Genomic DNA, 54,991 nt, shown 5'->3' on the forward strand with positions numbered 1-54,991 from the left:
CAGTTCGTCCATCGGCCCCGGCGCCACGAACATGGTCACCGGCGCCGCGCTGGCGACGATCAACCGCATCCCGGTGCTGCTGCTGCCCAGCGACTACTTCGCCACCCGCGCCGCCGACCCGGTGCTGCAGCAGCTGGAGGACCCCCGCTCGCAGGACACCTCGGTCAACGACGCCTTCCGCCCGGTCTCCCGCTACTGGGACCGGATCCACCGTCCCGAGCAGCTGATCCCCTCGGCGCTCGCGGCGATGCGGGTGCTCACCGATCCGGTCGAGACCGGGGCGGTGACCCTGTGCCTGCCGCAGGACGTCCAGGCCGAGGCGTACGACTGGCCGGTCGACTTCTTCCGGCGCCGGGTCTGGTACGTGGGCCGCCCGGCGCCCGAGCCCGCGGCTCTGCACCGAGCCGTCGAGGCGCTGCGCGGCGCCCGTCGACCGCTGATCGTGGCAGGCGGCGGCGTCATCTACGCCGAGGCCACCGAGGAACTGCGCCGCTTCGCCGAGGCGACCGGCATCCCGGTCGCCGAGACCCAGGCCGGCAAGGGCTCGCTGCGCTGGGATCACCCCTGCGCGGTCGGCGGCCTCGGCGCCACCGGCACCCTGAGCGCCAACACCCTGGCCCGGGAGGCGGACGTGGTGCTGGGCATCGGCACCCGCTACTCCGACTTCACCACGGCCAGCCACACCGTCTTCGCCGACCCCGAGGTGACGTTCGTCAACCTCAACGTCACTCCGCTGGACGCGGTCAAGCACTCGGCCACCGCCCTGGTCGCCGACGCCCGCGCCGGGCTGGCTGCGCTGACCGGCGCGCTGGAGGGCTGGCGGGTGGCGCCGGAGTACCGGGAGCGCACCCAGGAGCTGGCCGCCGAGTGGGCCAGGATCACCGACCAGTGCTACCACAGCGAGCACGGCCCGCTGCCCGCCCAGACCGCGATCCTCGGCGCGCTCAACGAGCTCATCGGCGAGCGCGACGTGGTGATCAACGCAGCCGGCAGCATGCCCGGTGACCTGCAGATGCTGTGGCGCTCCACGGACCCCAAGCAGTACCACGTCGAGTACGGCTACTCCTGCATGGGCTACGAGATCGCCGGCGGTCTCGGCGTGAAGCTGGCCGATCCCAGCCGCGAGGTCTTCGTCCTGGTGGGCGACGGCTCATATCTGATGATGGCTCAGGAGATCGCCACCATGGTCTCCGAGGGCATCAAGGTGATCATCATCCTGGTGCAGAACCACGGCTTCGCCTCCATCGGCGCCCTGTCGGAGTCGCTCGGCTCGCAGCGTTTCGGCACCAAGTACCGCTTCCGCCAGGAGAACAGCGGGCTGCTGGACGGCGACGTGCTGCCGGTCGACCTGGCCGCCAACGCCGCCAGCCTCGGCGCCCTGGTGATCAGGGCCACCGGCGTGGACGGCTTCCGGGCCGCCGTCGAGCAGGCCAAGGCCGCCCGGGTGACCACCGTCGTGCACATCGAGACCGACCTGCTCTCGCCCAACCCGCCCGCCCAGGCCTGGTGGGACGTACCGGTCAGCGAGGTCTCCGAACTGGACAGCACCCGCAAGGCCCGCGCCGAGTACGCCGCCGCCAAGCGCGCCCAACGCCACTACCTCTGACCGAACCAGCTGTCAGGAGACACCCGTGAGAACCATCGAACACTGGATCGGCGGAAGCACCACCTCCGCAGGCTCGACCCGCACCGCCCCGGTGTGGGACCCGGCCACCGGGGAGCAGCAGGCACAGGTGCTGCTCGCCGAACCCTCCGACGTGGACACCGCGGTCGCCGCCGCGAGCAAGGCGTTCGAGTCCTGGGGAGACGTCTCGCTGAGCCGCCGCACCCGGGTCATGTTCAGGATGCGCGAACTGCTGGAGCGTCACGAGGGCGAGCTCGCCCGGATCGTCGCCTCCGAGCACGGCAAGGTGGTCGCCGACGCCCGGGGCGAGATCATCCGGGGCCGCGAGGTCGTCGAGTACGCCTGCGGGATCTCCAGCGCGCTCAAGGGCGGCTACTCCGACCAGGTCTCCACCGACGTCGACGCCTACACCTTCCGCCAGCCGCTGGGCGTCTGCGCCGGCATCACCCCGTTCAACTTCCCGGTGATGGTGCCGCTGTGGATGCACCCGCTGGCCATCGCCTGCGGCAACACCTTCGTGCTCAAGCCCAGCGAGCGCGACCCCTCCGCCTCCCTGTTCGTGGCCCAGCTCTATGCCGACGCGGGGCTGCCGGACGGCGTCTTCAACGTCGTGAACGGCGACAAGGCCGCGGTGGACACCGTCCTGGACCACCCCGGGATCGCGGCGGTGTCGTTCGTGGGCTCGACGCCCATCGCCCGGTACGTCCACGACCGCGCCGCCGCCTCCGGCAAGCGGGTGCAGGCGCTCGGCGGCGCCAAGAACCACGCCGTGGTGCTGCCCGACGCCGACCTGGACTACGCGGCCGACCACCTGACCGCCGCCGCCTTCGGCTCGGCCGGCCAGCGCTGCATGGCGATCTCGGTCGCGGTGGCGGTCGGCGCCGCCGGGGACGCGCTGGTGCCGCTGCTCGCCGAGAAGGCGCGGGCGGTCCGGGTCGGCCCAGGCCAGGACCCGGGCAGCGAGATGGGCCCGCTGGTCACCCCGCAGGCCAAGGCACGGGTCACCGAGGCCGTCGCGAGCGGCGACGCCCAGGGTGCGGTGGTCGTCGTCGACGGCCGCGACCTGGAGGTGGCCGGTCACCCGGGCGGCTTCTTCGTCGGGCCGAGCCTGCTGGACCGGGTCACCGACCGGATGGACGTGTACCGGGAGGAGGTCTTCGGTCCGGTCCTGGTGGTCGTCCGGGTCGATTCCCTGGACGAGGCGCTGCGGCTGATCAACGCGAACCCGTACGGCAACGGCACGGCAATCTTCACCTCCGACGGCGAGTCCGCCCGGCGTTTCCAGCGCCAGGTGAGGGTCGGCATGATCGGCATCAACGTGCCGATCCCGGTGCCGATGGCGCACTTCTCCTTCGGCGGCTGGAAGGACTCGCTCTTCGGCGACACCCACGTCCATGGTCCTGAGGGCGTCGTCTTCTACACCCAGGGCAAGGTCGTCACCAGCCGCTGGCCGCACGTGCAGCGCCCGGTGGAGGCCGCGTTCAACTTCCCCACCGCCCACTGACCCCTACTACCCACTGCCCCGACCGCTCACAAAGGAGTGACCGGCGATGACGAGCACACCCAACAAGCTCATCCTGGGCTCGGCCCCCGACTCCTGGGGGGTGTGGTTCCCCGAGGACGAGCACCAGTTGCCGTACCGGCGCTTCCTGGACGAGCTCGTCGAGGCCGGCTACGACTGGCTGGAGCTCGGCCCGTACGGCTACCTGCCGACCGACCCCGAGCAGCTCGCCGACGAGGTCGGCAGCCGGGGGCTGCGGGTCTCCGGCGGCACGGTCTTCGGCGCCCTGCACCGGCCTGACCAGTGGGACGAGATGCTCGCCACCACCCGCAGGGTCGCCGAGCTGACCGCCGCGGCCGGCGCGCACCACCTGGTCTTCATCCCGCCGCTGTTCCGCGCCGAGAAGGGCGGCGCCTTCCTGGAGCCGCCCGTGCTCGGCGACGACAGCTGGACCGCGCTCACCCGGGCTGCCGACGCACTGGGCCGGATCATCAGCGAGGAGTACGACGTCCGGCTCTGCCTGCACCCGCACGCCGACAGCCACATCCAGACCCAGCCGGAGATCGAGCGCTTCCTGGAGGGCACCGACCCGCTGTACGTCTCGCTCTGCCTGGACACCGGGCACGTCGCATACGGAGGCGGCGACAACCTGGACCTGATCCGCAGGTACCCGGAGCGGATCGGCTACGTGCACATCAAGCAGATGGAGCCGGACGTGCTGGCCGCCGTCGTGGCCGAGGACCTCTCCTTCGGCGAGGCGGTCAAACGCGGAGTCTGCGTCGAACCCCCCGCCGGGGTACCGGAGATCGGCCCGGTCACCGAGGCGCTGGCCGGCCTGGACGCCCCGCTGTTCGTCATCGTCGAGCAGGACCTCTACCCCTGCGCCCCGGACGTGCCGCTGCCGATCGCGGTCCGCACCAGGAAGTTCCTGGGCAGTTGCGGGCTCGGCGCGGCCGGCACCCGGATCGGCTGACCCGCTCCCCTGACCCGCTCCCCCACCCACCGAACCACCACAGATCCCTTTCTCGCACAGTGAGGTGCACAGAAATGAACCGTTCGCAGAGATCCACCCGCGGGACCGTCCTCGTCGCCGCAGCAGCGGCAACTGCCCTGCTGGCCGCCGGGTGCAGCAGCACCGGCGGCGCCAAGGCCACGTCGAACTCGACCGGCATCTCCGCCGGCAAGGCCACCACCGCCCACATGACCTTCGCGATGGTCACCCACGCCGCGCCCGGCGACACGTTCTGGGACATCGTGCGCAAGGGCGCCGAGGCCGCCGCCGCCAAGGACAACGTCACCCTCCTGTACTCCAACGACCAGGTCGCCTCCAAGCAGGCCGCCCTGATCAGCAACGCCATCGCCTCCAAGGTCGACGGCATCGCGCTGACCCTCTCCACGCCCGACGCCATCATCCCGGTGGCCAAGCAGGCCGAGGCCGCCGGGATCCCGGTGGACGCCTTCAACCAGGGCGAGAACTACTGGCAGCAGGCGGGCGCGATCGGCTATTTCGGCTCGGACGAGAAGGTCGCCGGCGCCGCCCTGGGCGACCGGCTCAACACCCTGTCCGCCAAGCACGACCTCTGCGTCATCCAGCAGCAGGGCTCTGTCGCCCTGGAGGACCGCTGCGCGGGCGTGAAGTCCACCTTCAAGGGCACCACCGACACCATCTACGTCAACGGCGCGGACATGTCCTCGGTGCTGTCGACCCTGGAGGCCAAGCTCCGCCAGGACACCAGCATCGACCAGGTCACCGCGCTGGGCGCGCCCATCGCCCTGACCGCGCTGCAGGCGATCAGCGCCGCGAGCAGCAGCGCCAAGGTCAACACCTTCGACCTGAGCAAGGACGCGGCGGCCGACATCAAGTCCGGGAAGATCGAGTTCTCGGTCGACCAGCAGCCGTACCTGGAGGGCTACCTCGCCGTCGACGCGCTGTGGCTCGACAAGGTCAACGGCAACACCATCGGCGGCGGCAAGGCCACGCTGACCGGCCCGGCGTTCGTCGACTCCACGAACATCGCCGCAGTCTACCAGTACGCGCAGAACGGTACGAGGTGATCGCACCATGACTGCCCCCGTCACCACGCCGAGCCCACCCCCGGCCGCCGCGCCGCGGGGACTGGCCAAGCGCGACTCCCAGCGCTCGCTGCTGCACCGGTTCCTGGCGCGCCCGGAGGTCGGCGCCCTGGTCGGCGCGATCGCCGTCTACGCCTTCTTCTGGGCGGTCGCCCCCTCCTTCCGGCCCGCGGGCTCGCTCTCGCTGGTGCTCTACCAGGCCTCCACCCTGGGCCTGATGGCGCTGCCGGTGGGACTGCTGATGATCGGCGGAGAGTTCGACCTCTCCGCCGGCGTCGCGGTCACCACCTCGTCGCTGGCCGCGAGCATGTTCAGCTACCAGCTGACCACCAACGTCTGGGTCGGCGTCAGCCTGGCGCTGGTGCTGTCCCTGGCGATCGGGCTCTTCAACGGCATCATGCTGGTCAAGACGAAACTCCCGAGCTTCCTGGTCACCCTGGGCACCTTCCTGATGCTCCAGGGCCTGAACATCGCGATCACCAAGCTGATCACCGGCAACGTGGCCACCAACGACATCTCCGACATGGCCGGCTTCAAGACGGCGCACGCCGTCTTCGCCGCCGACATCCACATCGGCGGCGTCGCGGTCAAGGTCACCGTCTTCTGGTGGCTCGGGTTCGTCGCCCTGGGCAGCTGGATGCTGCTGCGCACCAAGTTCGGCAACTGGGTCTTCGCCGTCGGCGGCCAGAAGGACAGCGCGCGGGCGGTCGGCGTCCCGGTGGCCCGCACCAAGATCATCCTCTTTATGCTGGTCGGCCTGGGTGCCTGGTTCGTCGGCATGCACAACCTCTTCCAGTTCAACTCCATCCAGTCCGGCACCGGCATCGGCAACGAGCTGCTCTACATCGTCGCCGCGGTGATCGGAGGCTGCCTGCTCACCGGCGGGTTCGGCTCCGTGGTCGGCCCCGCCATCGGCGCCTTCATCTTCGGCATGGTGTCGCAGGGCATCGTCTTCGCCGGCTGGGACGCCAACTGGTTCCAGTTCTTCCTCGGCCTGATGCTGCTGGGCGCGATGCTGCTCAACACCTGGGTCCAACGCCAAGCAGCCCGAAGGTAGGTGACCACAGTGCCGAACAACTCCCAGCCCACGGCCGGGCAGCGCGAGGATGGACAGCCCATCGTCGAACTGCACGGCGTGGGGAAGCTCTACGGCAACATCCGCGCGCTGCGCGGGATCGACCTCACCGTCACCCCCGGCAAGGTGACCTGCGTCCTGGGCGACAACGGCGCCGGGAAGTCCACCCTGATCAAGGTCGTCTCCGGTCTGCACCGGCACGACGAGGGCGAGTACCTGATCGACGGCAAGGCGGTGCACCTCGACTCGCCGCGCGAGGCCCTGGACCGCGGCATCGGCACCGTCTACCAGGACCTGGCCGTCGTCCCGCTGATGCCGGTGTGGCGGAACTTCTTCCTCGGCTCCGAGATGACGCGGCAGCGCTGGCCGGTGCGCCGGCTGGACATCGAGAGGATGAAGAAGATCGCCGACGAGGAGCTGTGCGCGATGGGCATCGAGCTCAACGACCTCGACCAGCCCATCGGCACCCTCTCGGGCGGCCAGCGACAGTGCGTGGCGATCGCGCGCGCGGTCTACTTCGGCGCCCGGGTGCTGATCCTGGACGAGCCCACCGCGGCTCTCGGCGTCAAGCAGTCCGGCGTCGTGCTGAAGTACATCGCGGCGGCCCGCGACCGAGGTCTCGGCGTCATCTTCATCACCCACAACCCGCACCACGCCTACATGGTCGGCGACCGCTTCACCGTGCTCCGTCTCGGCGCCCTGGAACTGGACGCCGACCGCAGCGAGGTCAGCCTCGAAGAACTCACCAACCACATGGCGGGCGGCGCCGAACTGGCCGCGCTCAAGCACGAGCTGGCCCAGGTCCGCGGCGTCGAGACCGAGGAGCTCCCGGAGGCGTCAGAGCTCTCGGCGCCGCTCCCGCAGCTGGAGAAGGGCAGTCACGCATGACTGTGAGGATCGGTGTCATCGGCACCGGCAACATCGGCTCCGACCACATCCGCAGGCTGACCCGGGTGTGCACCGGCGCCCGGGTCACCGCGGTCACCGACATCGACGCCGTGCGCGCCGCCGAGGTCGCCGCCGAGTACGGCGCGCACGCCCTGGCCACCGGCCTGGAGGTGGTCCGGCACGGCGAGGTCGACGCCGTGCTGGTCGCCTCCTGGGGCCCCACCCACGCCGAGTACGTGCTCGACGCCATCGCCGCGGGCAAGCCGGTCTTCTGCGAGAAGCCGCTGGCCACCACCGCCGAGGACTGCCTGCGCATCGTCGAGGCCGAGATCGGGTACGGCACCCGTCTGGTCCAGGTCGGGTTCATGCGCCGCTACGACGCCGGCTACCGGGCCCTGCGCCGGGCCCTGACCGCCGGCGCCGTCGGCACCCCGCTGATGGCGCACTGCGTGCACCGCAACCCCACCGTGCCCGGGAACTACACCTCGGACATGGCGATCCAGGACACCGGCGTGCACGAGATCGACGTGCTGCGCTGGCTGCTGGACGACGAGATCACCTCCGCGCAGGTGCTCACCCCGCGGCGCACCCGGCACGCACGCCCGGAGCTGCAGGACCCGCAGATCCTGCTCCTGGAGACCGCGGGCGGCGTCCGGATCGACGTCGAGATCTTCGTCAACTGCCGCTACGGCTACGACATCCAGTGCCAGATCGTCGGCGAGGACGGCACCGCCTCGCTGCCCGACCCGGCCCAGCCGGTGCTGCGCACCGAGGGACAGCTGCGCTCCGGCATCCTCCAGGACTGGCGGGATCGCTTCGTGAACGCCTACGACATCGAGATCCAGGAGTGGGTGGACTCGGTGGCCGCGGGAAGGGTGTCGGGACCCACCTCCTGGGACGGTTACGCGGCGTCGGTGATCACCGACGCCGGGGTCGAGGCGCTGCACTCCGGCCGGATCGTGCCGGTCTCCATCAAGGACCGTCCCGCGTTCTACGCCTGAGCCCAGCGAGTGAACGTTCAGCAGACCCAACCGAAAGGCACTATGATGCATCGTCAGCTTCGGACCGCGCTGGTCGGTCTGGGCCGCATGGGCCGCATCCACGCCGGGAACCTGGCCGGCCGCTGCCCCTCGGCGCAACTGGCCTGCGTGGTCGACGCCTCGCCCGAGGCCGCCCGCCGGGTCGCCGAGGAGCTGGGCGTCCGCTGGACCACCTCCTACGAGGACGTGCTCGCCGACGGCGCCGTCGACGCGGTCGCGATCGCCACCCCCACCGGCAGCCATGCCGAGTTGAGCGTGCAGGCCGCCAAGGCCGGCAAGCACGTCTTCTGCGAGAAGCCCCTCTCCCTGGACCGCCAGGCCGCCGTCGACACCATCGAAGCGGTGCGCGCCACCGGAGTGGCCTTCCAGGTCGGCTTCCACCGCCGGTTCGACCCGGACTGGGCGGCCGCCGCGGCGCGGATGCACGCCGGCGAGCTTGGCCAGGTCCATCTGTTCCGCACCTCGCTCCGGGACATGACGCCACCGAAGGCCGAGTTCCTCGGCGGCTCCGGCGGCTTCTTCGTCGACATGACCATCCACGACCTGGACACCGCCCGCTGGATGGTCGGCGAGATCGTCGAGGTGACCGCGCAGGGCGCCGTGCTGACCGATCCCGCCATCGCCGAGATCGGCGATCTGGACACGGCGGTGGTGCTGCTGCGCTTCGAGAACGGCGCCCTGGGCGTCATCGACAACAGCCGCGCCGCCGGGTACGGCTACGAGTGCTCCACCGAGGTGATGGGCAGCAGGGCCACCGTCCGCATCGACAACCCGCACCACCGCAACTACGAGTGGCGCACCCCCGGATGGAGCTCCCGCGACCTGGTGCGCGACTTCGAGCAGCGCTACCCCTACGCCTACGCCGAGGAGTTGGAGGCATTCGCACGCTGTGCCCTGCAGGGCACGCCGCCGGCGGTCGGCGGGGAGGACGCCCTGGCCGCCTTCGACCTGGCCCGGGCCGCCGACCTCTCCTGGCGCGAGGGTCGTACGGTACGGCTCACCCCGCTCCGCACCGCCGACGGCGTCCGTTACGAAACAGCCGTTCCTGACGGAAGATGAACACATGAAACCCTTGGCCGTCCACCATGTATCGGTCACTGTCACGGACCTGGACGCAGCGGTCGCCTTCTACACCGAGGTCCTCGGGCTGACGGTCCGTCCGGACCGGCCGGCGTCCCTCGGCGACGGAGCCTGGCTCGACGCGGGGGGCCAGCAGGTCCACCTCATCGTGGGAACGCCCCCGCCCGCCCACGGACAGCACTTCGCCCTGCTGGTCGACGACCTGGAAGCGGCGCTCGCGCAGGTACGCGGCGCGGGTTTCGCGGTCAGCGAGCCGGTGGCGATCGGCGCCGCCTTCCAGGCTTTCCTCGCCGACCCCTCCGGCAATGCCGTCGAGCTGCACGGGCTGCGCCGGAACCGCACCTGACCCACCGCGGAGCTCTCAGTCGAGGACCGGCACGGTCACGGCATCCGGTGGCATGTTGAACGGCGTGACCACCTGGATCGCCGAGGGCAGCGAGGGGCCGTCGTCGGGCAGCGCCTGGTGGGCGCGCATGATGATCTGGCAGGCCCGACGCATGTCCTGGCGCAGATCGTGGTGGAGGACTGCGGAGAGGCGCCGTTCGCGCAGCAGGCGGGTGTTGTCGTGGTCGAGGTCGTGGGCGATGAACACCGAGCACTCCCGCCCGAGCGCCTCGAAGGCGTCGAGGGTCGCGAGATTGCCCCCGCCCACCGAGTAGACGGCGACGATGTCCTGGTCGCGTTTGAGTGCCTCAAGGACGAGGTCGTACTGGGTGGCGTCCAGGCCGTCGCTGTCGGTGACCTCCGCCAGGAAGCGTCGTGGCTCGGCGAGCCGCATGGCGCTGCGGAAACCCATCTCGCGCTCCTCCTCACCCCGGAAGGAGCCGCGGCTGACCGTGGTGAGCACATTGCCGGGTCGATCGCCGAGCCACCGCCCGATGAGGTAGGCGGCGGTGGCGCCCGCCGCGCGGTTGTCGATGCCGACATACGCCAGCCGCGCGCTGTGGGGCAGGTCGGTCACCAGGGTGACGACGGGGACGCCGGCCGCGACGAGGCGTCCGACGGCGGCCGTGATCTGCGGTTCGTCCGGAGCCTTGAGGATCACGCCCTGCGAACCACGCTTGGCGATCCCGTCCAGGGCGCCGACCAGCTCATGCGGAGGGCAGGTCTCACGGAAGTGGAAGCGCGAGCGCACCAGAGCGGGGTGCAGGGAGGGCAGTTCGGCCTCGAGCGCGTCCCGCACCGCGCTGGAGAACCGCTCCGGGGTCTGCATCACGATATCGATCATGAAGGTGCGGCCCCCCAGCCGGACCTGGCTCTGCTGGCGGTCCAGGTCCTTGATGGCCTCGTGCACCTCCCTGACGGTGCTCTCCGTGACATTGCCCCGCTGATTGAGGGCGCGGTCGACCGTGGCCGTGCTCAGTCCGGCCTGACGGGCGATTTCCTTGATCGTGTAGCGGTGTCGCATGACTGATTCCCAATACCGATGATGGGTTTTTGATGTGGTGACAGGCATTGAATGATGGGTTCAAGTTCTCAAGACTGGCAGAAATCCTCGGACTACGAAAGGGAACCGAATGTCTCCCATAACCGCGGGAGCGCGAACGTGGCTGACCGAGGCGGACTGCGATCTCGACGTTTTCCACTCACTCGTGGAACAGAGCACGGACCCCGCCGACCACCCCTCGGCCGAGCGCGTCGAACAGAATGTCCCGCTCTACGACAGCGATCGGCTCCGCTCGCTGACGACCACCCCGGAGGGCCGCCGGAGCGTGCAGGACGAGCTGGTCCGGGCTCTGCTGGACGGGCCCGGCATCGTGGTCCTCAAGCGCGCCTTCACCGACGCCGCCGTCGTGGACGCGGCCTCCGAGGCCTTCCGCGCGCTGATCGAGGAGGAGCGCGCCACCGGGGCGGCCCGCGGTGACCACTTCGCCCAGCCCGGCGCGAACGACCGCGTCTGGAACGCCCTGGACAAGGTGGCCGTACGGGTGCCCGAGGTGTTCGCCGACTACTACGCCAACGACGTCCTGGAGCTCGTCGCGGAGGCCTGGCTCGGCCCCGCCTACCAGGTGACCTCCCAGATCAACGTGGTCAACCCGGGCGGCGCGGCGCAGAACGTCCACCGCGACTACCATCTCGGCTTCCTCTCCCAGGAGCGCGCTGCCGCCTACCCGGCGCAGGTCCACCGCCTGTCGCCGCTGCTCACCCTGCAGGGCGCGGTGGCCCACTGCGACATGCCCGTCGAGTCCGGCCCGACCCTGTACCTGCCGCACTCGCAGAAGTACGAGCCCGGGTACCTGGCCTGGCGGCTGCCGCGGTTCGTCGAGTACTTCGGCACGCACCACGTCCAGCTTCCGCTGGACAAGGGCGACGCGGTCTTCTTCAACCCGGCGCTCTTCCACGCCGCCGGCCACAACCGCTCGGCCGACATCAGGCGGATGGCCAATCTGCTGCAGATCTCCTCCGCCTTCGGCCGCGCGATGGAGACGGTGGACCGCGAGGCGATGGCGAACGCGCTGTTCCCGGTGCTGCTGCGGCGCAGGTCCGAGGGCGCCTCGGAGGACTGGCTGCGCCGCGTGATCGCGGCCACCGCCGAGGGCTACCCCTTTCCCACCGACCTCGACCTGGACCCGCCGATCGAGGGCCTGGCCCCACCCTCCCAGGCGGACACCGTCCGGCAGGCCGTCGCCGAGGGCTGGGACCCCGAGCGGCTGCGCCGGGAGCTGCGGGCGGCCGCCGATCGCCGTCGGCGCTGAAAGGGCCACGGCACTCATGGGACTGCTTGAGACCCCGCTGCAGCCCATGGGCAGGCTCGGGCAGGTCGACGAGATCGCCGACTTCGTCGTCCTCCTGCTCTCCGACCGCAGCGGCGTGGTGACCGGCTCGGTCATCGACTGGGACCAGAACGTGTTCGGCAGCCTGGACTGAATCGCCCTCGGGCAGAAGGAGCAGAATTCTCATGCGTATAGGCATCATGGGGCTGGGCCGCATCGGCGCCTTCCACGCCCGGACCCTCGCCGGGCTGGACGTGGTGGACTCCCTGGTGGTCACCGACCCGGTGGCCGCGGCCGTCGCCGCGGCCACCGAACGCTTCGGGGCCACCGCCGTCGACTCTCCCGAGGCCCTGCTCGCCGCCGGCGTCGACGGTGTCGTGATCGCCGCGGCGACCGACGCGCACCCCCGGCTCATCCTCGCCGCCCTGGACGCGGGCATTCCCGTCTTCTGCGAGAAGCCCGTGGCGCGCGGGGTCGAGGAGAGCCTGGAGGTCCTGCGCGCGGTGGAGGGCAGTGGCGTCGAGGTGCACATCGGCTACAACAGGCGCTTCGACGCCGGCTGTGTGGCCGCGCGCCGGGCCGTGCTGAGCGGTGAGCTCGGCGACCTGCACACCGTACGGTCAACCACCCTCGACCCCGCCCCACCACCGCCCGCCTACGTGGCCGTCTCCGGCGGCATCTTCCGCGACTGCAGCGTGCACGACTTCGACATCGTGCGCTGGGTGACCGGCCGCGAGGTGGTCGAGGTCTACGCGACCGGCGGCAACCGGGGTGCGGAGTACATCCGCGAGGCGGGTGACGTCGACACGGCCTCCGCCCTGCTCACCCTTGACGACGGCACCATCGCCGTCATCTCCAACTCCCGCCACAACGCCCGTGGTTACGACGTTCGCCTGGAACTGCACGGTATGAAGGACAGCATCGCGGTCGGCCTGGAGGACAGGCTGCCGCTGCGCTCCGTCGAACCGGGTGTCACCTTCCCGGCCGGGACCCCGCACTCCTTCTTCATGGACCGCTTCGCCGACGCCTACCGCGCCGAACTCACCGCGTTCACCGAGGTCGTCGCCGGCGCCCGCCCCTCCCCCTGCACGGTCGCGGACGCCATCGAGGCGAGCTGGATCGCCGAGGCGTGCACCCTGTCGCTCCGTGAGCACCGGCCGGTTCGACTCGACGAGGTGCGTAAGGGATGACGGACGAGCCTTTGCGGATCGGGGTCCTGGGCGCTGCCCGGATCGCCGAGCTGTCGATCGTGGGGCCGGCCCGTGCGGGCGGCCACCGCCTGGTCGCGGTCGCCGCCCGCGACCGCGACCGGGCCAAGGCCTTCGCCGCCGCGCACGGCGTGGAGCGTGTGGCGGACTCCTACGCCGACCTGGTCGCCGACCCGGAGATCGAGGTGGTCTACAACCCGTTGGCCAACGGCCTGCACGGGCCGTGGAACCTGGCCGCCCTGCGGGCCGGCAAGCACGTCCTCACCGAGAAGCCGTCCGCGAGCAACGCGGCGGAGGCGGCCGAGGTCCACCAGGCCGCCGCCCGGGCGGGCACGGTGTTCATGGAGGGCTTCCACTACCTGTTCCACCCGGTCACCCGGCGCCTGCACGAGCTGCTGGGCAGCGGGGAACTGGGCGAGCTCCGGCACGTCGAGACCATGGTCGCCATGCCCGCGCCACCGGACGGCGATCTGCGCTGGTCGCTGCCGCTGGCGGGCGGCGCGCTGATGGACCTCGGCTGCTACAGCCTGCACGCCCAGCGCGTGCTCGCGCCCTGGGCAGGCGGCGCACCCCGGTTGGTCGCCGCGCGCGGCGGTGGGAAGGCGGGGGCTGCCGGAGTCGACGAGTGGCTGGACGCGGATCTGGAGTTCCCTGGCGGCGCCACCGGTACCGCCCGCTGCCACATGGCCCACCACACCTGGCAGATGAGCTGCCGTGTCGTGGGCTCGCGCGGCGAAGCCACGGCGGTGAACTTCGTCCAGCCGCACCTGGACGACCGGGTGGTGGTACGGACGGCGGCCGGTGAGCGCACCGAGGAACTCGGCCGTCGGTCCTCGTACACCTACCAACTCGAAGCGTTCGCAGCCCACCTGCGGCACGGTGCGCAGCTGGCGCTCGACGCCGACGACGCGCTGACCACCATGCGGCTCATCGACGACACCTACCGGGCGGCCGGGTTCCCGCTCCGGCCGCGTACGGTCCTTCCGGCCGCGGTATGAGCCGGGCTCCGGTTCCCCGGATTCAGCCGGCTGTGGTCGTGGTGCCGCGGACGACCAGGTGCGGGGCGATGACGGTCTCACCCTCGGGGTCCGGTTCGCCCTCCAGTCGGGCGACAGCCCGGCCGACCGCGATCCCGGCGAGGCGTGGGATGTCCTGGCCGACGGTCGTGAGGTCGATGTGGGCGAGGCGGGCCAAGCGGCTGTCGTCGAAGCCGACCACGGAGATCTCGGCGGGGACGCGGACGCCGCAGCGCAGCAGGGTGTCCAGGACGCCGATGGCGCAGCGGTCGTTGAAGGCCAGTACGGCGGTGGGCCGGAGCCCGGTGGTGAGCAGGGTGCGGGCGGCTGCGGCGCCCTCGTCCTCGGTCAGTCCGCCGGGCAGGACGCGGACGTGCCCGGCCAGGCCGTGGCGGGTCATGGCGGTGCGGTAGCCCCGGCGCCGGTCGGCGGCGCCGGGGGCTCTGCCGCCGTCGATATGGGCGATGTCGCGGTGGCCGAGCGCGACGAGGTGGTCGACGGCCTGGCGGGCGCCCTCGTCGTCGGCGGTGCGGACGACAGCCACCTGCCCGGAGGGCGGTCGCAGCCGGCGCGCGACCGAGACCACCGGCAGCTGGCCGGCCAACTCGGCCAGTCGCGCTGCGGGGGCCTGCGGGCCGAGCAGGATCAGCGCCTCGCAGCGATCCGCCAGCAGGCTTTCCACCGCGTGCTGTTCGCTGCGGCTGGGGGCGACGGCGCTCAGGGCGATCTGGTAGCCGGCGGCTTCGGCCGCGGTGTAGAGGCACTCCACCAGGTCGGTGTGGAAGGGGTGTTGCAGGCCGAACTGGACGCCGAGCAGACGTGAGCGGTGACTGCGCAGCAGGCGGGCACGGGCGTCGGGCCGGTAGCCGATCTCTTTCGCGGCCTGCAGAATCCGCTCGCGGGTGGCGGCGCTGGCTCCCTTGGTGTCGCGCATCACGGTCGAGACCAGCGCCGTGGACACGCCCGCGCGCGCGGCGACATCGGCGAGGGTGGGCCGCTTCCCGCTCGCGGCCGTGGGGCTCGGTGGCACTGCTGACCTCCGCGGTCGATGTCTTGTCCGGGTCAGATGATCCTAGCCGGAACTATAACGTTCTATAGGCGCTGGCGACGACCTCTTGACAGCGGATCCCGCCGACTGGCGTACTGCAACCCTGACGTCTAGAACGTTCTAGAAGGAGAGGGTGAGTCGCGATGTACACATTGGCGGTCTGCGCCGAGATGGTCTTCCGGAACCTGCCGATCGAGGAGCGGGCCGAACGCATCCACGAGGCGGGCTTCCAGGTGGAGATCTGGGACTGGACCCGGCACGACCTGGATGCCCTCGCCCGCACCCCGGCCCGTTACTCGTCCATGACCGGCTACATCCGCGGCACCCTGACCGACGAGGACGGCGCGGCCGAGCTGCTGCGCACCGCCGAGGAGTCGGTCAAGGCCGCCGAACAGCTGGGCTGCCCCCGGCTGAACCTGCACGGGACCGGCCTGGACGACAAGGGCCTGCCCGTCGTGCCGGTGACCGGCGAGGCCGACGGCCCGATGTGGATCGCCGCCCACCGCACCCTCACCCGGATCGCCGAGCTGGGCGAGAGCGCGGGGGTCGTCTTCACGCTGGAGAACCTCAACACCGCCGTCGACCACCCCGGCGTGCCGTTCGCCAGGGCCGCCGACACTCTGGCCCTGGTCGCGGCCGTGGACCGGCCGGGCCTGCGGATGAACCTGGACCTGTACCACGCCCAGATCGGCGAGGGGAATCTCATCGAGCTGGTGCGCAGGGCGCACGGGCTGGGCCTGATCGGCGAGATCCAGGTCGCGGACGTACCCGGCCGCTGCGAGCCCGGCACCGGGGAGATCTCCTTCCCGGCCGTCGCCCGCGCCCTCACGGAGCTGGGCTACGACGGCACGGTCGCCATGGAGGCCTGGGCTTCCGGCGACGACGACCTCGCCCTGGACCGCTTCCGCTCCGCCTTCACCCTCTGACAACTTCACCCTCTGACAACGACGTACGGAGAACCCTCATGACCGCCACCACGCAGCAGCCCCTTGCCGTCGGCCTCGTCGGCGCCGGACGGATGGGCTCCTTCCACGCCGAGTCCCTGGCCCGGCGCATCCCCGGCGCCCGGCTCGCCGCCGTCGCCGACCCGGCCCCGGGCGCAGCGCAGGGCCTCGCGGACCGGCTGGACTGCCCCAGGGCGCTGACCGACATCGGCGCACTGTTCGCCGACCCGGAGATCGACGCCGTGGTCATCGCCACCCCGGCCCGCACCCACGCCGATCTCGTCGAGGCGGCGGCGCGGGCGGGCAAGGCCGTCTACTGCGAGAAGCCCATGGCCGTCACCCTCGCCGAGGCCGACCGCGCCATCACCGCCGCCGAGGAGGCGGGGGTCGCGCTCCAGGTGGGCTTCAACCGGCGCTACGACGCCGGGTTCCGCGCCGCCCACGACAAGGTCGCGGCCGGTGGCATCGGCACCCCGCAGCTGCTGCGCTCCCTCACCCGAGACCCCCGGCTGGTCGACCCGGCGCCCATCCCGCCGTGGACGATCTTCCTGGAGACCCTCATCCACGACTTCGACACCCTGCGCTACCTCAACCCCGGCGCCGAGCCCGTCGAGGTCTTCGCCATGGCCGACGCCCTGGTCCGTCCCGACTTCCGGGACCGCGGCCTGCTCGACACCGCGGTGGCCACCATCCGCTTCGACAACGGTGCCATGGCCACCGCGGAGGCCAACTTCCAGGCCGTGTACGGCTACGACGTGCGCGGCGAGGTCTTCGGCTCGGCCGGCATGCTCACCATGGGCGACATCCGCCGCACCCACCTGACCTGCTACGGCGCGGACGGCGTCAGGGCCGACTGCGTCAGCTACGACCAGGACCTCTTCCACGACGCGTACGTCGCCGAACTCGCCGACTTCACCGCCTGCGTGCGCACCGGGACCACCCCCGCCGTCACCGGCCAGGACGCCCGCGCAGCGCTGTCCATCGCCCTGGCCGCCATCCAGTCGGTCACCACCAACAGCCCGGTCCTGATCGACGGCATCAAGGAGTACTGAGCCCACTTCCCGCGGCACTCACGCCAACAGCGTCGGCGGCGGTCCGGTACGCCGCTGCGGCGGCCTCCCGCACCGGCAGCACCCGGTGTGCGTCGGAGAGGATCTCCACGCCCCAGGGGCCGCGCCAGCCGGTCTTTCGGAGCGCGCCGATGATCCCGGGAAGGTCGAAAGAGCCCTCTCCGCACAGACGCCGCCGCCGGACGGTGTCCTCGAACAGAGTCCCGACGACCTGGCTGTCGGCGTCGTTGAGCTCCACGCCCACGATCCGCGACCCGGGCACGTCCGCCAGGTCGGCAGGCGGGGTGCGGGCGCGCTCGGTGTGCCAGACGTCGATGATCAGGCCACCCGCAGGGTGCCCGGCCGCCTCGACGAGCCGGAGTCCGTCGTGCACGGTCTTCAGATTGGTCCAGGGCAGGAACTCGATCCCGAGCCGGGCACCCACGCCGTCGGCCTGCGCTGCCAGCGCGGCGAACTCCTTGGCCCAGACGTCGAGGTCCCACGGCTCGTCCGCCACGTCGGGGCCGATCTTGAGGGTGCGCGCGCCCAGTGCCTCTGCGGCCCGCAGGAGTCCGCCGCGAGCGGCATCCGACGCGGTCCGCCGGGGGCCGTCGTCCCACCAGTGGGTCAGCAGCTCCAACTCGATGTGGCTGAGTCCGTTGTCCGCGAAGAGGGACCGTATGCCGGCGAGCCCGTACTCGCGCTCGGCCTCCACCAGGTCCGCGTACAGCAGCCCGAAGCCCGTGAACCCGGCGTCGCCGGCCGCTTCCGCCCGCTCCCGCAGGCTCAGCGGACTGCGCTGGTCCTCCTGATCGGGGGAGGTGTCGCCCGCGGTGGTCCAACAAGTGGCCAGAAACTCGTCAGAGGTCATTTCTCTTTCCTGGATTCCTCGTGTGCAGCGAATAGAAATTCCAAGAACAGCCAGCAATCATCCCCGGTATTCTTTGATGTCCTACAGCTCCGGTCAATGCCTCAGAAGACATCAAAGACGCATCAGGCCGTGGGAGCTCGCCGCGCAGGACAGGTGTTCGCGCGAGGCCGGGCCGCGGGGCAGCACTGGCAGGCGGGCACCGAGAACTGAGCAGCGATCGGAGCGGCCGTGCACGGCCCGGTCGCCCGCATGCGCGCCGGCTGCGCACCGCCGGTCGCACCGAACCGCAGGTGACCGGCCGTCATGGCGGCGCGGCACCGGCGCCCTCCCCTGCCGCCACGCCTGCTGAAGTGGCCTCAATACCGGGGAGTTGGATAAATCCGGCAAATCGGACTTAGTGGCTTCCAGGCCGCCGACAAGTGACCGCCGTCACTGTCACAGGGGCGAAAACCGGGGCTACAGGGGCCGTTTGAGACTCAGGTCACGTTCAAACTGTGGCGTGTCGCACTTTCCGCCGATAAATCTTGCTCCTTGTGTGAAGGCCGTGTGACCGTGCACGAGGCAGGCGAACAGAGAGTCCTGCCGGGAGCCAGGCGAACGGCGCACGGAGCGCCGGACCATCGCCGCTGAACGGCTCCCTCGCTCGGTCGGGCCAGTCCCGAAGCCGCCGGGCGGCCCACCCCCGCGTCGCGACGCCGCCAGGCGAGCGCGTGGACCGGTGCGCCCTCGGCCACGGGCAATCCCGTCGACATCGGAGTTCCATGCGTCACCGCATCCAGCCTTCCCTTGCCCGTTTCCGCCGGCGCATCGTCGCCGTGCACCCGAACAAGCGGCTTATCGCGGGCATCGCCGCCGCCCTGCTCGTCACCGGTGGTGCCACCGGTACTGCCGTCGCCGTCGCGGGCGGCAGCTCGGGCACGACCCACACGACAGCAGCGGCGAGCAGCACTCAGGCCGCCGCACGACCGTCCAGCGACGCCGCGAACCGCTCCGAGCAGCGCACCACGCTCAAGGTTCCGTCCGCCGCCGCATCGCAGTCCGCCGCCGCAGCTGCCGCCAAGGCCAAGGCCGACGCCGCAGCCCAGGCAGCCGCAAAGGCCAAGGCGCAGGCCGCGGCCCAGGCGGCCGCCAAGGCCAAGGCCCAGGCCGCGGCTGCGGCAGCCGCCAAGGCGAAGGCCCAGGCCGCAGCCCAGGCGCAGGCACAAGCCGCAGCTCAGGCGAAGGCCCAGGCGGCCGCGCAGGCCGCCGCTGCGGCGAAGGCCGCTGCTACGCCGACCTACGCCAACAACCTGTCCGGATGGATCGCGGAGGCGCAGAGCATCCTGGCCGCCAACGGCGACCACGTGCCCTCTGCCGCCGCCATCACCGCCCGGGCGATGACCGAGTCCTCGGGCAACCCCAGCGCCGTCAACAACTGGGACTCCAACGCGGCCGCGGGCACCCCCTCCGAGGGCCTGATGCAGATGATCCAGCCGACCTTCAACAGCTACGCGCTGTCGGGCCACACGGACATCATGAACCCGGTCGACAACATCGTCGCCGCGGTCCGCTACGCGAACGCCACCTACGGTGCGTTCGAGAACATCGCCTACGGCACCAGCGGCTACTGACCCGGCCACCGGCACACACCAAGGGCGCACACCGGCCAACGACGACGGCGTCGTGGGCCGGTGTGCGCCTGTCAGTCGGCAGGGGTGTCCAGCCGCTCCTGGCTCTATGCGCCGACCGGCTGCTCTGCACCGGCCTGCTGGTTCGTCGTGCTCTGCGGCGGGATCCGAAGCAGCCGCGCCAGAGCGTCCGGCAGCCACCAGTTCCAGCGGCCCATGATCGCCACGAGCGCCGGGACCAGCAGCGTCCGCACGACCACGGCGTCGATGAAGATGCCGACGCCGAGGCCGGTAGCGATCATCTCGACCACCACGTCCGGGGCGCTGCTGAGCGAGGCAAAGGAGATCGCCAGAATCACGGCCGCGCAGGTGACCAGGCGTCCGGTGCGGGCCAGGGCGCTGACGACGGCCACTCGCGTCGATCCGCTCCGGTCGTACTCCTCGCGCATCCGCGCCAGGATGAAGACCTCGTAGTCCATCGAGAGCCCGAACAGGAACGCGAAGGACACGATGGGGATCCAGTTGCGGATCGAGCCGGTGGCCGGGACGCCATAGACCAGGTTCGATCCGAAGCCGTGCTGCCAGAACAGCACGAGGAAACCGAACGATGCGCCGAGCGAGACAAGATTGACCAGTACAGCCTTGAGAGCGAGAACGACCGAGCGGAACGCCCTGACCAACAGCAGGAAGGTGAGGAGCGAGATCGCCGCGAGCATGAGCGGGAAGTTGCCGTACACCTGCTTGTTGAAGTCGACGTTCTGCGCGGTGTTGCCACCGACCTCGACGCCTCCTGGAACGCCCGCGAGCGCCGTTCGGAGTCGGGCGACTGTCGCCGTACCCGCTGAGGAGTTGCCCTCGTCGGTCGGGATCACGCTGATCAATGAGTCGGAGCCCTGGCGGAACGACAGCGTCGCGGGAGCCAGTACGGTGTAGACGCCCGGTGTCGCCTGGGCGATCGCCCTGGCCTGGTCGGCGGCGGCCGTCCCGCCATGGGTGAGCACCTGGATCGGGAAGACGACCGCGCTCGGAACTCCACCGCTCTCCAGGGCGTGCAACGTCAGCGCGGGCCGGCCGTTCCCCCCGAGCGAGTTCGCCCTCGGCTGCCCCGTGTTCATCGACAGCGCCGGAAGGGCGAGTCCGACGACGATGGCAAGCCCGACTGTGCCCGCGATCCACCGGTGGCGAACAATGTGGCCGGCCCACCGCTGCCACCCGCGGCTGAATGTCGTGGAGCCCTTGCGCATTCGATGCTTGTCCAGGGCCGGCCCCCACGCGGCAAGGATCGCCGGCAGCAGTGTGACGGCCGAAGCGATTGCGACGAGCGGGATCAGCATTCCGCCCAGCCCGATGCTGCGCAGGAACGGCACCGGCAGAATGACCAGTGACAGCAGCCCGACCGCAACCGTCAGCCCGCTGAGGACCACCGCGCGACCGGCGGTCGGACTCGCGGCGAGGATCGCCTCCTCGTTGGACCGTCCGGCCTCGCGTTCCTCCCGCCAGCGCGTGACGAGCAGGAGTGAGTAGTCGACTGCGATGCCCAGGCCCATCACGGCCACGAGGTACTGGACCAGGAAGCTGACATCGGTGATGTGCGTCAGTCCGAGGACGAGCAGGAGGCTGGCGAGGATCGAGGGGACGGCGATGAGCAGCGGCACGATCGCGATCGCCGACCCGTAGACGAACAGCAGGACGGCCAACGCGCCAACCCCTCCGATCAGCGTCTCGACCAGCACGCCTGGCCCGCCTGCGCCTGCGCTGCCGCCGACCGACTGGATCTGTTCGAAACCGGTGACCTGGACCGAGACTCCGGCCGGCGCCGCAGACTTCAGCGCGGGCTCGATGGCCCCCATCACCCCGGCCCCGGAGGGGATGTCGGGATTGGGCATGTCGAACACGGCCCAGGTGGTGCGGCCGTCGGGGGAAACCAGCTTTGGGTCGCGCGTGTTCGCGTAGTCGGCGACCGCCAGGTGCCCGGCCCGGTCGGCGGCGTCGAAGGTCTTGGCCGCGATGTCCTGACCGGCCTTCGTGTTCATGCTCTCGTCGGCAGGCAGGGTCAGTACCGCGATCGTGGGCTGTTCGTTGCCGTCGATCCCGAAGCGCTGCAAGAGGTGGAGGTTGGCGTCATGGCCGGCCGTGCCGGGCGTTGCGAAGGTATGCGTCAGCCGGTTCACGGTCGACGACGCCGTCGCCGCGCCGGCCACGGCCAGGATCAGCCAGAGGAGCGCGACGAGACGTCGATGGCGCAAGCAGATGCGGGTGATGGCAGTCATGGCCGGGAGTATGGACGCCGGTTCCTTGCCGGAACCTTTCAGCCGTCCTCGTCACGGGACGGCCGGGGTGCCAGGGGTGACGGGCGCAAGGGTGTGCGGCGCTGAATGCCATGTCGCTCGTGCCGACCCCTGCGGAGCCGAAAACGCCCGATCCGGCGCACCAGGTGCCGAACACGCCCTCGAACACTTCCTGACGGCCCGTTGGGCCATGCACAACGCCTTCTTCGGTCAGCCGCTGTACCTGCCGAACAGCCACCCGCGCTGGTCGCTGCACCGGGCCGAACTTCTCCGCTGTGAGGATAAGTTGATCGCCGCCGCGGGGCTGCCGTCGCCGGTCGGGCCACCGGTGAGCGTGCTGTACTCCCCCGGCGTGCCGGTCCGCTTCGGCCGCCCCGCCCGCCCGGGCGGGCTGCCCACCCCCTGAGCTCGCGCACCCGGACGGGTCCCTGAAGGGTGGTCAGGTCAGCGGGCGGCCAGGAGTTCGAGCGTGTCGATGACGCGGTTCGAGAATCCCCACTCGTTGTCGTACCAGGCGACCACCTTGATGTGGCGTCCGTCGACGCGGGTCAGCGCTGAGTCGAAGATCGACGAGGCCGGGTTGCCGGTGATGTCCGAGGAGACCAGCGGGTCCTCGGAGTACTCCAGAACGCCGGCGAGAGGTCCCTCCGCCGCGGCGCGGTAGGCCGCCAGCACGTCTTCGCGGGTGACGTCGCGGGTGACGGTGGTGTTGAGCTCGACGATCGAGCCCACCGGAACCGGCACCCGGATCGAGTCGCCGGACAGTCTGCCGGCGAGGTTCGGCAGCACCAGCCCGATGGCCTTGGCGGCGCCGGTGGTCGTGGGCACGATGTTGACGGCGGCGGCACGCGCCCGGCGGGCATCGCGGTGCGGTCCGTCCTGGAGGTTCTGCTCCTGTGTGTAGGCGTGCACGGTGGTCATGAAACCGTGCTCGATGCCCGCGAGGTCGTCGAGCACCGAGGCCAGCGGGGCGAGCGCATTGGTCGTGCAGGAGGCGTTGGAGACGACGGTGTGCAGGGCCGGGTCGTAGGCGCCGGTGTTCACGCCGAAGGCGAGGGTGACGTCCGCGCCGTCCGAGGGTGCGCTGACCAGCACCTTCCTGGCGCCCGCGTCGAGGTGGGCGCGGGCGGCCGTGGCCGAGGTGAAGCGGCCGGTGGCCTCCAGCACGATGTCGACGCCGAGCTCGCGCCACGGCAGCCGCGCCGGCTCCCGCTCGGCGAGCACGGTGATCCGGTGGCCGTCGACGACCAGGGTGTCCCCGTCCACGGTCACCGGGCGTCCGAGCCTGCCGGCGGTGGTGTCGTAGGCGAGCAGCCGCGCGAGGGTCGCGGGCTCGGTGAGGTCGTTGACGGCCACGACCTCCAGCTTGCTGTCCCTTTCCAGCAGGGCGCGTAGTGAGTTGCGTCCGATGCGGCCGAATCCGTTGACGGCGATACGAGTCATGAGTGGTGTCCCTTCCAGTCACCTCCAGGCTCGCGCGCGGCGTCGGTCTGTGGCAGGGGCGTGAGTGCCATGGTTCGAAAGGATCTCGCCATCCTGACCTGGCCGAGCTACTCGCCGCGCGCGAAGGTGCGCCGGTACTCGGTCGGCGTGGTGCCGAGAATCCGCTGGAAGTGCAGCCGCAGGTTGGTGCCGGTGCCCAGTCCGACGTCGACGGCGATCTGCTCGACGCTCCGCTCCGAGCGTTCGAGCAGTTCACGGGCGACGTCGAGGCGGGCGCGCATGACCCACTGCATCGGGGTGTAGCCGGTGTCCTCGACGAAGCGGCGGGAGAAGGTACGCGGCGACACCGCCGCATGCCGGGCGAGTATCTCCAGGGTCAGCGGTTCGCCGATGCGGTGCAGCGCCCACTCCCGGGTGGCGGCGAACCGCTCCCCGAGCGGCTCGGGCACACTGCGCGGCACGTACTGCGCCTGACCGCCGCTGCGGTAGGGGGCCGCGACCAGGCGCCGGGCCGCATGGTTCGACGCCGCCACGCCGAGGTCGCCGCGGATGATGTGCAGGCACAGGTCGATGCCCGACGCGGCACCGGCCGAGGTCAGCACACTGCCCTCGTCGACGAAGAGGACGTTCTCGTCGACGCGGACCAGGGGGTATCCCGCGGCCAGCGCCCGGGTGTAGTGCCAGTGCGTCGTGGCCCGCCTGCCGTTCAGCAGGCCGGTGGCAGCCAGCGCGAACGCGCCCGTCGAGATGGCGGCGAGCCGCGCACCGCGCTCATGGGCGGCTGCCAGTGCGTCGACGACGGCTGGTGGCGGTGCGTCGCGGTCGGGCAACCGGTAGCCGGGGACGAGCACGAGCTCCGCCCATGCGAGCGCCTCGAGCCCGTGGGCGACGTGATAGGACAGGCCGTCACCACCGGCCACCAGACCGGGAGACGCTCCGCAGACCCGCACCTCGTAGGGCATGCTCGCGCGGGTCGAGAAGACCTGCGCGGGGATCCCGACATCGAGCGGCTTGGCGCCGTCGAGCACCAGAACGGCGACACGGCGCAGGGGCGAGGCGGACACGGGGACAGGCTAACCGCGAGAGGAAGCGCAACAGGGCAGGACACTACCGGTCCAGGGTGCGGGGCAGACCGAAGTGCGGAGCGGTGGTCGTGTCGAAACGGGTGATCTCGCGGACCCGGTCACCGGCCGGCGCGACCACCTCGATGCCGGTGAGGTGCAGCCGACCGGTGGTCGGGTCGCGCCGGTACTCGCCCCAGGCCGGCTGCCGGTTCGCCCGTACCGGCACCATCCGCGCGATCCCGCGGCGATGTGCGACCAGGGCGGTGAAGAAGCGGTGGATCGCCTCGGGGCCGCGGTACTCGAACGGCAACGGTGGCATCCGCACCCACGCGTCGTCGGTCATCAACGCGACGAGCGCGTCGACGTCGCTGTCGACGAACGCCTCGACGAAGCGGTCCAGCAGCTCACGCTCAGCGGCGCTGCCCGGCGCCGGCGCCGGCGGTCCAGCCGCGTGTGCGCGGTCCAGGCTGGACCGCGCCCGTTTGAGGGCGTTGGTCACCGTGTCCTCGGTGACCCCGAGCAGGTCGGCGGCCTCCCGGGCGCGGTAGCCGAGCACATCGCGCAGCAGCAGAGCGGCACGCTGGTTCGGCGGCAGCAGCTGGACGGCGGTCACAAACGCCAGGGAGATCGCCTCCCGCGACTCGTAACGCGCCTCAGGACCGGGATCGTGGTCCGGCAGTTCGTCGAGCAGCAGGTCCGGGTAGGGCTGCAGCCACAGCACCTCGCCCAGACCGTAGGGCTCGGGCGGCGCGACGGGCAACGGCTCGGCGGCCGGTCGGCGCCGGCTCGTCGCGCGCAGCACGTTGAGGCACCGGTTGGTGGCGATGCGGTACAGCCAGGTCCGCACCGACGAGCGCCCCTCGAACCCGCCGAGGCCCACCCACGCGGCGAGCAGCGTCTCCTGGAACGCATCCTCGGCGTCCTGCAGCGAGCCGAGCATGCGGTAGCAGTGCACGTGCAGCTCACGGCGGTGCGGCCGCACCAGTTCGGCGAAGGCGTCGCGGTCGCCCGCGCACGCCCGCGCCAGCAGCTCGATCGGGGCTGACATCCGCACCTCCGTTGTCGTCTGTCGTCATCGTCCCGTCCGGTACTGACACCGGCGGTCCGCGGAACTGGTCGCCGCCGGGTGACCAGAAACGAGAACCGGGTGTGTCTGCCCCTTCGACAACCGATTGACCCGACAGCGGAGGAAACCATGTCCACCCTGCCCACCCTGACCGACCGCACGGTTCTGATCACCGGCGCCAATCGCGGCATCGGCCGCGCCCTGCTCGACGAGGCCCTGGCGCGCGGCGCACGGCGCGTCTACGCGGCGACCCGGACACCCTTCAGCCACGACGACGAGCGGGTCACTCCCCTGCTGCTCGACGTCACCGACGCCGCGCAGATCCAGGCGGCCGCCGAACAGGTTGGCGCGCTCGACGTCCTCATCAACAACGCCGGCCTGGCCCGTTCCGACGACCTGGCCGACCGGGGCGTGATCGAGGAGCACCTGGCCGTCAACCTGTTCGGACCGCTCGCCGTGACGCAGGCGTTCCGGCCCCTGCTCGCACGTTCGGGCGGGTCGGTGGTCAACGTGCTCTCCGTGGCCGCGCTCGCGTCGCTGCCGTTCATCCCGGCGTACTCCGTATCGAAGGCCGCAGCGCTGTCGATGACTCAGTCGCTGCGGGCGATGCTCGCCCCACAGGGCATCCGAGTGCACGCCGTCCTGACCGGACCGGTCGACACGGAGATGTCGCGCGACCTGGACGTGCCCAAGGCGGACCCGGCGGCGGTCGCGGCAGCGATCCTCGACGGCGTCGCCGCGGACCAGGACGAGATCTTCCCCGACCCGATGTCCGCCGGCCTCGCCCCGCACTGGGACCAGGACACCGTCAAGACCCTGGAACGCGCCGCCGCCCCGCTGCTCGACGCCATCGCCTGAACGTCACGATCGATGGCGACCGCACCGCAGCGGGCATGAACCCGGGGCGCCACCAGCGGTGGCGCCCCGGGTGTCGCCGTCCTCCGCTCCCAGACCCCGCGTCGCGCCACCGGGCTCAGGCGGACTCAGCAAAGCACACGCTCGAGAACCTTGCCAGACATCGGGGAGACTATGATTCTCGCCCGCGGGAAACGCTCCCCCGGATCGCAGTAGTCCCCTGATGGTCGTTCAGGATCCGGGTGAGCTGCTGGACCAGACCGTCGCGCTCGTCGGCGGACCAGGCGGACAGCAACTGGTCCTGCGCCTCGGCCAGGAGGGCACTGAGCCGTTCGAGGTGATCCGCTCCGGCGGCGGTGATGCTGACGATATTGCGTCGACGGTCGGCCGGGTCGGGACTGCGCGCGACATACCCCTGCTGGGCCAGGAAGTTCACAGCTGCCACGACGTCGCTGCGGTCGATGCCGGTGCAACGACCCAGGTCCGCCTGGCTGGACGGGCCGAACTCGGCCAGCACCGCGAGCATGGCGTAGTGGTAGCGCCGCGAACCGGTGCCTGCCAGCGCCTGATCGGTGAGTCGATTGGCGAGGATGGCCGCCTGGTTGATCAGCCAGCTGGGCAGGGCCCGCAGTCGGGCAGACGTGAGATGCTCACCGGTTTCCATGACCCGAGGGTAGCAAATAATTGGCGTGACCAATATTGGCGCGACCATCAAACAAGGGTACGCTGATGGAAAGACTCGTTGGCGTGACCATCAAACCCCCATCGGAGGATGACATGTCCGAGAACCCCACACCGCGTCCCAGCTTCGGCCGCGCCCTCGGCGAAGCGGCGCGCCAGCTCACCAGGCTGCACCGGCGCGCCCTCGCCGACTGCGGAACCGACTTCCCCGGCTGGATGCTCCTCACGCTCCTTGAGGAGCAGACGACGGCCATCTCCGTGGACCGGGTGATCGTCGAGCTGGACCGGCGCATGGACCTGGCCCGGCCGGACGTCATCCGTCTGCTGGAGCGCACCGCCGACGCGGGCCACATCGCCTACCGGCCCGAGGACGGAGCCGGCGCCGTCGCTCTGACGGACGCGGGAGCCACTCAGTTCACGAGCATCTACTCCCATGCCCGCACGGTCACTGACGCCGCCTCAGCCGACATCGACGCCGACAGCCTCGACGCGGCCGTCGGCGTCCTCCTCGCCGTCGAGAAGCGGGCGACATCGCTCCTCGTGTCGTAGCGCACCCGCGGCCGCCCGGCGCTCAGGGCGAGCAGGGGCGGGTCTCGGTCCAGTTGACCATCAGGCGGCGCTCGGCGAAGAACCACTCACCGTCCTGCTTGACGAACTCGTCGAGATAGCGGATGGACGCGATCATGATCGTGCGCTCGGCATCGGTCCCGTACGAGACGTGGTGGGCCAGGCAGTAGCTCTCACCGCTCGCCCGGTCGCCGTCGAGGGACACCGTGCTCTGGCCGTTGAAGTGGGTGGTGGCCTTGTAGGTGTTGAGGTTGTCGAACACCGGGGCGAGGGCGTCCCGCCCGTGCAGTTCCTGGGTCGGCTCGGCCGCGGTGGCGTCCATGAAGACCAGGAACCGGGTGTCCTCGGTGAACAGGGCCATCTGGCCCTTGGCGTCACGCTGGTCGGCGCAGTGCGCGTAGGCGTCGACCAGCTCGCGGATCGCCAGCCGGTCGGCGGCTTCCTGGGGTGGGATCGGGGCATGGGAGGACATACTGGCTCCCTTCGTGAAACTATTTGACATATGTATAAGATCACTGGTTGTGGAGGATCGCAAGCAGGCCCGAGGGTCTGGACGGCGGTGCCGTGAGCGGTCGGATCGATCCGCGTGTCACGCGGACCACACGCGCCCTGAGGCAGGCCGTCATGGACCTCGCCTCCGAGCGGCCCGCCTCCCAGATCACCGTCGCCGAGCTCGCCGAGCGTGCCGGGGTCACCCGGGCAACCTTCTACAACCGCTACAGCACCCCGCTGGATCCGCTCATCGAGGCGCTCTACGCCGACCTGGAGACCGGGCACCAGTTGGAGGACCGGCGTCGCGCCGAGGGGTACCGGGGCCCGGAGCTGCTGCGTCTTGCCGTTTCGGAGGTGGCCGACCATGTCGAGCGGTTCGCGGCCGTCTACCGGCACGCCCTCGGCGATCCCGCGGACCGTGGCGTCTACGACGCGCTGGTGCGCCACTTCCACCACTACGCCGTCTCCTACATGGCGCGCGCTGACGGCAGCGGCCTTCCCGACGTCAGCCGCGAGGTGACCGCGCAGTTCCTGGCCCACGGTTTCGCCGGAGCGATCAAGGCCTGGCTCAGCGACCCGACTGTCACCAAGGAAGACCTGGTCGACGCCGCCGTGGCGTCAGCACCCGCCTGGTGGGCGGCCGCAGGAGCCGCCCCACTCGGGCGTCAGGACGGCTGACCGGCCAACAGTGGCACGCGCCGCGCCTCGCCGCGGGCTCCCGGCGGAACGTCAGAGGTCAGCGCTCGGCTCGCCAGGACCGCAGGACCGAGGCGAGCTGCTGGATCCCGACCAGGCCGGTGGAGACGTCCTTGACCAGGGCGACGGCGTCGGCGGGTTTGTAGTCCAGCGCATGGTCGTTGATGGCGAGGAAGCCGATGGCGGCGGCCCAGGCGAAGGCCCGGTTGCCGTGTTCCAGACAGGGCAGCCGGGCCAGGGTGTGCAGTAGGGCGGCGGCCTTGAGCCAGTCGCTGCCGTAGATGTCCTGGCCCATGGCGGCGGCCTGGTGGCGGGCAACGGCTCCGTAGAGCGGTCCCAGGTCGTCGACCTGGGGATCGCCGGGGAGGGTTTCTGCGAGGCGGAGCAGGTAGGGGACCTCGGCGAACTGGGTCACGCGGCGCTGCCACGGTGTCGTTCGGTCCCGGCCGGGCTGCTGCTCGCCGCCGCGCGTTCGCGTTCGCGGAGTCCGGTGTCGGCGCGGCCGTCCTCGGGGTCGAGGTCGGCGAAGGCGTCGGCGGTGGTGCGGTGGGCGTCCAGGGCTGCCTGGACGAAACGGTCCTGGACGGCCAGGGCGCGACGCAGCGCGGCCTCCAGGATGTAGTCCTGGACGCTGACGCCGGCGGCTCTCGCGGCGTCGGTGATGGCCTGGTGCTGCTGCGGGTCCTTGAAGCGAAGATTCAGGGCTTTGCTGCCCTTGTCGGCTGCCATGGTACCCATGGTACCCCCGATACCATAATCGGCCCTGTTTTCGCCGATAACAAGGTTCTGGTTGCATCGCTACTCCATCGTGTTATCGTTGATTCCATGAGTACGAGATCGCTGATAATAGAGGCGACTGCGGCCCTGCTGGCGCAGTCACCGAACGGTGACGTGTCGACCCGTGCGGTGTGCGAGGCGGCCGGGGTGCAGCAGCCGGCGCTCTACCGGCTGTTCGGCGACAAGGACGGCCTGCTGTCGGCGACCGTCGACTACGTCTGGGACCAGTACCTGGAAAGCAAAAGGGCCGCCAAGGAGTCCGAGGATCCGCTGCAGGACCTCAGGGCGGGCTGGGACAGTCACACGGCCTTCGCAGTCGAGCACCCCAACGCGTACAAGCTGATGTTCGCCCCGGCGCTGCGCTCCATGCCCGAGGCGGCGGAGGAGGCCATGCGGATCCTCCGCGGGGTCCTGGAACGCCTCGCTGTCCAGGGCCGGCTGCGGGTCACTCCCGTCGTCGCAGCGCGCATGGTCATGACGGCCAACACCGGCGTCGCACTCGCCTTGATCACCCGCCCCGCGCTCTATCCGGACGCCAGCCTGTCCACCCTGGTCAGGGATGCGATCCACCAGGCCATCCTGGTCGATTCCGATCCGGGCGCCCCGGCTCAGGACGCACGCATCGTGGCCGCCACCACCCTGCTGTCGGCGCTGAACGAACTCACCCCGCAGCCCTTCACGACTGTCGAGGCGGCGCTGCTCGGGCAGTGGCTGGCGCAGGTCATCGCGTCCGCCGCAACGCAGTGAAGCCGTCCGGCCCGGACCTGTCACACCTGATCCCCCTCACTTCTCACCTACACCTTCAAAGGACCTGACATGACTGACACCAACTCGCGCGTGGCCCTGATCACCGGCGGCTCCGGCGGCATCGGCCGCGCGGTCGCGGAGCGCCTCGCCAAGGACGGCATCGCGATCGGCGTGCACTACGCCGGCAACAAGGCCAAGGCCGAGGAGACGGTCGCCGCGATCACCGCAGCCGGTGGCAGGGCGATCGCGGTCGGCGGCGACGTCGCCGACGAGATCGAGATGTCCGCCGCGTTCGACGCTGTGGAGCAGGAGTTCGGCGGCGTGGACGTGGTCGTCAACACGGCCGGCATCATGGTGCTGTCGCCGATCGCGACGCTGAACCTGGACGACCTCGACCGGATGCACCGTACGAACATCCGCGGCACCTTTGTGGTCTCCCAGCAGGCCGCCCGACGAGTCCGCCCCGGCGGCGCGATCATCAACTTCTCCACCTCGGTCACCAGCCTGCAGTTCCCGGCCTACGGCGCCTACGTCGCCAGCAAGAGCGCCGTCGAGGGCATGACCCTGGTGCTGGCCCGTGAACTGCGCGGCAAGGACATCACCGTCAACGCGGTGGCTCCCGGCCCGACCGCGACTCCGCTGTTCCTCGACGGCAAGGACCAGACCACCATCGACAACCTGTCCAAGGCCGCCCCGCTCGAGCGCCTGGGCACCCCCGAGGACATCGCCGAGTCCGTCGCCTTCCTGGCGGGGCCGGCGCGATGGATCAACGGTCAGGTCCTGTTCGCCAACGGCGGTCTCGCCTGACCACTGCTCCCCCTATTCGGGCTATTCGGGGTCCTCGACACCACCACACGCAAGGAGACAGCAATGAACAACATCGTCGTGATCACCGGCGCCTCCAGCGGCTTCGGCGCTCTCACCGCCCGTGCCCTCGCAGACGCGGGCAACACCGTCTACGCGGGAATGCGGCACACCGCCACCCGCAACGCGCCCCAGGTCCAGGCCGCCGACGACTACAGCAAGGAGCACGACGTCGAGCTGCGTCCGATCGAACTGGACGTCAACTCCCAGGAGTCCGTCATCGGTGCGATCAGTCAGGTCATCGCCGAGCACGGCCGCATCGACGTCCTCATCCACAATGCCGGCCACATGGTCACCGGCCCCGCCGAGGCGTTCACCCCCGAGCAGCTCGCCGAGCTCTACGACGTGAACGTGCTCTCGACCCAGCGGGTCAACCGTGCCGCGCTGCCCCACCTGCGCACGGCGGGCCAGGGGCTGGTGATCTGGGTGTCCAGCTCAAGCGTCAAGGGCGGTACCCCGCCGTACCTGGCTCCCTATTTCGCCGCCAAGGCCGCCATGGACTCCCTGGCCGTCAGCTACGCCGCCGAGCTGGCCCGCTGGGGTGTCGAGACATCGATCGTGGTGCCCGGCTCGTTCACCAGCGGCACCAACCACTTCGCCCACTCCGGTCGCCCCGGCGACGACGCTGTCGAGGCGCAGTACGAGACGAAGTACGCCGGGCTGATGGGCCAGATCGCCGAGAAGCTCGCCGCGCTGGCCCCCGAGGGTGCCGACGCCTCCCTGGTCGCCGACGAGATCACCCGCATCGTCGCGCTTCCCGTCGGCGAGCGTCCGTATCGGGTGCACATAGACCCGGCCGACGACGGCTCGCAGGAGGTCTCGAACGTCGCCGACCGCATCCGCCGCGAGTTCCTCACCCGCGTCGACCTCGCCGACCTGCTGTCCGTGCAACCGGCGATCGCGTCGTAGCGACATCCATGGGCCCGGGACCGGGGGCGGCAGCCAGGGCGCTGGTGGTGTTGGCGGCCACGATGGCCGTGATGGCGAGCCAGTCGGTGATCGGCAGGCGCTGTCCGAGGATGATCCAGCCGATGAGGGCGGCCATCACCGGGTGGGCGCTCATGAACACCCCGAAGAGGTGGGCCGGGACCTTCCGGAGAGCGAGCATGTCGACCAGGAAGGGCACGGCCGAGGAGAGCACGCCGGCCGCCGCGGCGCAGGCCAGTGCCTTGAGGGTGAGCGGGTGGTGGGTGAGGACCAGCACGCCCACCGGTACGTAGAGGAGACCGGACAGCGCCGCGGCGGCCGCCGGGCCCTCGGTTCCGGGCAGTCTGGTGCCGATGAGGCGGTTGAGCAGGATGTACGCGGCCCAGCAGGCAGCGGCGGCGAGGCCGAGCCCCAGCCCGAGGTAGTCCGAGGTGGGCTTGGGGCGGAGCAGCGCGAGCACGGCCGCTCCTGCGACCACGGCGCATCCCAGGTCGACCGCGCGGCGGGAGGCCGCCAGGGCGATGGTCAGCGGGCCGAGGAATTCCAGCGTGACAGCAAGGCCGAGTCCGACCCGGCTGATGGCCGTGTACAGCGTCAGATTCATGGTCGCGAAGACGAGCGCCAGCAGGATGACGGGCCACCACTGCTGCCAGGTGAACCTGCGAAAGGCCGGACGCCCTGACGCCACCAGCACGACTGCGGCCACCCACTGGCGCACCGCCACCACCCCGACCGGTCCGATCGTGGGAAACGCCAGGGCCCCGGTCGCAGCACCCAGCTGGTTGGACAGGGCGCTGCCGAGCATCATCGCGACGCCCGACAGGGGGAGCCTTTCCGCCGATCGGTCAACAGCTGCCTGTTCCGTGGGCAGGGAGGTCGTCATGGTCCGCAGGATGCTCCTGCCCACGGAATACGCAAAATGCATGGAAGGGAGCAGCTATACGCTGGACGCATGGATGTGGAACTGCGGCAGCTCCGCTGCCTGGTAGCGATCATCGACACGGGCAGCTTCACCGACGCCGCCCTGGAGTTGGGCGTTTCGCAGGCTGCCGTCTCCCGCACTCTGGCAGCCCTGGAGAGCGTCCTCGGCACGCGGCTGCTGCACCGCAACAGCCGGAGCATCGCCCTGACGCCTGCCGGCGCCCTGGTCCTGGCGCGGTCCCGGCACCTGCTCGCGGAGGTGGACGACCTGGTGCGGGAGGCCGCCAGCGGGCACACCAGGCTGCGGATCGGCCACGCCTGGTCGGCGCTGGGGCACCACACCGCCGCCTTCCAACGCCGCTGGGCCGCCGCCCACCCGGAGATCGACATGCAGTTGATCCGCACCAACACCTCCACCGGAGGGCTGGCGGAGGGCGTGTGCGACCTGGCGGTCGTCCGCGGCGCGTTCGACGCCCAGCGCTTCGCCAGCACCGTTGTCGGACTCGAGCGCCGAGTGGTCGCCGTCGCCGCGGACGACCCATGGGCCAGGCGCCGCTCGATCGGACTGGAGGAGACCCGCGAGCGCACCGTCGTCATCGACCGCCGTACCGGGACCACCACCGCCGAACTGTGGCCCACCGGTGCCCACCCACCACTGGAGTACACCAAGGACATCGACGACTGGCTCGCCGCGATCACGACCGGCCGCTGCATCGGCATCACTCCGGAGAGCACCGCCACCCAGTACCGACGCGAGGGAATCGCCTTCCGCCCCCTCCGGAACACCGCACCCGTCCCCGTCCACCTCGTCTGGCACCGCCACGACCCGCACCCCGCCACCGGCGACGCCGTCGCCCTCATCGCCGAGCTGTACGCGGGGGCGACCACCGCGACTTCAGGTCGCGGGTGATGAGGCAGGATGGGGGCATGAGCGTCGTGAAGATCAATGTGCTGACCGTGCCCGCCGAGCAGCGGGAGGAGCTGGAGAAGCGCTTCGGCGCCCGGGCCGGGGTGGTGGAGTCCTCGGAGGGCTTCGAGTGGTTCGAGCTGCTGCGGCCGGTGGAGGGCACGGACAACTACCTCGTCTACACCCGCTGGCGCAGCGAGGAGGACTTCCAGGCGTGGATGTCCGGCTCGATGCAGGCCGCACACCGGGGCGGCGGCCAGCGCCCGGCATCCACGGACTCCTCGCTGTGGTCCTTCGAGGTGGCCCAGCAGGCGGCGCCGAAGGCAGTCTGATCGGGTCCCGATCGAAGCCGGTGGGCCCGCTCAGGTGCTTGGCGGCCCGTACGTAAGGTCGCTCGACAAGGGGGCGAGTGCCCCTCAGCTCTTGACGGCCTGTGCGATCTGCTGGGCGGCTTCGGCGGGCGTGAGGTGCGTGGTGTCGATGACCTCGGCCTCGCTGTGCAGCCAGGTGCGGGCCGCCTCGGCGTACGGCTCAAGGTACTTGAGACGGAACGGGGAGGGGACGGGAGTGGCCCTCTCGATGCGTCCGCGGAGGGTGTCCTGGTCCGCGTGGAGGACGAAGTGCCGTACCGGAATGGCATATTGGGCGAGGCCCGTGCTGATCTCGCGCCAGTACTCCTCGACCAGGACAGTCATGGGCATCACCAGAGTGCCGCCGGTGTAGTCGAATACCCGTCGGGCGGTCTCCACCACGAGCGGGCGCCAGGGCGGCCAGTGCTGGAAGTTGTCCGCATCCGGCAGCCCTGGCCTGATGTCCATGAGGGTCTCGCCGACCTTCTCTGCGTCGAGCACCAGTGAATCCGGGATCAGCTGCTGCACGAGTGCGCTGGTCGTCGTCTTGCCTGCGCCGTGGGTGCCGTTGAGCCATACGATCATGGACCCAACGCTAGCGCCGTGCGGGTCGCAAGGGTCGGGTGCGGCAGAAATCCGAGACGGCTTCGGCAATTCCGCATGCGGCGTCGATCCAGCAAACGAACACATGTTCGATGTATGGTGGCGGAGTGCCTGACGATGTCTCCCCGCCCCATGACCTGGTCGCCCTCGAAATCGAGCGCCGCCGGGCCTACCGGGAGCTGCTGACCTTCAGCGACAGCACCGCCGCCCAGCGCCTGCGCGAGTTCCCCAACCCCGAGCAGTGGTTCGAACGCCAGCAGTGGCCGACCGAGCTCGGCGCCCGGCTGGAGGAACTGCGCGAAGCCGAGCGCGAGGCCGCACTGGCTGTCCACCGCCACCCAGCCATCGCCCAGGCCCTGGCCGAGCACCGCTACCGCCAACTGCGCGAGGCCCTGCAGCGGGCAGCCGACCTCCGCGAGGCCGGTACCACCCCCGAGGGCGGGCCGACGTAGGCACGCCTCATCGCAACACGCCCACCCGTACCGGCTCCCCCGCCTGCCGACACGAGGTCGGCATCCTGGTAACCATGACCCGAAGACGGCGACGCACTGACCGACGGCCGCGCCCCCTGCCAACCTCCGCCGTCCACGTGGTCCTCGCCCCCGACCCCGGGGGCGAGGACTGCGGGACTGCACCGCTGACCGCAGTGGTCCTGGATCCCCAGTGCTGCCAGGTCCAACGCGAACGACGGTTGGAGGGCACCAGCATGCTCGTCCTGACCACGCATCAGACCGGTTGCCCCGTCTGGACCGCCCGCTGACCCTGCTGGTCCCGCTCGTGGCTGCCCCGGGGCTGAGAGGGGGTCAGGAGGCGACGCCCAGGACAAGCTTGCCGCGGGTGCGGTCGTTCTCGCCGCGGGCGTGGGCCTGGGCGGCCTGCTCCAGCGGGAAGACCTCCTCGACCTCCACGCTCACCTCGCCGGCGTCGATGAGTCCGGCGATCCGGGTCAGGGCCGGGCTGTCCGGCTCGACCAGGAAGGCGCTGGTGCGCAGCCCCCGGGACCGGGCCGCCTCGTGCAGTTCGGGCGAGACGCCGGCGGGAATGGCGACGATCAGCCCGCCGGGACTCAGCACGTCGAGCGAGCGGGTGCTGGTGTTGTCGTGCCCGTCGCCGACGAGGTCGATGACCACGTCGATGTCCTTGGTGACGTCCTCGAAGCGGGCTGCGCTGTAGTCGATCAGCTCGTCGGCGCCCAGGGCGGTGAGCCACTCGTGGCGCGGGCTGCTGGCGGTGCCGGTGACGTGGGCGCCCAGGTGCTTGGCGAACTGGACGGCGAAGTGTCCGACTCCCCCCGCGGCGGCGTGGACCAGCACGCGCCGGCCGGGGCGGACGTCGGCGGTGTCGACCAGGGCCTGCCAAGCGGTGAGGGCTGCCAGCGGTACGGCGGCGGCCTGCTCGTGGCTGATGCTCCGCGGCTTACGGGCGAACTGGCGGGCGGGGGCGGTGACGTACTCGGCATATCCGCCCGCCGCGCGGGGGAACCACGGCATCCCGTAGACCTCGTCGCCGGGCTTGAGGGTGGTCACACCGAAGCCGACCTCCTCCACGACGCCGGAGACGTCCCACCCCAGGGTGAACGGGGGCTCGCCGAGCACCTGGGCCATGCCACCGCCGCTCCGGGTCTTCCAGTCGACCGGGTTGATCCCGGCGGCACGCACCCGAACCAGGACCTCGGTCGGCAGCGGCACCGGCCGGGGCACCTCCGCCACCCGCAGGACGTCGGGGCCGCCGAACGTGTGCTGCACCACCGCGCGCATCGACACCATGAGTCGTCTCCCTTGAAGCAAATATGCCGAAAAGCCGCTTACCGGCCCTCGGTCCAACGGGTTTGACCGTAGCCCCGGCGGGGTGGTTACCATCAAGGGAACCTACTTCCCATTGGGAAGCATGCAGCTGAGGAGTGCTCTCGTGACCACCGACTGCCTGACCGGCCAGCACGCCCATCACGACGTCTACTCGGCCCAGTGCCCCTGCCGCGCCATGCTGGATCTGCTGGCGAACAAGTGGTCCGCCCTGGCCATCGGGGCTCTGGACGACGGCCCTCAGCGCTTCGGCGCGCTGCAACGACTCCTGCAGGGCGTCAGCCCCAAGGTGCTCACCCAGACCCTGCGACGCCTGGAGGACGCGGGGCTCGTGGACCGCACCGTCTATCCCGCAGTGCCCCTGCACGTGGAGTACGCCCTGACCGCCCTCGGCCGCAGCGCAGCCGTGCCGCTGCGCCTCCTGCGGACCTGGGTCGAGGAACACATCGACAACGCCACGAACGTGGGCAGCAGAGTGAAGACACCCGAGTAGGCGGCCCGCGGAAGGAGAGGGGGGCGAGGCTGTGGGTGCCCCAGCCGAGCGCGCTCAGGACGTGGCCGGTGTAGGTGCGCGCCGCCGCGAAGGACGCATCGAGCACGGGGCCCGCGTGAGTCGGTTGATCGGTCCGACCCGTCCGCGGAAGATGGCCCCATGCGGATACTGATGCCCCTGCCCGACCGCGACTTCGACGTCACCGAGGTGGCCGTTCCCTGGCAGATGCTGACCGAGGCGGGCCATGAGGTGGTGGTGGCGACGGAGCGTCAGGGGGCCGCTCCCGCCGCCGATCCGAGGCTGCTGGACGGGGTCCTCTTCGGGAGGCTCGGCGCCGAGCCGGAGCCCGCGCGGTTCTACCACCGCATGGTGGCCGACCCGGGCTTTCGCGGGGCCGTCGCCTGGCAGGATCTCGTGGCCGCCGACTACGACGGCCTGCTGCTGGCCGGCGGGCATGCTCCCGGCATGCGGCAGTACCTGGGATCGGCGGTGCTGCAGCAGAAGGTCGCCGAGTTCTGGCGACTCGGACGGCCGGTCGCGGCGATCTGCCACGGTCCGCTGGTGCTCGCCCGTGCGCAGGACCCGGCCACCGGCCGCAGTGTGCTGCACGGGCGCCGCACCACCTGCCTGCCCGAGTTCCTGGAGCGATCCGCCTATCTGCTGACCGCCTGGCGCCTCGGCCGCTACTACCGCACCTACCCCGCCTACGTGCAGGACGAGGTCGCGGCCGCGCTCGCCTCGCCGGCCGACTTCCGGCGCGGCCCGCGCACGCTGTCACGGCGCGGCACCGCCACCGACCATCGCCCAGCGTTCGTCGTCGAGGACGGCAACTACCTCTCGGCCCGCTGGCCCGGCGACGCCTATCTCTTCGCGGAGCGGTTCCTCGCCATGCTGGAGTAGACCGCTCACAGCTGATCGGTTTCTGACAACTCTTCGCTACCGTCCCCGCCATGCCGAACCAAGTCATGGAGCTGCGGGTATGAGTGACGCAGAGTCTGCCGTTCCCGGGGACGGGAAGCGACGCGACGGCCGGAGGAAGGCGTCGAGGGTTCTGTCGTTCGCCGCCGCCGGCGTCCTCGTCGTGGGAGTCGCCGGCTTCGGCTACGCGTACGAGCGCCTCAACAGCAATATCAGGACCGCCTCGCTCTACACCGACACCCCGCACGTCACCCAGGCAGGCGGCAGCCAACGGAACAGCGGTCTGGGCACCGAGAAACCCGACGCCTTCGGCCACACCCCGCTCAACATCCTGCTGATCGGGTCGGACACCCGCAGCAGCGCCGCCGACTGCCGGATCGGCGGCGACTGCGGGCCCGGCGCGAACGCCGACGTCGAGATGCTGGTGCACCTGTCGGCGGACCGCAGCAACGCCACGGTGATGAGCATCCCGCGCGACACCATGATGGACACCCCGGCCTGCACCGACCCTCAGAGCGGGGACCATACGTCCGGTTCCTACAGCCAGATCAACAGCGCCCTGCAGTACGGCCCGGCGTGCTCGGTGGCAGCGGTGCACAAGCTCACCGGGATACCCATCGACCATTTCGTCATGATCGACTTCAGCGGTGTGGTGAATATGTCCGACGCGGTCGGCGGGGTGAACGTCTGCGTCGACAACAATGTCTACGACCCGTACTCGGGCCTCAAGCTCGCCAAGGGCACGCACACCCTGCAGGGTGCGGCGGCGCTGGCGTTCCTGCGGACCCGGCACGGTTTCGACGACGGCAGCGACCTGGGCCGTACCTACGCCCAGCATGTGTTCATCACTCAGATGATCAACAGGATCAAGAGCGCGGGCACCCTCAGCGACCCCGCCGCGCTGTGGCGGCTGGCGAACGCCGCGACCAAGGCACTGACCGTGGACACCGGCCTGGGCAGTCTCGCCAAACTGATCGGGCTCGGCGAGGACCTGGGCAAGGTGCCCGCGGACCGGATCACCCTCACCACGATGCAGACCCACGCCGACCCGCAGGACCCCAACCGGGTCGTCGTCGACGCCAAGGCGCACCAGCTGTTCGACGCGATCATCAACGACCGCTCGCTCACCGCGGCCGGCGCGGCGCCCACCGCGTCCGCCGGTGCCACGGCCTCCACGGCCTCCACGGCCACGGCCACGGCCACGGCCGCTGCCGCAGGTGCCCCCGCCCCCGCCCCGGCCGCGACCAGGGCGGCGCTGCCGAGCCCGGCCCGCACCAGTGCGCCTCCAGCCCTGGACGGCGCCCACGCCCAGATCGGCAACCAGGTCAACTCCTGTGCCCATGTGGGCAACCAGTACACCGTGCAGGTCAACGGGGTCGGCATGACGCCGATCGAGGCGTACGCCGCGAGCCCGGGGGTCAGCGACACCGCCCCCTGACCCGCACGAGTGGCCGGACCTGCGGCCGACCAGCAGGCCGCGCGGGCTCAGATCTGCTCGTGCACCAGCTCCTCCAGCAGGGTCAGCGCATCCTGCATGCCGTCCTCCATGCCGGACTGCAGGTGACCGTCCCGATTGGCCTGCGTCTGGTGCTCGACCAGAATCTCCAGGTAGGTCCGGCCGTCCTTCTCGGTGAACGTCGTGGTGTTGAGCGCCTGGGCGTCGGGGACGCCGGAGAAGGTCTCCGTGGTGACCAGGCGCTCGTCCGGGACGACCTCCCGGTACTCGCCGTAGAAGGCGAACTCGTAGCCGTTGAAGGCCTTCGCCTCCCAGCGCCAGCTGCCGCCGACGCGTACGTCCATCTCAATGCCGGTCACCTCGGCGCGGTTGGCGTGCCACCAGCGGCGCAGCAGCGCCGGGGTGGTGAAGGCCCGGTACACCAGCTCCCGGGGCGCGTCGAACTCGCGCGTGATCAGGATCTGGGTGTCGGTGGGGGTGGTGACGGTCGCCCGCCGGTGGTTCGTCGCAGTCATGGTTCCCGCTCCTTGTCCGTTGTTTCCGGTTCAGCTGGTTGCGATCCGTGGCGGCCGGGTTCCGCCTGCTGCCCCTTGAGGTCATCGAGCACCGCGTCCAGCAGTTCGAAGCGCTCGGTCCAGAGCCGTTCGTAGTCCTTGACCCACTCGTAGACCTCGCGCAGCGGCGCCGGTTCGAGCCGGTACATCCGCTGACGGCCCTCGTCGCGGAACCGGACGAGCCCGACCTCGCGCAGCACCCGCAGGTGTTTGGACACCACCGGCTGCGCCACGCCGAGTTGTTCGACCAGGTCGGTGACGGACCGCTCGCCCCGCGCCAGGGCGTCGAGGATCTCCCGCCGCCGGGGTTCGGCGACGGCGTTGAACGCGTCCGTCGTGGTCGCAGCTCTCGCCATGGATCCATCATATGCCCATATCGGCATACGTCAACCTGTCAGATAATTGTCAGATTGTGGCTCCGGCTCCCCCGCCCGGTGTTTTCCAGGATCGGGGCTGTTTAGGATCACGGTCATGCGTACATGTGTCCTGGTTGCCGAGGACGACACCATGCAGGCCGAACTCGTCCGGCGCTATCTGGAGCACGAGGGTCACACCGCCGTCGTCGCCCACAACGGGCGCGCCGCGCTGGAGCAGGCCCGCCGCCGGCGCCCGGATCTGGTCATCCTCGACGTGATGATGCCCGACATGGACGGTCTGGAGGTCTGCCGGACCCTGCGCCGGGAGAGCGAGGTGCCGGTGCTGATGCTCACCGCCCGCACCAGCGAGGACGATCTGCTGCTGGGCCTGGACCTGGGCGCAGACGACTACATGACCAAGCCCTACAGCCCCCGGGAGCTGATGGCCCGGGTCCGCACCCTGCTGCGCCGGACCCGGGACGGCAGCCCCTGGCGGGACGGGGTCCTGCACGTGGGCGACCTCCGGGTCGACCCGCGGGGCCACCGGGTGACCATCGGCGCCGCCCAAGTGGAGTGCACCCGCGGGGAGTTCGAGATCCTGTCGGCCATGGCGGCGCAGCCCGACCGGGTCTTCCACCGCTCCCAACTGCTGCAGGAGATCCACGGTCTGGACCTGGGCACCACCGAACGCGCCATCGACATGCATGTGATGAACCTGCGCAAGAAGATCGAGGCCGACCCCCGCCGTCCGGCGCGCCTGGTCACCGTGTTCGGCGTGGGCTACAAACTCACCGACGGAACGGGCGGGCGGCGACGTGCCCCGTAGTGTTCCGCTGCGCAGGAGCCTGGTGGTACGGCTGCTGGCCACCTCCGTGCTCGTGGCCGTCTGCTCGACCGCGGCGACCGCATGGCTCGCGGTGAAGTCCACCTCGCGGGCCATCGAGCAGCAGCAGAGCCAGGCGCTGTCCCAGGACGCCACCATCTACAGCACGCTGCTGGACTTCGCCGCCACCCACCACAGCTGGGACGGAGTCGGCCCCACCGTCGCCGCCCTGGCGCGCAGCACCGGCCGCCGCGTCGCACTCACCACCTCCACACGCGCCCCCGTCGCCGACTCCCAGCCCGCGGCGAACCCCGCCCCCGCCGGCCGCTCGCCACTGCCGTCCCAGGCCTCCGCCGTCGTGGACCCCCTCAACGTGGACCCCGCTCTCGCGCCCGGCTCCGGGGCCAGCCGGATCGCCGCTCAGGCCACCGGTCCGTTCCAGCTCAGCGGCAAGGAGCAGGCGGACCTGCTCAACGCCGCTGACACGACGGTCAGTTGCCTGGAGGAGATGGGGCAGACCGCCCGGATCACCACCAGCCCCGGCGGGCGGCCGAGCGTCGTCACCAACAGCGGCTACGCCGGCCTGCTGGTGATCGACAAATGCAACTCCAAACCGCTGCTCTTCCCCACCGAGAGCGAGGCGAAGGCACTCGCCGAACTCGACGGCCTGGTCAACTCCTGTCTGACCCGGCAGGGGATTCCGCCGGTCGAGGTCGACCTCGACTACTCCTGGACCGGGCGGCCGACCACCTCCAAGAAGGCCGCCCAGACCATCGCGACCTGCATCGAATCCGGTCGCCGGGAGCAGCTCGCCCCCTATGTCGCCCCTGCCGCGCTGCTCTTCGTGACCAGCCCGGCCCGGACCCCCGGCTCGGTGTTCGACCTGTCCCGGGCCAACACGATCCGCATCGTGGAGGTGACCGCGCTGGTCCTGGCCGTGACCGTGGCCGTCACCGTGCTGGTGGCCACCCGGCTGGTCCGGCCGCTGCGGGCGCTGGCCGAGGCGGCCCAGCGGCCCGACGAGCCGCATGCCCGGGTTCCGGTCCGGGGCAGGAACGAGATCGGCTACCTGGCAGCCGCGCTGAACGACCTCTCGCAGCGCCGCGAACGCATCGAGCAGCAGCGCGAGGCGATGGTCAGCGATGTGGCGCACGAGCTGCGCACGCCGCTGAGCAACATCCGCGGCTGGCTGGAGGCCGTCCAGGACGGCGTGGCGGCCCCGGATGCGGAGCTGGTCTCCGCCCTGCTGCAGGAGGCGCTGCTGCTGCAGCACATCATCGACGACCTGCGCGACCTGGCCGCCGCCGACGCGGACACCTTCCGGCTGCATCCCGAACCGGTCCGCCTGCGCGAGGTGCTCCAGCAGGTGGCCTCGGCGCACCAGGACGCCGCCCGGGCCGCCGGCGTCACCCTGGAGACCCGGACCGAGGGCGATCCGGGACTGGTGGCCGATCCGCTGAGGCTGCGCCAGGCGGTCGGCAACCTGGTGTCCAACGGCATCCGGCACACTCCCGAGGGCGGCAGCGTCACGGTGGGAGCCCGCCAGGACGGGCCGCGGACGCTGATCGAGGTGACCGACACGGGTACCGGGATCAGCTCCGAGAACCTGCCGCATGTCTTCGAGCGTTTCTGGCGCGCGGAAAAGTCCCGCAGCCGCCAGACCGGCGGCAGCGGTCTGGGGCTGGCCATCGTGCGCCAGCTGGTCGAGGCCCACGGCGGCACGGTGACGGTGACCAGCACCTCTGCTGCCGGAACGGTCTTCACGATCCGGCTTCCGAGGTGACCCCCGTAAGACGTCTTGACTGCACCCGTCCAGGCTGCTTCTCTAATACCTCACACGCCACTTGGTCTAAACCAATCGTGGCCACTGCCTGAATCGATTCACAGCAGGGAGAGGAAGCGCACGTATGTCCGCACGCAGAAAGTTCGCCTCCGCATTATCCGCACTGGGGGTGGTCGGAGCAGTCGCGGTCTCCGGATTCACCACCGCCGCGCCGGCGGTCGCGGCCTCGTCCCCCAACGCCTGGCCTGCGCATGTGTTCGCTCCGTACACGGACACCTGGTCGAACAACCTGACCCTCACCGACGCCGCGAATTCCTACGGCACCAAGTTCTTCACCATCGCCTTCGTCGACGGGACGGGCTGTCAGTGGTCGATCGGCGGGCAGGCCGCCCTGCAGACGCAGATCGACAACCTCCGCGCCGTCGGCGGCGACGTCTCCGTGTCCTTCGGCGGCTACACCTCCGACAACAACCTGACCGAGATCGGCGACGCCTGCTCCACCCCCGAGGCGGCGGCGACCCAGATCGAGTCGGTGGTCACCACCTTCAACCTGTCGCACCTCGACTTCGACATCGAGGCGAACTCGCTGACCAACTCCGCCGGCATCGACCGCCGCGACAAGGCGCTGGCCGAGGTGCGCTCCTGGGCGAGCTCCAACGGCCGCTCGCTGTCGATCTCGCTGACCGTGCCGGCCACCTCCGCGGGCCTCAGCGGCTCCGGGGTCAGCCTGCTCGACAACGCACGCTCCAACGGCTTCACGCCCGACGTCGTCAACCTGATGACGATGGACTACGGGACCTCCGGCGTGGACATGGGCAGCGCGGCCAACCAGGCCGTGGACGCCGCGGCCGGCCAGGTCGCGAGCGCCTTCGGCATCTCCACGGCCGCGGCCTACGCGAGGCTCGGCGACACCCCGATGATCGGCCAGAACGACAGCCCGGGTGAGATCTTCACCCTCGCCGACGCGAGCAGCGTCGAGAGCTACGACGCGTCCAAGGGCATCGCCCTGCTGTCCTACTGGGACGAGAACCGCGACAACGGCGGCTGCCCCGGGTCGACCACCGCCTCCGGCACCTGCAGCGGTCTGAGCCAGTCCACGGGTGACTTCGCCCGGGCCTTCCAGCCGTTCACCGGCGGCGGCAGTTCGGGCGGCGGCAGCGGCGCGGCCTTGCCGGGCACCTGGACGCAGTGCGCGTCCGAGAACGGGACCTGCGCGGTCGACGGCCACAAGACGGTCGCCTTCGGTGCCAACGGCGCGTTCACCTACGGCACCCTGGGCAACTCCACCGCCTGCACCACCGCAGTCTTCGGCGACCCCGCCCCCGGCACCGTCAAGGCCTGCTACACCGAGACCCCACCCCCGGCGGCCAACACCTGGACCTCGTGCGCCGCCGAGAACGGCACCTGCTCCTTCGCCGGCGTGATGACCGTCGCCTACGGAGCCAATGGCAGCTACGCCTACGCCACCCTCCCGGGTGGCACCGCCTGCTCCAACAGCGTCTTCGGCGACCCGGCCTCCGGCAGCGTCAAGTCCTGCTACGTGATCGCACCCCCACCGTCCTTCAGCAGCTGGACCTCCTGCGCGGCCGAGAACGGCACCTGCTCCATCAGCGGCACCCATGAAATCGCCTACGGCGCCGGTGGGCAGTACTACTACCGGACCGTCAGCAGCTCGACCGGGTGCGGCAATTCGGTATTCGGCGACCCCATTCCGGGGACAGCCAAGAACTGCTACGTGCAGTAGCGCGAGCAGAGCGAACGCACCATCCCGACGGCGGCGTGCAACGCCAGAGCAATGAATCGTTACACGCCGCCGTCGAACCCCTCTGGAGGAGACCCCCATGCATCGCGCGTATCGCCTCGCGCTGACCGTCAGCGCCTGCGCAGCCCTGCTCGTCACCCCCACTCTCGGTTCGCCCGACCGGGCGACCGCCGCGTCGGCGACCGATCCGGGCAGCGCCTACAACCTCTCCCCCACATCGCGGACCCTGTCCCCGGCCTCCGTCCACAGCACCGCGGGCACCGTCAGCGGTCCGTCCAACCTGCTCTCGGGTCAGTCCACCCGGCTGACCGGCAAGGGCTCCGCGGTCACCCTGGACTTCGGCAAGGAGGTCGGCGGCATCGTCACCCTGCACTTCGCCGGCTCCAGCGACGCCGGCCAGAGCGTCGGACTGGCCTTCACCGAGTCCCCCCAGTACGTGGGCGCCAGCAGTGACAACTCCGCCGGTGGCACGGACGGCGCCATCTACGCCTCCGTCTCGGGCTCCGGCAGCTACACCATGCCGACCGACAAGCTCCGCGGCGGCTTCCGCTACCTGACGCTGTTCCTCAACTCGTCCGGCTGGGTCGACGTCGACGGCGTCTCGCTCGACTTCACCGCGGCGCCGGGCGTCGCCGACCCCGCCGCCTACCCCGACTACTTCTACTCCAACGACGACCTGCTCAACCGGATCTGGTACGCGGGCGCCTACACCGTCCAGTTGAACACCATCGATCCGGCCCAGGGCCGGGTCTACCCGCCGGTGTCCTCGGGCTGGGAGAACAACGGCTCGGTCGGCTCGGGCAGCGAAGTGCTGGTGGACGGCGCCAAGCGGGACCGCTCGATCTGGTCCGGCGACCTGGGCATCTCCACACCCACCGCCTACGTCAGCACCGGCGACACACTCGGCACCCGCAACTCGCTGAACGCGCTCTACGGCGACCAGAAGTCGTCCGGCGAACTCCCCTGGGGCGGACCGGGGTTCAACCTCTACAGCTCCGACACCTACCATATGTGGGCGCTGATCGGCACCGCCGGCTACTACCTCGAAACGGCCGACAAGGGCTGGCTCGACGGCATCTGGTCGCAGTACCAGCGCGGCGTCGACTTCATCACCGCCAAGGTCGACGGCGACGGGCTGCTCAACGTCACCGGCACCCAGGACTGGGCCCGCGGGGACCAGGGCGGTGAGAACATCGAGGCCAACGCGATGCTCTACCACGTGCTGGCGACCGGTGCCTCGCTGGCGCAGGCCGAGGGCAACAGCTCGCTGGCCAGCAGTTACAGCAGCCAGGCCGCCGCCCTGCGGACCCAGATCAACGCGCGGCTGTGGGACTCGGGCACCGGGGCGTACCGGGACAACCCCAGCAGCTCCCTGCACCCGCAGGACGGCAACTCCCTGGCCGTCTGGTACGGAGTCGTCCCCTCCTCGGCACAGGCCACCAGCATCGCCGCCTACCTGCGCGGCAACTGGAGCAGCATCGGCGCGAAGACCCCGGAGTTCAACAGCAACATCTCACCCTTCGCCGGCTCCATGGAGGTGTACGCGCACTTCACCGCCGGCGACGACACCAACGCGCTGAACCTGATCCGCTCCGAGTGGGGCTACATGCTCAACTCGCCCATCGGGACCGGGAGTACCTTCTGGGAGGGCTACGGAGCCGACGGCAGCCTGTCCGCCTATCCCGGCTCGTTCACCAGCATGGCGCACGGCTGGTCGACCGGGCCGACCGGCGCGCTGACCACGGACGTGCTCGGCATCGCGCCGACCGGCCCCGCCGGTGTTGCCTACCAGGTGGTTCCGCATCCCGGCGACCTCACCCACGTCGAGGGCACGCTGACCGTGACGACCGGCAAGTCCGTCCACGTCAGCTACGACCACCCGGCCGCGGGCAGCTTCAGCATGCAGGTCGACAGCTCCAGCAACACCGGATCGACCGGCGTGATCGCCGTCCCCAGGTTCGGGCAGGACCATGTGGTGAGCGTCAACGGCGCCGTCGTCTGGAACGGGAGTTCCTTCACCGCCACCGCCGGGATCACCGGCGCCGACCAGGACGCAAACGACATCTACCTCCGCGGCGTGCCGCCGGGCTCCTACACCGTCGGCTACCCCGCCACCGGCACCATCGCCCCCACCCAGTACCAGGCCCTGCCGGGCACCTGGACCCAGTGCGCGGTCGAGAACGGGACCTGCGCGGTCGACGGCCACAAGACGGTGGCCTTCGGCGCCGCGGGGAAGTTCAGCTACGGCACCCTGGGCAACTCCACCGCCTGCACCACCGCAGTCTTCGGCGACCCCGCACCCGGCACCGCGAAGGCCTGCTACACCGAGACCCCACCCCCGGCGGCCACCACCTGGACCGCCTGCGCCGCCGAGAACGCCACCTGCGCCTTCAGCGGCGTGATGACCGTCGCCTACGGAGCCAACGGCGCGTACAACTACGCCACCCTGCCCGGCGGCGCCTCCTGCACCAACGCCACCTTCGGCGACCCCGCACCGGGCACCGCCAAGTCCTGCTACCTGACCGCGGCACCGCCCTCGTTCACCACCTGGACCGCATGCGCCGCCGAGAACGGCACCTGCTCCTTCAGCGGCGCCCACGAAGTCGCCTACGGCGCCAACGGCCAGTACTACTACGGCAGTTTCAGCGGCGGCACCCCCTGCGGCAACACCGTGTTCGGCGATCCGATCGCCGGCACGGCGAAGGTCTGTTACGTGCAGTGACCCATGCCGTACAGCAGCACTGAGCAGAGCGTCCGCGGTCGACTCGAACACGGGTCGGCCGCGGACGCGTCGATTCCGCGGTCCGAACGCGTCCGCAGGTAGGGTGAGCGATCATGCGCGTGCTCGTGGTGGAAGACGATCCCGGACTCGGCCCGGCGATCGCAGCCGGGCTGCGCGCCGCCGGGTTCGCGGCCGATCTCGCGGAACGCCTCCAGGAGGCCGACCTCAAGGTGTCGGTCAACGCCTACGACTGCGTGATCGCCGATCGCGGCCTGCCCGACGGCGACGCCCTCGACCTGCTCAAGGTGTGGCGCGACGACGGCCGTACCTTCCCGGTGCTGGTGCTCACCGCCTTCGGCACCCTCGACGACCGGGTCTCCGGCTTCGAGCACGGCGCCGACGACTACCTCGTCAAGCCGTTCGCCATGGCCGAGCTGGTCGCCCGGGTCCGCGCGCTGTGCCGGCGGGACCAGCCGCCGCGGCTGCCGGAGCTCACCGTGGGCGACGTGACCATGGACCTGCCGCGCCGGCGGGTGCGCCGCGCCGGGGTGCTGCTCACGCTCACCGCCAAGGAGTTCGCCGTGCTCGAGGCGCTGATGCTGCGGGCCGGGCAGGTACTCACCCGCAGCGAGCTGATCGAGAGCTGCTGGGACGAGAGCGACCCGATGTCGAACGTGGTCGACGTGGTGATCCGACAGCTGCGCCGCAAACTCGGGCCGCCCGACCTGATCGAAGCCGTCCGCGGCACCGGCTACCGGATCGGCGAGCCGGAGTGACCGCCGACCGCCCCGCCGTCGCCAGGCTGCGCCGGCTGCGCTGGTCGATGACGCTGCTCTACGCGGCCTGCAGCGCCGCCTGCCTGATCGCGCTGGTGTTCATAGCCGCGGCCATCGACACCCGGTCCCGGGCCCACAGCCTCGACTCGGAGGTGGCCGGCCGCGCGGAGGCGTTGTCCCGCGCCGTGTGGATGGACCAGGGCGTGCTGCACCTGGAACCTCTCGCCGAGGACGAGCTCGCCGGCGTGTCCACGGTGACGGCCGTGATCCAGCGCACTGGCAGCGGCCCGCTCCGCGTGCGATGGGTCCGGCCCTCGTCCGGCGCCGCGCTGCCCGGCGCGGCCGGACTCGACTCGCTGTGGGCGTCCACGCTGGAGGTCCAGACGACGTTCCTGGCGACGAAGCCGGGAGCCGACGGCAGGCGGCTGCGCTGGGCCGCCGCACCGGTGTGGGACGTCAACGACATCGGCGCCGTCGTCCTCACCGCGATCGACCCCGGGCCCGGACAGCAGAGCCACGAGGGGCTGCTCCGCCGGCTTGCCGCAGGCTGCGCGGTCCTGGTGCTCCTCTCCGCTGGAGCCGGTCATCTGCTGTCCGGGCGAAGCATGCGTCCGGCCCTGCGGGCGCTGGACCAGCAGGAGCAGTTCCTGGCCGAGGCAGCCCACGAACTGCGCACCCCACTCGCGATGCTGCGCCTGGTGATGGAGGCGGGCAGCGCCGCACCGGAGCGTTCGCCCTCGGCGATGGCCGAGTCGGTCCGACTCGTCGACCATATGGGCCGGCTGGTGGCCGGGCTGCTCGTCCGGGCCCGGATCGAGGCGGGCTCCCGTCCGCTGGAGCTCACGCCGCTGCGGCTGGACCAGCTGGTCGAGCAGGTGGTCGACGAGTTCCCGGGCAGCGGTGCGGCTGTCGCGGTGACGACAGAGCCGACCATCGTGCGCGGCGATCCCGACCTCCTCGCGCAGGCGGTGCGCAACCTGCTGGAGAACGCGCTCCGCCACGGCGCGTCGGCGGACCGCGTCCCCGGGGACCAGTCGGCATCGGTGGAGGTGGACGTGGCGGTGGAGGTGGACGTGGCGGTGGGCACCGTGACCGTCCGGGACCACGGTCCGGGGATCGCCGCTGCGGAGCGCGAGCGGATGTTCGCGGACCGGGTCTCGGGCGGCCGCGGCGGCACCGGCATCGGCCTGGCGATCGTGCGGTGGGTCGCCGAGCTCCACGGCGGAACGGCCGACGCGACCGGGGCGCCCGGAGGAGGAGCGCTGCTCACCCTCGTGATTCCCGAGCACGCCCCTTCCTGACCGCTTCATCGTCTCCTCATGAACCGGTCAGCATCCTGGGGCCGTGAAGATCTCCAGCACCTCATTCATAGGCGCAACCGCACTGCTGTTGACGCTCACCGCGTTCACCACCGCATGCTCCGGGTCCGGACCGGCCCTCACCCACCGGGTGCTCGACCACGCCGAAGGCGCCGACCTGGCGGTGAGCAAGGCGAAGAACATCCTCGTTCCCGCGCACGGCGCGCTGCTCGGCCACTACTACGGCGCAGGGAGCATCGCCCAGACCGACGCCCGCATCGGCCGGAAGCCGGCCGTCCACCTCGTCTACTACAACTGGACGGACGACTGGGCGGCCTCCCCGACGACGCGCGCCGACCTCGCCGACGGCCGCATCCCGCTGGTCAACTGGGAGCCGTTCGACGTCGACTTCAACGACATCATCAGCGGAAAGCTGGACGCGACGATCCGGGCCCGCGCCGACGGCGCCAAGGCACTGGGCAAGAAGTTCTTCCTGGACTTCGCGGCCGAGATGAACGAGGAGGAGGGCTGGGGCGGACACGACCCGGCGAAGTACATCGCCGCCTACCGCCACATCCACGACGTCTTCGTCGCCCGCGGCGCGACCAACGTCGTCTGGGCCTGGTGCCCGAACGTCACCGACAGCGCCGACGCCCCGTCGACGATGAGCTACTACCCCGGCGACAGCTATGTCGACTGGACCGGGGTCGACGGCTACAACTGGGGAACCTCGGACCCGAACTTCGAGTGGCAGAGCTTCAAGGACCTCTTCGCCGACATCTACGCGAAGCTCGCCGCGAAGGGCAAGCCCATCATCATCGGCGAGATGGCCTCCGACGAGACCGGCGGCAGTAAGGCGCAGTGGATCGACTCCGTCGTCCCCACCCTGAAGTCCACGTTCCCACTGATCAAGGCGTTCGTCTGGTTCGACATCGACAAGGAACGGCACTGGCAGATCAACTCCTCGCCGTCGTCGCTCGCGTCCTACGCGCGCATGGCGAAGGATCCCTACCTCAATCCCTGACTGCCTCGACCGGACCCGCAGGCGCCAGGTCTCGCCGCAGCCGCACCGCCGCTGCGGTGAGGCCATTGTCCGTCCCCGGGAGCAGCTCAAGGGCGGCGAGGGCGGCGCCGAGCAGCGGCGGGGCGGTGCTGACCACCGGGCGGGCCCAGGGTGCCTCGTCGGCGAGCCGCCGCTCGATCCGGGTGAGCAGGTGCGGGTGACGCGAGGCCAGAACGCTGCCGCCGAGGACCACTTCCGTGTCCTGGTCCCCGCTGTGGGTGGTCCCGCTGGGGTCAGTGGCGCCGCCCAGGTCGAGGCGGCGCAGGATGGTGAGGGCCATGGCAGCGACCTCGTCGGCGAGGCGGTCCACCAGTGCCCGGGCGGTCCGGTCGTCCTGGTCGCAGGCGGCGAACACGGCTGGGCAGAGTTCGCTCAGGCGCAGCGGGATGATGTCGCCGCTGTGCAGGGCCGCGGTCACCTCGGCGACCTCGCTCACTCCGAAGTGGCTGGTCACAGCCTTGCGCAGCAGGGTCTGCGGGCCCCGCCCGTCCTCGTCCCTGACGGCGTGCCAGAGCGCGGCGGCGCCGATGTCGACGCCACCGCCCCAGTCGCCGGAGATGGGTCCCAGGGCCGGGAAGCCGGTCGTGGATCCGTCCGCGGCGACGCCGACGCAGTTGATGCCGGCGCCGCAGACCACGGCGACGCCCCAGGGCCGGGTGGCGCCTGCGCGCAGCACGGCGAAGGTGTCGTTGTCGACGCGTTGGACGGCGGCCCAGCCGCGGGCGGCGACGGCCCGGCGCAGGGCCTGGACCTCGTGCGGCAGGTCGGCCCCGGCGAGGAAGGCCGCGATGGCGTCCACCGTGGTCCCGTGGTCGAGTCCGGCGGCGGTCAGGGCCCGGGCCCGGATCCCGGCCAGCAGGTCCATGGCCGTGTCGAGGCCGTCCGCCTGGGGGCGGAAGCCCAGGCCCCGGGCCCGGCCCAGGACTGTGCCGTCCGTGCTGAGCACGGCGACGTCGGTCTTGCTGTTGCCGCCGTCGACCGCCAGCAGCAGACCAGGTGCGGATTGACGGTCCATCAGGCCCACCGCAGGTGTCCGCGGTTGGCGGCGATGAGCTTGTGGGCGAGCTGTTCGGCCATGTCGATCTGGCCGATCAGCGGGTGGGCCAGCAGCGCGGTGGAGACGCGCTCGACGCCGCCGCGCAGGGCTGCGCTCAGCGCCAGTTCCTCGTAGGCGCTGACATGGGCGATGAGTCCGGCGAACAGCGGGTCCACCGGGTCCACCGGGAGGGCGGTCGCACCGTGGGCGCCGACCCGGCTGGGGACCTCGATGACGGCGTCGTCGGACAGGAACGGCAGCGTGCCGTTGTTGCGGACGTTGGCGACCAGGGTGTCGCCGGTGTCGGCGGTGAGCGCGTGCACCAGCTGGAGGGCCGCCTCGGAGTAGTAGGCGCCGCCGCGCTGGGTGAGCAGCGCGGGCAGCTCGTCCAGCGCGGGGTCGGCGTAGAGCCTCAGCAGCTCGCGTTCCATCGCGGCGACCTGCTCGGCCCGGGAGGGTTCGACCAACTGCTCGGCCAGGACCTCGTCGTGGGCGTAGAAGTAGCGCAGGTAGTAGGAGGGGATCACGCCCAGGCGACGGACCACGTCGATCGGCATGTGCAGCCGGTCGGCGAGGGCCTGGCCGTGGGAGGCGAGCAGCTGCGGCAGGACGTCCACGCCGTCCAGCCGTACCGAGCGTTCCCAGGTGAGGTGGTTCAGGCCGACGTGGTCCAGGGTGATCCGCTGGTGGTCGACGCCGAGCCAGTCGGCGAAGGTGCGCTGGAATCCGATGGCGACGTTGCACAGTCCCACCGCCTTGTGCCCGGCGTCGAGCAGGGCGCGGGTGACGATGCCGACCGGGTTGGCGAAGTCGACGATCCAGGCCTGCGGGGCGAGCCTGGCGACGCGTTCGGCGATGTCCAGCACGACGGGGACGGTGCGCAGGGCCTTGGCCAGGCCGCCGGCTCCGGTGGTCTCCTGGCCGATGCAGCCGCACGCGTGCGGAAGGGTCTCGTCGATGTGGCGGGCGTCCTGGCCGCCGATGCGCAGTTGCAGCAGTACGGCGTCGGCGCCCTCGATGCCCCGGTCGGGGTCGGCGGTGGTGGTGATCTCGGCGGGGTGGCCCTGCCGGGCCAGGATCCGCCTGGCCAGCGGGGCGATGACGGCGAGCCGGTGCGAGTCGGGGTCGACCAGGGCTATCTCCCGGACCGGGAAGCCGAGCCGGGCGAAGCCGTCGACCAGTTCGGGGGTGTACGTCGATCCGCCGCCGACAACGGTGATCTTCAACCTTTGACTCCTGTCAGGGTGACGCCCTCGATGAAGGCTTTCTGGGCGAAGAGGAACACGAGGATCACCGGCGCCATGGCGATGACGGTGGCCGCCATCGTCAGGTTCCAGTGCACCGCGTGGGAGGTCTTGAAGCTGGCCAGGCCGACGGCCAGGGTCCAGTGGGACGGTGTCTCGCCGGTGTAGATCAGCGGCCCGTAGTAGTCGTTCCAGGCGTTGAAGAAGGCGAAGAGGGCGACCGCGACGACGGCGGGGCGCATCATCGGCAGCACGACCCGGGTGAGGACCTTGAGTTCGCTGCAGCCGTCGACCCTGGCGGCGTTGAGGTAGTCCTCGGGGATGGTGAGCAGGAACTGGCGCAGCAGGAAGACCGAGAACGCGTCGCCGAAGAGCGAGGGAATCACCAACGGCCAGATGGTGCCGGTCAGATGGAGCCGGGCCCACATCAGGTACATCGGGATGACCAGGACCTGGGGCGGCAGCATCATCATGGTGATGACGGCGAGGAACGCGGTGTTGCGGCCCTTGAAGCGGAAGCGCGCCAGGGCGTAGGCGACGGGGATGCTGGAGAGCAGCATGGCCGCGGTGGCGGTGACCGCGTATACCACGGTGTTCAGCAGCCAGGTGCCGAACGGGGCGGTCGAGAACACCGCGGTGTAGTTCGACCACTGCCAGTGCCGGGGCCACAGTCGGGAGCTGAGCGACTGCTGGTCGGTCATCACCGAGGTCAGCAGGACGAAGACGATCGGCCCGATGAAGGCGCAGGCCAGGCCGACGGCGACGGCGTGCTGGGCGATCCAGACCAGGGCCTTGCGGCGGCGGGCCCGGCTGCGGGCGGCCCGGTGCGGCGAGATGGCGCGGGCGGGCGCGGGACGCGCCGGTGCGTGGGTCGTCACAGCGGGGACTCCTGGGTGTGCTGGGGGTCATATCCGGAGGCCCGTCGGAGCAGGACCAGGGTGCAGGCCATCGCGACCACGAAGAGCACCACGGCCATGGCGCAGGCGTAGCCCGCGTGGAACTGGTTGAAGCCGGCGGTGTAGAGCTCCTCGGGGAAGGTCATCGTGGAGCCGTCGGGGTAGCCGGGGGCCGCCTGGATGCTGCCGTTGGCGACATTGGCGGCGACGACGGCCTGGGTGAAGTACTGCAGCGCCGCGATCACACCGGTCACGCTCGCGAACAGGACGACCGGTGAGATCGCCGGCAGGGTGACGTAGCGGAACCGCTGCCAGGGGTTCGCGCCGTCCAGTTCCGCCGCCTCGTACTGCTCGGCGGGCACGTCGAGCAGCGCCGCCAGGAAGATGACCATCACCGTGCCGCTGCCCCACAGCGAGAGCAGGGTCAGCGCGGGTTTGGACCAGGTCGGCGAGTCGAACCAGAGCGGCCCCTGGATGCCGAACAGGCCCAGCAGGTGGTTCACCGGCCCCGAGGCCGGGTTGAACAGGCAGACGAAGGCGACCGTCGCGGCGACCGGCGGGGCCAGCGCCGGCAGGTAGAACAGGGTGCGGAAGAGGCCGGCGCCCGCCTTGAGCCGTGCGGTGACCATGGCCACGCCCAGAGCGAAGAGCACCTGCGCCGGAACCATGATGACGACCAGCCAGCCGGTGTTGCGGACGGCCTGCCACAGCTGCGGGTCGGAGTCCAGCATGAAGCGGTAGTTGCGCAGCCCGACGAACTGGGCCGGGGAGAACATGTTCGAGTTGGTGAAGGACAGCCAGACCGTCATGGCCAGCGGATAGATGAGGAAGACGGCGAAGCCGACCAGTCCGGGCGAGAGGTAGAGGAGGACGCGCAGCCGGTTGCGGCGGCGCCTGGTGCGCAGCGCCGGTGCGTCTGGGAGGGGCAGTGTGCTCATGGCCGGTGCCGTCTCACTGTCCGAGGCTGAGCGCGGCGTTGTTCTGCTTGTCGACGGCTCTCAGGCCGGCCTGGAGGTCGGCGAT

Annotated in this window: 55 protein-coding genes and 2 pseudogenes (2 of these 57 cut by a window edge); 36 read left to right on the forward strand and 21 right to left on the reverse strand. The window is 70.7% G+C overall.

Annotated features, from left to right (window positions below; all coding sequences use genetic code 11):
• The 9 genes from iolD to ABH941_RS16585 all read left to right on the forward strand — a co-directional run.
• Nucleotides 1–1,606, forward strand: the 3' portion of a protein-coding gene (iolD, locus tag ABH941_RS16545) for a 3D-(3,5/4)-trihydroxycyclohexane-1,2-dione acylhydrolase (decyclizing) (protein WP_370130212.1). Its footprint begins 236 nt before the window's first position; 1,606 of the gene's 1,842 nt are visible here — the last part of the coding sequence; its start codon lies off the left edge, out of view; it ends in the stop codon at nt 1,604–1,606.
• Nucleotides 1,607–1,631: 25 nt separating this feature from the next.
• Nucleotides 1,632–3,128: a CoA-acylating methylmalonate-semialdehyde dehydrogenase gene (locus tag ABH941_RS16550; protein WP_370129980.1), complete on the forward strand. Its 1,497-nt coding sequence runs from the start codon at nt 1,632–1,634 to the stop codon at nt 3,126–3,128.
• Nucleotides 3,129–3,174: 46 nt separating this feature from the next.
• Nucleotides 3,175–4,098 (forward strand): TIM barrel protein, encoded by a 924-nt coding sequence (locus tag ABH941_RS16555; RefSeq protein ID WP_370129982.1) that lies wholly within the window; start codon nt 3,175–3,177, stop codon nt 4,096–4,098.
• Nucleotides 4,099–4,172: 74 nt separating this feature from the next.
• On the forward strand, nt 4,173–5,180 hold the full coding sequence (locus ABH941_RS16560) for a substrate-binding domain-containing protein (RefSeq protein WP_370129984.1): 1,008 nt from the start codon (nt 4,173–4,175) through the stop codon (nt 5,178–5,180).
• Nucleotides 5,181–5,187: 7 nt separating this feature from the next.
• A complete protein-coding gene (locus tag ABH941_RS16565) occupies nt 5,188–6,255 on the forward strand; it encodes an ABC transporter permease (RefSeq protein WP_370129986.1) in 1,068 nt (355 codons plus the stop codon).
• Nucleotides 6,256–7,161, forward strand: a complete 906-nt coding sequence (locus ABH941_RS16570; RefSeq protein WP_370129988.1) for an ATP-binding cassette domain-containing protein — start codon at nt 6,256–6,258, stop codon at nt 7,159–7,161.
• Nucleotides 7,158–8,162, forward strand: coding sequence for a Gfo/Idh/MocA family protein (locus ABH941_RS16575; protein ID WP_370129990.1), 1,005 nt, complete (start codon nt 7,158–7,160; stop codon nt 8,160–8,162). Before ABH941_RS16570 ends, ABH941_RS16575 begins: the two co-directional genes overlap by 4 nt.
• Before the next feature lie 45 nt (nt 8,163–8,207).
• On the forward strand, nt 8,208–9,260 hold the full coding sequence (gene iolG, locus ABH941_RS16580; protein ID WP_370129992.1) for an inositol 2-dehydrogenase: 1,053 nt from the start codon (nt 8,208–8,210) through the stop codon (nt 9,258–9,260).
• A gap of 4 nt (nt 9,261–9,264) precedes the next feature.
• The gene (locus ABH941_RS16585) at nt 9,265–9,627 is read left to right on the forward strand and encodes a VOC family protein (protein WP_370129993.1); all 363 of its coding nucleotides are present in this window, start codon (nt 9,265–9,267) and stop codon (nt 9,625–9,627) included.
• A gap of 15 nt (nt 9,628–9,642) precedes the next feature.
• On the opposite strand, the gene ABH941_RS16590 is transcribed toward ABH941_RS16585, so the two are convergent.
• Nucleotides 9,643–10,689 (reverse strand): LacI family DNA-binding transcriptional regulator, encoded by a 1,047-nt coding sequence (locus ABH941_RS16590; protein ID WP_370129994.1) that lies wholly within the window; start codon nt 10,687–10,689, stop codon nt 9,643–9,645.
• A gap of 109 nt (nt 10,690–10,798) precedes the next feature.
• On the opposite strand from ABH941_RS16590, the gene ABH941_RS16595 reads away from it, so the two are divergent.
• The 4 genes and pseudogenes from ABH941_RS16595 to ABH941_RS16610 all read left to right on the forward strand — a co-directional run bounded on the left by ABH941_RS16595 (nt 10,799) and on the right by ABH941_RS16610 (nt 14,201).
• Nucleotides 10,799–11,977, forward strand: a complete 1,179-nt coding sequence (locus ABH941_RS16595) for a phytanoyl-CoA dioxygenase family protein (RefSeq protein ID WP_370129995.1) — start codon at nt 10,799–10,801, stop codon at nt 11,975–11,977.
• A gap of 43 nt (nt 11,978–12,020) precedes the next feature.
• Nucleotides 12,021–12,149 (forward strand): annotated as a pseudogene (locus ABH941_RS16600) (SDR family oxidoreductase); the annotation flags it as partial.
• A gap of 31 nt (nt 12,150–12,180) precedes the next feature.
• A complete protein-coding gene (locus ABH941_RS16605; RefSeq protein WP_370129996.1) occupies nt 12,181–13,185 on the forward strand; it encodes a Gfo/Idh/MocA family oxidoreductase in 1,005 nt (334 codons plus the stop codon).
• On the forward strand, nt 13,182–14,201 hold the full coding sequence (locus ABH941_RS16610) for a Gfo/Idh/MocA family protein (RefSeq protein ID WP_370129998.1): 1,020 nt from the start codon (nt 13,182–13,184) through the stop codon (nt 14,199–14,201). The genes ABH941_RS16605 and ABH941_RS16610 overlap by 4 nt, the downstream gene beginning before the upstream one ends.
• Nucleotides 14,202–14,223: 22 nt before the next feature.
• Here ABH941_RS16610 and ABH941_RS16615 read toward each other — a convergent pair whose 3' ends face one another.
• The gene (locus ABH941_RS16615) at nt 14,224–15,249 is read right to left on the reverse strand and encodes a LacI family DNA-binding transcriptional regulator (RefSeq protein WP_370129999.1); all 1,026 of its coding nucleotides are present in this window, start codon (nt 15,247–15,249) and stop codon (nt 14,224–14,226) included.
• 161 nt (nt 15,250–15,410) lie between these two features.
• Here ABH941_RS16615 and ABH941_RS16620 point away from each other — a divergent pair, with 161 nt between their 5' ends.
• Both ABH941_RS16620 and ABH941_RS16625 read left to right on the forward strand, forming a co-directional pair.
• Nucleotides 15,411–16,193: a TIM barrel protein gene (locus ABH941_RS16620; protein ID WP_370130000.1), complete on the forward strand. Its 783-nt coding sequence runs from the start codon at nt 15,411–15,413 to the stop codon at nt 16,191–16,193.
• Between the two features lie 38 nt (nt 16,194–16,231).
• Nucleotides 16,232–17,263 carry a Gfo/Idh/MocA family oxidoreductase gene (locus tag ABH941_RS16625; protein ID WP_370130002.1) on the forward strand — a complete coding sequence of 344 codons (1,032 nt, stop codon included), beginning with the start codon at nt 16,232–16,234 and terminating at the stop codon, nt 17,261–17,263.
• On the opposite strand, the gene ABH941_RS16630 is transcribed toward ABH941_RS16625, so the two are convergent.
• Nucleotides 17,250–18,131: a sugar phosphate isomerase/epimerase family protein gene (locus tag ABH941_RS16630; protein WP_370130003.1), complete on the reverse strand. Its 882-nt coding sequence runs from the start codon at nt 18,129–18,131 to the stop codon at nt 17,250–17,252. The two genes, ABH941_RS16625 and ABH941_RS16630, sit on opposite strands and share 14 nt — an antisense overlap.
• A 761-nt stretch (nt 18,132–18,892) precedes the next feature.
• Here ABH941_RS16630 and ABH941_RS16635 point away from each other — a divergent pair.
• Complete coding sequence (locus tag ABH941_RS16635) at nt 18,893–19,741, forward strand: transglycosylase SLT domain-containing protein (RefSeq protein ID WP_370130004.1); 849 nt, start codon at nt 18,893–18,895, stop codon at nt 19,739–19,741.
• Nucleotides 19,742–19,845: 104 nt separating this feature from the next.
• Here ABH941_RS16635 and ABH941_RS16640 read toward each other — a convergent pair whose 3' ends face one another.
• A complete protein-coding gene (locus ABH941_RS16640; RefSeq protein ID WP_370130005.1) occupies nt 19,846–22,008 on the reverse strand; it encodes an MMPL family transporter in 2,163 nt (720 codons plus the stop codon).
• A gap of 175 nt (nt 22,009–22,183) precedes the next feature.
• On the opposite strand from ABH941_RS16640, the pseudogene ABH941_RS16645 reads away from it, so the two are divergent.
• A pseudogene (locus tag ABH941_RS16645) lies at nt 22,184–22,432 on the forward strand (DUF2071 domain-containing protein); the annotation flags it as partial.
• Nucleotides 22,433–22,470: 38 nt separating this feature from the next.
• Here ABH941_RS16645 and gap read toward each other — a convergent pair.
• From gap to ABH941_RS16660, 3 genes are all read right to left on the reverse strand, one after another.
• Nucleotides 22,471–23,469: a type I glyceraldehyde-3-phosphate dehydrogenase gene (gene gap, locus ABH941_RS16650; protein WP_370130006.1), complete on the reverse strand. Its 999-nt coding sequence runs from the start codon at nt 23,467–23,469 to the stop codon at nt 22,471–22,473.
• Nucleotides 23,470–23,576: 107 nt separating this feature from the next.
• A complete protein-coding gene (locus ABH941_RS16655) occupies nt 23,577–24,533 on the reverse strand; it encodes a GlxA family transcriptional regulator (RefSeq protein ID WP_370130007.1) in 957 nt (318 codons plus the stop codon).
• Between the two features lie 43 nt (nt 24,534–24,576).
• Entirely contained in the window at nt 24,577–25,581 is a 1,005-nt protein-coding gene (locus ABH941_RS16660; RefSeq protein WP_370130008.1) for an RNA polymerase subunit sigma-70, read from the reverse strand.
• Between the two features lie 147 nt (nt 25,582–25,728).
• Here ABH941_RS16660 and ABH941_RS16665 point away from each other — a divergent pair, with 147 nt between their 5' ends.
• Nucleotides 25,729–26,457 (forward strand): SDR family NAD(P)-dependent oxidoreductase, encoded by a 729-nt coding sequence (locus ABH941_RS16665; protein WP_370130010.1) that lies wholly within the window; start codon nt 25,729–25,731, stop codon nt 26,455–26,457.
• 169 nt (nt 26,458–26,626) lie between these two features.
• Here the strand turns inward: ABH941_RS16665 and ABH941_RS16670 are convergent, their stop codons facing one another.
• Nucleotides 26,627–27,118 (reverse strand): MarR family winged helix-turn-helix transcriptional regulator, encoded by a 492-nt coding sequence (locus tag ABH941_RS16670; RefSeq protein WP_370130011.1) that lies wholly within the window; start codon nt 27,116–27,118, stop codon nt 26,627–26,629.
• A 113-nt stretch (nt 27,119–27,231) separates the two neighbouring features.
• Between ABH941_RS16670 and ABH941_RS16675 the strand changes: the two genes are divergently transcribed.
• Nucleotides 27,232–27,684, forward strand: coding sequence for a hypothetical protein (locus ABH941_RS16675; RefSeq protein ID WP_370130013.1), 453 nt, complete (start codon nt 27,232–27,234; stop codon nt 27,682–27,684).
• A gap of 22 nt (nt 27,685–27,706) precedes the next feature.
• Here ABH941_RS16675 and ABH941_RS16680 read toward each other — a convergent pair whose 3' ends face one another.
• The gene (locus tag ABH941_RS16680) at nt 27,707–28,174 is read right to left on the reverse strand and encodes a nuclear transport factor 2 family protein (RefSeq protein WP_370130014.1); all 468 of its coding nucleotides are present in this window, start codon (nt 28,172–28,174) and stop codon (nt 27,707–27,709) included.
• A gap of 152 nt (nt 28,175–28,326) precedes the next feature.
• On the opposite strand from ABH941_RS16680, the gene ABH941_RS16685 reads away from it, so the two are divergent.
• A complete protein-coding gene (locus tag ABH941_RS16685; protein WP_370130015.1) occupies nt 28,327–28,872 on the forward strand; it encodes a TetR/AcrR family transcriptional regulator in 546 nt (181 codons plus the stop codon).
• A 58-nt stretch (nt 28,873–28,930) separates the two neighbouring features.
• Here ABH941_RS16685 and ABH941_RS16690 read toward each other — a convergent pair whose 3' ends face one another.
• Together ABH941_RS16690 and ABH941_RS16695 are read right to left on the reverse strand one after the other, a co-directional pair.
• Nucleotides 28,931–29,305 (reverse strand): type II toxin-antitoxin system death-on-curing family toxin, encoded by a 375-nt coding sequence (locus ABH941_RS16690; RefSeq protein ID WP_370130016.1) that lies wholly within the window; start codon nt 29,303–29,305, stop codon nt 28,931–28,933.
• The gene (locus ABH941_RS16695; RefSeq protein ID WP_370130017.1) at nt 29,302–29,619 is read right to left on the reverse strand and encodes a DUF1778 domain-containing protein; all 318 of its coding nucleotides are present in this window, start codon (nt 29,617–29,619) and stop codon (nt 29,302–29,304) included. Before ABH941_RS16695 ends, ABH941_RS16690 begins: the two co-directional genes overlap by 4 nt.
• 96 nt (nt 29,620–29,715) lie before the next feature.
• On the opposite strand from ABH941_RS16695, the gene ABH941_RS16700 reads away from it, so the two are divergent.
• From ABH941_RS16700 to ABH941_RS16710, 3 genes are all read left to right on the forward strand, one after another.
• Nucleotides 29,716–30,414 carry a TetR/AcrR family transcriptional regulator gene (locus ABH941_RS16700; protein ID WP_370130019.1) on the forward strand — a complete coding sequence of 233 codons (699 nt, stop codon included), beginning with the start codon at nt 29,716–29,718 and terminating at the stop codon, nt 30,412–30,414.
• 69 nt (nt 30,415–30,483) lie between these two features.
• A complete protein-coding gene (locus ABH941_RS16705; protein WP_370130021.1) occupies nt 30,484–31,221 on the forward strand; it encodes an SDR family oxidoreductase in 738 nt (245 codons plus the stop codon).
• A gap of 63 nt (nt 31,222–31,284) precedes the next feature.
• Nucleotides 31,285–32,187 (forward strand): SDR family oxidoreductase, encoded by a 903-nt coding sequence (locus tag ABH941_RS16710; RefSeq protein ID WP_370130023.1) that lies wholly within the window; start codon nt 31,285–31,287, stop codon nt 32,185–32,187.
• Here the strand turns inward: ABH941_RS16710 and ABH941_RS16715 are convergent.
• Nucleotides 32,132–33,088 carry a DMT family transporter gene (locus ABH941_RS16715; protein ID WP_370130024.1) on the reverse strand — a complete coding sequence of 319 codons (957 nt, stop codon included), beginning with the start codon at nt 33,086–33,088 and terminating at the stop codon, nt 32,132–32,134. The two genes, ABH941_RS16710 and ABH941_RS16715, sit on opposite strands and share 56 nt — an antisense overlap.
• Before the next feature lie 69 nt (nt 33,089–33,157).
• Between ABH941_RS16715 and ABH941_RS16720 the strand changes: the two genes are divergently transcribed.
• Together ABH941_RS16720 and ABH941_RS16725 are read left to right on the forward strand one after the other, a co-directional pair.
• On the forward strand, nt 33,158–34,036 hold the full coding sequence (locus ABH941_RS16720; protein ID WP_370130025.1) for a LysR family transcriptional regulator: 879 nt from the start codon (nt 33,158–33,160) through the stop codon (nt 34,034–34,036).
• Nucleotides 34,037–34,053: 17 nt separating this feature from the next.
• The gene (locus ABH941_RS16725; protein WP_370130026.1) at nt 34,054–34,365 is read left to right on the forward strand and encodes an antibiotic biosynthesis monooxygenase; all 312 of its coding nucleotides are present in this window, start codon (nt 34,054–34,056) and stop codon (nt 34,363–34,365) included.
• A gap of 84 nt (nt 34,366–34,449) precedes the next feature.
• On the opposite strand, the gene ABH941_RS16730 is transcribed toward ABH941_RS16725, so the two are convergent.
• Entirely contained in the window at nt 34,450–34,968 is a 519-nt protein-coding gene (locus tag ABH941_RS16730; RefSeq protein ID WP_370130027.1) for an AAA family ATPase, read from the reverse strand.
• Nucleotides 34,969–35,093: 125 nt separating this feature from the next.
• Here ABH941_RS16730 and ABH941_RS16735 point away from each other — a divergent pair, with 125 nt between their 5' ends.
• A complete protein-coding gene (locus ABH941_RS16735) occupies nt 35,094–35,438 on the forward strand; it encodes a hypothetical protein (protein ID WP_370130028.1) in 345 nt (114 codons plus the stop codon).
• Between the two features lie 351 nt (nt 35,439–35,789).
• On the opposite strand, the gene ABH941_RS16740 is transcribed toward ABH941_RS16735, so the two are convergent.
• On the reverse strand, nt 35,790–36,743 hold the full coding sequence (locus tag ABH941_RS16740) for an NADP-dependent oxidoreductase (RefSeq protein ID WP_370130214.1): 954 nt from the start codon (nt 36,741–36,743) through the stop codon (nt 35,790–35,792).
• Between the two features lie 151 nt (nt 36,744–36,894).
• On the opposite strand from ABH941_RS16740, the gene ABH941_RS16745 reads away from it, so the two are divergent.
• The 3 genes from ABH941_RS16745 to ABH941_RS16755 all read left to right on the forward strand — a co-directional run bounded on the left by ABH941_RS16745 (nt 36,895) and on the right by ABH941_RS16755 (nt 39,637).
• A complete protein-coding gene (locus ABH941_RS16745) occupies nt 36,895–37,281 on the forward strand; it encodes a winged helix-turn-helix transcriptional regulator (RefSeq protein WP_370130029.1) in 387 nt (128 codons plus the stop codon).
• 159 nt (nt 37,282–37,440) lie between these two features.
• Nucleotides 37,441–38,181: a type 1 glutamine amidotransferase domain-containing protein gene (locus tag ABH941_RS16750; protein WP_370130030.1), complete on the forward strand. Its 741-nt coding sequence runs from the start codon at nt 37,441–37,443 to the stop codon at nt 38,179–38,181.
• A 79-nt stretch (nt 38,182–38,260) separates the two neighbouring features.
• Entirely contained in the window at nt 38,261–39,637 is a 1,377-nt protein-coding gene (locus ABH941_RS16755) for an LCP family protein (RefSeq protein WP_370130032.1), read from the forward strand.
• Between the two features lie 47 nt (nt 39,638–39,684).
• On the opposite strand, the gene ABH941_RS16760 is transcribed toward ABH941_RS16755, so the two are convergent.
• Together ABH941_RS16760 and ABH941_RS16765 are read right to left on the reverse strand one after the other, a co-directional pair.
• Nucleotides 39,685–40,170 carry an SRPBCC family protein gene (locus tag ABH941_RS16760; protein WP_370130033.1) on the reverse strand — a complete coding sequence of 162 codons (486 nt, stop codon included), beginning with the start codon at nt 40,168–40,170 and terminating at the stop codon, nt 39,685–39,687.
• Complete coding sequence (locus tag ABH941_RS16765) at nt 40,167–40,565, reverse strand: ArsR/SmtB family transcription factor (RefSeq protein WP_370130034.1); 399 nt, start codon at nt 40,563–40,565, stop codon at nt 40,167–40,169. The genes ABH941_RS16760 and ABH941_RS16765 overlap by 4 nt, the downstream gene beginning before the upstream one ends.
• Before the next feature lie 115 nt (nt 40,566–40,680).
• Here ABH941_RS16765 and ABH941_RS16770 point away from each other — a divergent pair, with 115 nt between their 5' ends.
• From ABH941_RS16770 to ABH941_RS16800, 7 genes are all read left to right on the forward strand, one after another.
• On the forward strand, nt 40,681–41,391 hold the full coding sequence (locus ABH941_RS16770; protein ID WP_370130035.1) for a response regulator transcription factor: 711 nt from the start codon (nt 40,681–40,683) through the stop codon (nt 41,389–41,391).
• Nucleotides 41,381–43,171 carry an ATP-binding protein gene (locus ABH941_RS16775; protein WP_370130036.1) on the forward strand — a complete coding sequence of 597 codons (1,791 nt, stop codon included), beginning with the start codon at nt 41,381–41,383 and terminating at the stop codon, nt 43,169–43,171. The genes ABH941_RS16770 and ABH941_RS16775 overlap by 11 nt, the downstream gene beginning before the upstream one ends.
• 124 nt (nt 43,172–43,295) lie before the next feature.
• A complete protein-coding gene (locus ABH941_RS16780; RefSeq protein ID WP_370130037.1) occupies nt 43,296–44,915 on the forward strand; it encodes a glycosyl hydrolase family 18 protein in 1,620 nt (539 codons plus the stop codon).
• Between the two features lie 97 nt (nt 44,916–45,012).
• A complete protein-coding gene (locus ABH941_RS16785; RefSeq protein WP_370130038.1) occupies nt 45,013–47,655 on the forward strand; it encodes an alpha-L-rhamnosidase in 2,643 nt (880 codons plus the stop codon).
• Between the two features lie 113 nt (nt 47,656–47,768).
• Nucleotides 47,769–48,431: a winged helix-turn-helix domain-containing protein gene (locus tag ABH941_RS16790; RefSeq protein WP_370130040.1), complete on the forward strand. Its 663-nt coding sequence runs from the start codon at nt 47,769–47,771 to the stop codon at nt 48,429–48,431.
• Nucleotides 48,428–49,732, forward strand: a complete 1,305-nt coding sequence (locus ABH941_RS16795; protein ID WP_370130041.1) for a sensor histidine kinase — start codon at nt 48,428–48,430, stop codon at nt 49,730–49,732. Before ABH941_RS16790 ends, ABH941_RS16795 begins: the two co-directional genes overlap by 4 nt.
• 43 nt (nt 49,733–49,775) lie before the next feature.
• The gene (locus ABH941_RS16800) at nt 49,776–50,753 is read left to right on the forward strand and encodes a glycoside hydrolase family 26 protein (protein WP_370130042.1); all 978 of its coding nucleotides are present in this window, start codon (nt 49,776–49,778) and stop codon (nt 50,751–50,753) included.
• Here the strand turns inward: ABH941_RS16800 and ABH941_RS16805 are convergent.
• The 5 genes in view from ABH941_RS16805 to ABH941_RS16825 are tightly spaced (at most 13 nt apart) and all read right to left on the reverse strand, a layout consistent with a single transcriptional unit that may run on beyond the window.
• Entirely contained in the window at nt 50,743–51,807 is a 1,065-nt protein-coding gene (locus ABH941_RS16805; protein ID WP_370130044.1) for an N-acetylglucosamine kinase, read from the reverse strand. The genes ABH941_RS16800 and ABH941_RS16805 overlap by 11 nt on opposite strands.
• The gene (locus ABH941_RS16810; protein ID WP_370130045.1) at nt 51,807–53,054 is read right to left on the reverse strand and encodes a 6-phospho-beta-glucosidase; all 1,248 of its coding nucleotides are present in this window, start codon (nt 53,052–53,054) and stop codon (nt 51,807–51,809) included. Before ABH941_RS16810 ends, ABH941_RS16805 begins: the two co-directional genes overlap by 1 nt.
• Nucleotides 53,051–53,950, reverse strand: a complete 900-nt coding sequence (locus ABH941_RS16815; protein ID WP_370130047.1) for a carbohydrate ABC transporter permease — start codon at nt 53,948–53,950, stop codon at nt 53,051–53,053. The genes ABH941_RS16810 and ABH941_RS16815 overlap by 4 nt, the downstream gene beginning before the upstream one ends.
• On the reverse strand, nt 53,947–54,906 hold the full coding sequence (locus ABH941_RS16820; protein ID WP_370130048.1) for a carbohydrate ABC transporter permease: 960 nt from the start codon (nt 54,904–54,906) through the stop codon (nt 53,947–53,949). The genes ABH941_RS16815 and ABH941_RS16820 overlap by 4 nt, the downstream gene beginning before the upstream one ends.
• 13 nt (nt 54,907–54,919) lie before the next feature.
• Nucleotides 54,920–54,991 carry the end of an ABC transporter substrate-binding protein gene (locus ABH941_RS16825; RefSeq protein WP_370130049.1) on the reverse strand. 1,239 nt of this gene lie beyond the right edge of the window, so the window shows 72 of its 1,311 coding nt (coding positions 1,240–1,311); its start codon lies beyond the right edge, outside the window — the gene reads right to left on this strand; the stop codon is at nt 54,920–54,922.

The organism is Streptacidiphilus sp. EB103A (genome assembly GCF_041261405.1).
Taxonomy (GTDB): Bacteria; Actinomycetota; Actinomycetes; order Streptomycetales; family Streptomycetaceae; genus Streptacidiphilus.

Bases quoted from the DNA above. Each gene is read 5' to 3' on its own strand.
- ABH941_RS16555 (WP_370129982.1), top strand. From the start codon at position 3,175: ATGACGAGCACACCCAACAAGCTCATCCTGGGCTCGGCCCCCGACTCC.
- ABH941_RS16560 (WP_370129984.1), top strand. From the start codon at position 4,173: ATGAACCGTTCGCAGAGATCCACCCGCGGGACCGTCCTCGTCGCCGCA.
- ABH941_RS16565 (WP_370129986.1), top strand. From the start codon at position 5,188: ATGACTGCCCCCGTCACCACGCCGAGCCCACCCCCGGCCGCCGCGCCG.
- ABH941_RS16575 (WP_370129990.1), top strand. From the start codon at position 7,158: ATGACTGTGAGGATCGGTGTCATCGGCACCGGCAACATCGGCTCCGAC.
- iolG (WP_370129992.1), top strand. From the start codon at position 8,208: ATGCATCGTCAGCTTCGGACCGCGCTGGTCGGTCTGGGCCGCATGGGC.
- ABH941_RS16585 (WP_370129993.1), top strand. From the start codon at position 9,265: ATGAAACCCTTGGCCGTCCACCATGTATCGGTCACTGTCACGGACCTG.
- ABH941_RS16590 (WP_370129994.1), bottom strand. From the start codon at position 10,689: ATGCGACACCGCTACACGATCAAGGAAATCGCCCGTCAGGCCGGACTG.
- ABH941_RS16595 (WP_370129995.1), top strand. From the start codon at position 10,799: ATGTCTCCCATAACCGCGGGAGCGCGAACGTGGCTGACCGAGGCGGAC.
- ABH941_RS16605 (WP_370129996.1), top strand. From the start codon at position 12,181: ATGCGTATAGGCATCATGGGGCTGGGCCGCATCGGCGCCTTCCACGCC.
- ABH941_RS16610 (WP_370129998.1), top strand. From the start codon at position 13,182: ATGACGGACGAGCCTTTGCGGATCGGGGTCCTGGGCGCTGCCCGGATC.
- ABH941_RS16620 (WP_370130000.1), top strand. From the start codon at position 15,411: ATGTACACATTGGCGGTCTGCGCCGAGATGGTCTTCCGGAACCTGCCG.
- ABH941_RS16625 (WP_370130002.1), top strand. From the start codon at position 16,232: ATGACCGCCACCACGCAGCAGCCCCTTGCCGTCGGCCTCGTCGGCGCC.
- ABH941_RS16630 (WP_370130003.1), bottom strand. From the start codon at position 18,131: ATGACCTCTGACGAGTTTCTGGCCACTTGTTGGACCACCGCGGGCGAC.
- ABH941_RS16635 (WP_370130004.1), top strand. From the start codon at position 18,893: ATGCGTCACCGCATCCAGCCTTCCCTTGCCCGTTTCCGCCGGCGCATC.
- ABH941_RS16640 (WP_370130005.1), bottom strand. From the start codon at position 22,008: ATGACTGCCATCACCCGCATCTGCTTGCGCCATCGACGTCTCGTCGCG.
- gap (WP_370130006.1), bottom strand. From the start codon at position 23,469: ATGACTCGTATCGCCGTCAACGGATTCGGCCGCATCGGACGCAACTCA.
- ABH941_RS16660 (WP_370130008.1), bottom strand. From the start codon at position 25,581: ATGTCAGCCCCGATCGAGCTGCTGGCGCGGGCGTGCGCGGGCGACCGC.
- ABH941_RS16665 (WP_370130010.1), top strand. From the start codon at position 25,729: ATGTCCACCCTGCCCACCCTGACCGACCGCACGGTTCTGATCACCGGC.
- ABH941_RS16670 (WP_370130011.1), bottom strand. From the start codon at position 27,118: ATGGAAACCGGTGAGCATCTCACGTCTGCCCGACTGCGGGCCCTGCCC.
- ABH941_RS16675 (WP_370130013.1), top strand. From the start codon at position 27,232: ATGTCCGAGAACCCCACACCGCGTCCCAGCTTCGGCCGCGCCCTCGGC.
- ABH941_RS16680 (WP_370130014.1), bottom strand. From the start codon at position 28,174: ATGTCCTCCCATGCCCCGATCCCACCCCAGGAAGCCGCCGACCGGCTG.
- ABH941_RS16685 (WP_370130015.1), top strand. From the start codon at position 28,327: ATGGACCTCGCCTCCGAGCGGCCCGCCTCCCAGATCACCGTCGCCGAG.
- ABH941_RS16695 (WP_370130017.1), bottom strand. From the start codon at position 29,619: ATGGCAGCCGACAAGGGCAGCAAAGCCCTGAATCTTCGCTTCAAGGAC.
- ABH941_RS16700 (WP_370130019.1), top strand. From the start codon at position 29,716: ATGAGTACGAGATCGCTGATAATAGAGGCGACTGCGGCCCTGCTGGCG.
- ABH941_RS16705 (WP_370130021.1), top strand. From the start codon at position 30,484: ATGACTGACACCAACTCGCGCGTGGCCCTGATCACCGGCGGCTCCGGC.
- ABH941_RS16710 (WP_370130023.1), top strand. From the start codon at position 31,285: ATGAACAACATCGTCGTGATCACCGGCGCCTCCAGCGGCTTCGGCGCT.
- ABH941_RS16715 (WP_370130024.1), bottom strand. From the start codon at position 33,088: ATGACGACCTCCCTGCCCACGGAACAGGCAGCTGTTGACCGATCGGCG.
- ABH941_RS16720 (WP_370130025.1), top strand. From the start codon at position 33,158: ATGGATGTGGAACTGCGGCAGCTCCGCTGCCTGGTAGCGATCATCGAC.
- ABH941_RS16725 (WP_370130026.1), top strand. From the start codon at position 34,054: ATGAGCGTCGTGAAGATCAATGTGCTGACCGTGCCCGCCGAGCAGCGG.
- ABH941_RS16730 (WP_370130027.1), bottom strand. From the start codon at position 34,968: ATGATCGTATGGCTCAACGGCACCCACGGCGCAGGCAAGACGACGACC.
- ABH941_RS16740 (WP_370130214.1), bottom strand. From the start codon at position 36,743: ATGCGCGCGGTGGTGCAGCACACGTTCGGCGGCCCCGACGTCCTGCGG.
- ABH941_RS16750 (WP_370130030.1), top strand. From the start codon at position 37,441: ATGCGGATACTGATGCCCCTGCCCGACCGCGACTTCGACGTCACCGAG.
- ABH941_RS16755 (WP_370130032.1), top strand. From the start codon at position 38,261: ATGAGTGACGCAGAGTCTGCCGTTCCCGGGGACGGGAAGCGACGCGAC.
- ABH941_RS16760 (WP_370130033.1), bottom strand. From the start codon at position 40,170: ATGACTGCGACGAACCACCGGCGGGCGACCGTCACCACCCCCACCGAC.
- ABH941_RS16765 (WP_370130034.1), bottom strand. From the start codon at position 40,565: ATGGCGAGAGCTGCGACCACGACGGACGCGTTCAACGCCGTCGCCGAA.
- ABH941_RS16770 (WP_370130035.1), top strand. From the start codon at position 40,681: ATGCGTACATGTGTCCTGGTTGCCGAGGACGACACCATGCAGGCCGAA.
- ABH941_RS16780 (WP_370130037.1), top strand. From the start codon at position 43,296: ATGTCCGCACGCAGAAAGTTCGCCTCCGCATTATCCGCACTGGGGGTG.
- ABH941_RS16785 (WP_370130038.1), top strand. From the start codon at position 45,013: ATGCATCGCGCGTATCGCCTCGCGCTGACCGTCAGCGCCTGCGCAGCC.
- ABH941_RS16790 (WP_370130040.1), top strand. From the start codon at position 47,769: ATGCGCGTGCTCGTGGTGGAAGACGATCCCGGACTCGGCCCGGCGATC.
- ABH941_RS16805 (WP_370130044.1), bottom strand. From the start codon at position 51,807: ATGGACCGTCAATCCGCACCTGGTCTGCTGCTGGCGGTCGACGGCGGC.
- ABH941_RS16820 (WP_370130048.1), bottom strand. From the start codon at position 54,906: ATGAGCACACTGCCCCTCCCAGACGCACCGGCGCTGCGCACCAGGCGC.